Annotated in this window: 65 protein-coding genes and 1 tRNA gene (1 of these 66 only partly in view); 59 read left to right on the top strand and 7 right to left on the bottom strand. The window is 69.9% G+C overall.

The genetic code is table 11. The features are described 5' to 3' along the window. The 13 genes from ACGF2V_RS14990 to ACGF2V_RS14930 all read left to right on the top strand — a co-directional run. Positions 1-799: the 3' portion of a hypothetical protein gene (locus ACGF2V_RS14990; RefSeq protein WP_362706079.1), read on the top strand. The gene continues 71 nt to the left of window position 1, outside the view; the window shows 799 of its 870 coding nt (coding positions 72-870); its start codon lies off the left edge, out of view; it ends in the stop codon at positions 797-799. A gap of 10 nt (positions 800-809) precedes the next feature. Further along, complete coding sequence (locus ACGF2V_RS14985) at positions 810-1544, top strand: ATP-binding protein (protein ID WP_362706082.1); 735 nt, start codon at positions 810-812, stop codon at positions 1542-1544. Continuing rightward, a complete protein-coding gene (locus ACGF2V_RS14980; RefSeq protein ID WP_362706085.1) occupies positions 1541-2191 on the top strand; it encodes a hypothetical protein in 651 nt (216 codons plus the stop codon). The genes ACGF2V_RS14985 and ACGF2V_RS14980 overlap by 4 nt, the downstream gene beginning before the upstream one ends. After that, the gene (locus ACGF2V_RS14975; RefSeq protein WP_362706087.1) at positions 2188-2388 is read left to right on the top strand and encodes a DUF6011 domain-containing protein; all 201 of its coding nucleotides are present in this window, start codon (positions 2188-2190) and stop codon (positions 2386-2388) included. The genes ACGF2V_RS14980 and ACGF2V_RS14975 overlap by 4 nt, the downstream gene beginning before the upstream one ends. Beyond that, positions 2388-4139: a DNA cytosine methyltransferase gene (locus ACGF2V_RS14970; RefSeq protein WP_362706089.1), complete on the top strand. Its 1752-nt coding sequence runs from the start codon at positions 2388-2390 to the stop codon at positions 4137-4139. The genes ACGF2V_RS14975 and ACGF2V_RS14970 overlap by 1 nt, the downstream gene beginning before the upstream one ends. 69 nt (positions 4140-4208) lie before the next feature. Then, positions 4209-4940: a hypothetical protein gene (locus ACGF2V_RS14965; RefSeq protein ID WP_362706091.1), complete on the top strand. Its 732-nt coding sequence runs from the start codon at positions 4209-4211 to the stop codon at positions 4938-4940. After that, positions 4937-5068, top strand: a complete 132-nt coding sequence (locus tag ACGF2V_RS14960; RefSeq protein WP_362706094.1) for a hypothetical protein — start codon at positions 4937-4939, stop codon at positions 5066-5068. The genes ACGF2V_RS14965 and ACGF2V_RS14960 overlap by 4 nt, the downstream gene beginning before the upstream one ends. Continuing rightward, the gene (locus ACGF2V_RS14955) at positions 5065-5670 is read left to right on the top strand and encodes an HNH endonuclease signature motif containing protein (RefSeq protein WP_362706096.1); all 606 of its coding nucleotides are present in this window, start codon (positions 5065-5067) and stop codon (positions 5668-5670) included. The genes ACGF2V_RS14960 and ACGF2V_RS14955 overlap by 4 nt, the downstream gene beginning before the upstream one ends. After that, positions 5667-6617, top strand: coding sequence for a hypothetical protein (locus ACGF2V_RS14950; protein ID WP_362706098.1), 951 nt, complete (start codon positions 5667-5669; stop codon positions 6615-6617). The genes ACGF2V_RS14955 and ACGF2V_RS14950 overlap by 4 nt, the downstream gene beginning before the upstream one ends. A 63-nt stretch (positions 6618-6680) precedes the next feature. Beyond that, complete coding sequence (locus tag ACGF2V_RS14945) at positions 6681-6887, top strand: hypothetical protein (RefSeq protein WP_362706101.1); 207 nt, start codon at positions 6681-6683, stop codon at positions 6885-6887. Next, positions 6884-7414 carry a hypothetical protein gene (locus ACGF2V_RS14940; RefSeq protein WP_362706103.1) on the top strand — a complete coding sequence of 177 codons (531 nt, stop codon included), beginning with the start codon at positions 6884-6886 and terminating at the stop codon, positions 7412-7414. The genes ACGF2V_RS14945 and ACGF2V_RS14940 overlap by 4 nt, the downstream gene beginning before the upstream one ends. 19 nt (positions 7415-7433) lie before the next feature. Then, on the top strand, positions 7434-7970 hold the full coding sequence (locus tag ACGF2V_RS14935; protein WP_362706106.1) for a 3'-5' exoribonuclease domain-containing protein: 537 nt from the start codon (positions 7434-7436) through the stop codon (positions 7968-7970). Positions 7971-8059: 89 nt separating this feature from the next. Further along, positions 8060-8587, top strand: a complete 528-nt coding sequence (locus ACGF2V_RS14930) for a WhiB family transcriptional regulator (RefSeq protein WP_362706108.1) — start codon at positions 8060-8062, stop codon at positions 8585-8587. Positions 8588-8590: 3 nt separating this feature from the next. Here the strand turns inward: ACGF2V_RS14930 and ACGF2V_RS14925 are convergent, their stop codons facing one another. Together ACGF2V_RS14925 and ACGF2V_RS14920 are read right to left on the bottom strand one after the other, a co-directional pair. Next, positions 8591-8809: a hypothetical protein gene (locus tag ACGF2V_RS14925; RefSeq protein ID WP_362706111.1), complete on the bottom strand. Its 219-nt coding sequence runs from the start codon at positions 8807-8809 to the stop codon at positions 8591-8593. A 61-nt stretch (positions 8810-8870) separates the two neighbouring features. Beyond that, on the bottom strand, positions 8871-9020 hold the full coding sequence (locus ACGF2V_RS14920) for a hypothetical protein (RefSeq protein ID WP_362706114.1): 150 nt from the start codon (positions 9018-9020) through the stop codon (positions 8871-8873). 180 nt (positions 9021-9200) lie between these two features. Here ACGF2V_RS14920 and ACGF2V_RS14915 point away from each other — a divergent pair, with 180 nt between their 5' ends. After that, positions 9201-9530, top strand: coding sequence for a hypothetical protein (locus tag ACGF2V_RS14915; protein WP_362706116.1), 330 nt, complete (start codon positions 9201-9203; stop codon positions 9528-9530). Between the two features lie 82 nt (positions 9531-9612). On the opposite strand, the gene ACGF2V_RS14910 is transcribed toward ACGF2V_RS14915, so the two are convergent. Further along, positions 9613-9906 carry a helix-turn-helix domain-containing protein gene (locus ACGF2V_RS14910; protein WP_362706118.1) on the bottom strand — a complete coding sequence of 98 codons (294 nt, stop codon included), beginning with the start codon at positions 9904-9906 and terminating at the stop codon, positions 9613-9615. 162 nt (positions 9907-10068) lie between these two features. Between ACGF2V_RS14910 and ACGF2V_RS14905 the strand changes: the two genes are divergently transcribed. From ACGF2V_RS14905 to ACGF2V_RS14710, 40 genes are all read left to right on the top strand, one after another. Continuing rightward, positions 10069-10419: a hypothetical protein gene (locus ACGF2V_RS14905; protein WP_362706121.1), complete on the top strand. Its 351-nt coding sequence runs from the start codon at positions 10069-10071 to the stop codon at positions 10417-10419. Next, positions 10416-11090 carry a hypothetical protein gene (locus ACGF2V_RS14900; protein WP_362706124.1) on the top strand — a complete coding sequence of 225 codons (675 nt, stop codon included), beginning with the start codon at positions 10416-10418 and terminating at the stop codon, positions 11088-11090. Before ACGF2V_RS14905 ends, ACGF2V_RS14900 begins: the two co-directional genes overlap by 4 nt. Continuing rightward, entirely contained in the window at positions 11090-11239 is a 150-nt protein-coding gene (locus tag ACGF2V_RS14895; RefSeq protein ID WP_362706128.1) for a hypothetical protein, read from the top strand. Before ACGF2V_RS14900 ends, ACGF2V_RS14895 begins: the two co-directional genes overlap by 1 nt. A gap of 71 nt (positions 11240-11310) precedes the next feature. Further along, positions 11311-11496 carry a hypothetical protein gene (locus ACGF2V_RS14890; RefSeq protein ID WP_362706131.1) on the top strand — a complete coding sequence of 62 codons (186 nt, stop codon included), beginning with the start codon at positions 11311-11313 and terminating at the stop codon, positions 11494-11496. 35 nt (positions 11497-11531) lie between these two features. Continuing rightward, complete coding sequence (locus ACGF2V_RS14885) at positions 11532-11741, top strand: hypothetical protein (protein ID WP_362706134.1); 210 nt, start codon at positions 11532-11534, stop codon at positions 11739-11741. A 90-nt stretch (positions 11742-11831) separates the two neighbouring features. Beyond that, positions 11832-12155 carry a hypothetical protein gene (locus ACGF2V_RS14880; protein ID WP_362706136.1) on the top strand — a complete coding sequence of 108 codons (324 nt, stop codon included), beginning with the start codon at positions 11832-11834 and terminating at the stop codon, positions 12153-12155. Between the two features lie 177 nt (positions 12156-12332). Beyond that, positions 12333-13475, top strand: a complete 1143-nt coding sequence (locus tag ACGF2V_RS14875; protein WP_362706139.1) for a hypothetical protein — start codon at positions 12333-12335, stop codon at positions 13473-13475. A gap of 41 nt (positions 13476-13516) precedes the next feature. Continuing rightward, positions 13517-13768 (top strand): hypothetical protein, encoded by a 252-nt coding sequence (locus tag ACGF2V_RS14870; RefSeq protein ID WP_362706141.1) that lies wholly within the window; start codon positions 13517-13519, stop codon positions 13766-13768. Continuing rightward, on the top strand, positions 13765-14844 hold the full coding sequence (locus ACGF2V_RS14865; RefSeq protein WP_362706143.1) for a hypothetical protein: 1080 nt from the start codon (positions 13765-13767) through the stop codon (positions 14842-14844). Before ACGF2V_RS14870 ends, ACGF2V_RS14865 begins: the two co-directional genes overlap by 4 nt. A 14-nt stretch (positions 14845-14858) precedes the next feature. Continuing rightward, positions 14859-15272, top strand: coding sequence for a hypothetical protein (locus ACGF2V_RS14860; protein ID WP_362706145.1), 414 nt, complete (start codon positions 14859-14861; stop codon positions 15270-15272). A 2-nt stretch (positions 15273-15274) separates the two neighbouring features. After that, positions 15275-16420, top strand: a complete 1146-nt coding sequence (locus ACGF2V_RS14855) for a hypothetical protein (RefSeq protein WP_362706147.1) — start codon at positions 15275-15277, stop codon at positions 16418-16420. A 248-nt stretch (positions 16421-16668) separates the two neighbouring features. After that, positions 16669-16881 (top strand): hypothetical protein, encoded by a 213-nt coding sequence (locus tag ACGF2V_RS14850; RefSeq protein ID WP_362706150.1) that lies wholly within the window; start codon positions 16669-16671, stop codon positions 16879-16881. Between the two features lie 176 nt (positions 16882-17057). Then, positions 17058-17576 (top strand): hypothetical protein, encoded by a 519-nt coding sequence (locus ACGF2V_RS14845; protein WP_362706153.1) that lies wholly within the window; start codon positions 17058-17060, stop codon positions 17574-17576. Continuing rightward, entirely contained in the window at positions 17557-19140 is a 1584-nt protein-coding gene (locus tag ACGF2V_RS14840) for a terminase large subunit domain-containing protein (RefSeq protein ID WP_362706155.1), read from the top strand. The genes ACGF2V_RS14845 and ACGF2V_RS14840 overlap by 20 nt, the downstream gene beginning before the upstream one ends. A gap of 31 nt (positions 19141-19171) precedes the next feature. Continuing rightward, positions 19172-19543 carry a DUF1360 domain-containing protein gene (locus ACGF2V_RS14835; protein WP_362706157.1) on the top strand — a complete coding sequence of 124 codons (372 nt, stop codon included), beginning with the start codon at positions 19172-19174 and terminating at the stop codon, positions 19541-19543. A 9-nt stretch (positions 19544-19552) separates the two neighbouring features. Further along, positions 19553-21421 carry a hypothetical protein gene (locus ACGF2V_RS14830; RefSeq protein ID WP_362706159.1) on the top strand — a complete coding sequence of 623 codons (1869 nt, stop codon included), beginning with the start codon at positions 19553-19555 and terminating at the stop codon, positions 21419-21421. Beyond that, positions 21418-22194 (top strand): phage minor head protein, encoded by a 777-nt coding sequence (locus ACGF2V_RS14825; RefSeq protein WP_362706162.1) that lies wholly within the window; start codon positions 21418-21420, stop codon positions 22192-22194. The genes ACGF2V_RS14830 and ACGF2V_RS14825 overlap by 4 nt, the downstream gene beginning before the upstream one ends. Positions 22195-22203: 9 nt before the next feature. Next, complete coding sequence (locus ACGF2V_RS14820; protein WP_362706165.1) at positions 22204-23943, top strand: hypothetical protein; 1740 nt, start codon at positions 22204-22206, stop codon at positions 23941-23943. Between the two features lie 55 nt (positions 23944-23998). After that, positions 23999-24214 (top strand): hypothetical protein, encoded by a 216-nt coding sequence (locus tag ACGF2V_RS14815; protein WP_362706167.1) that lies wholly within the window; start codon positions 23999-24001, stop codon positions 24212-24214. Between the two features lie 86 nt (positions 24215-24300). Beyond that, positions 24301-26085: a major capsid protein gene (locus ACGF2V_RS14810; RefSeq protein WP_362706170.1), complete on the top strand. Its 1785-nt coding sequence runs from the start codon at positions 24301-24303 to the stop codon at positions 26083-26085. 85 nt (positions 26086-26170) lie between these two features. Continuing rightward, the gene (locus ACGF2V_RS14805; RefSeq protein WP_362706173.1) at positions 26171-26998 is read left to right on the top strand and encodes a hypothetical protein; all 828 of its coding nucleotides are present in this window, start codon (positions 26171-26173) and stop codon (positions 26996-26998) included. After that, the gene (locus ACGF2V_RS14800; RefSeq protein WP_362706175.1) at positions 26998-27255 is read left to right on the top strand and encodes a hypothetical protein; all 258 of its coding nucleotides are present in this window, start codon (positions 26998-27000) and stop codon (positions 27253-27255) included. The genes ACGF2V_RS14805 and ACGF2V_RS14800 overlap by 1 nt, the downstream gene beginning before the upstream one ends. Then, complete coding sequence (locus ACGF2V_RS14795; protein WP_362706178.1) at positions 27255-29300, top strand: hypothetical protein; 2046 nt, start codon at positions 27255-27257, stop codon at positions 29298-29300. Before ACGF2V_RS14800 ends, ACGF2V_RS14795 begins: the two co-directional genes overlap by 1 nt. Before the next feature lie 53 nt (positions 29301-29353). Next, the gene (locus tag ACGF2V_RS14790; protein ID WP_362706180.1) at positions 29354-30190 is read left to right on the top strand and encodes a hypothetical protein; all 837 of its coding nucleotides are present in this window, start codon (positions 29354-29356) and stop codon (positions 30188-30190) included. 227 nt (positions 30191-30417) lie between these two features. Beyond that, on the top strand, positions 30418-30708 hold the full coding sequence (locus ACGF2V_RS14785) for a hypothetical protein (RefSeq protein ID WP_362706183.1): 291 nt from the start codon (positions 30418-30420) through the stop codon (positions 30706-30708). 2 nt (positions 30709-30710) lie between these two features. Next, complete coding sequence (locus tag ACGF2V_RS14780; RefSeq protein WP_329821191.1) at positions 30711-30839, top strand: hypothetical protein; 129 nt, start codon at positions 30711-30713, stop codon at positions 30837-30839. Then, positions 30836-31249 carry an HK97 gp10 family phage protein gene (locus tag ACGF2V_RS14775; protein WP_362706185.1) on the top strand — a complete coding sequence of 138 codons (414 nt, stop codon included), beginning with the start codon at positions 30836-30838 and terminating at the stop codon, positions 31247-31249. The genes ACGF2V_RS14780 and ACGF2V_RS14775 overlap by 4 nt, the downstream gene beginning before the upstream one ends. Positions 31250-31292: 43 nt before the next feature. Further along, entirely contained in the window at positions 31293-31757 is a 465-nt protein-coding gene (locus ACGF2V_RS14770; protein WP_362706187.1) for a hypothetical protein, read from the top strand. Next, positions 31754-32320: a hypothetical protein gene (locus ACGF2V_RS14765; protein ID WP_362706189.1), complete on the top strand. Its 567-nt coding sequence runs from the start codon at positions 31754-31756 to the stop codon at positions 32318-32320. The genes ACGF2V_RS14770 and ACGF2V_RS14765 overlap by 4 nt, the downstream gene beginning before the upstream one ends. A gap of 107 nt (positions 32321-32427) precedes the next feature. Beyond that, positions 32428-35964 carry a hypothetical protein gene (locus ACGF2V_RS14760; protein WP_362706192.1) on the top strand — a complete coding sequence of 1179 codons (3537 nt, stop codon included), beginning with the start codon at positions 32428-32430 and terminating at the stop codon, positions 35962-35964. A 2-nt stretch (positions 35965-35966) separates the two neighbouring features. Next, positions 35967-37208 (top strand): hypothetical protein, encoded by a 1242-nt coding sequence (locus ACGF2V_RS14755; RefSeq protein ID WP_362706194.1) that lies wholly within the window; start codon positions 35967-35969, stop codon positions 37206-37208. Between the two features lie 4 nt (positions 37209-37212). Further along, positions 37213-39597 (top strand): hypothetical protein, encoded by a 2385-nt coding sequence (locus tag ACGF2V_RS14750; protein WP_362706196.1) that lies wholly within the window; start codon positions 37213-37215, stop codon positions 39595-39597. Next, positions 39594-39812 carry a hypothetical protein gene (locus ACGF2V_RS14745; RefSeq protein ID WP_362706199.1) on the top strand — a complete coding sequence of 73 codons (219 nt, stop codon included), beginning with the start codon at positions 39594-39596 and terminating at the stop codon, positions 39810-39812. The genes ACGF2V_RS14750 and ACGF2V_RS14745 overlap by 4 nt, the downstream gene beginning before the upstream one ends. A gap of 31 nt (positions 39813-39843) precedes the next feature. After that, complete coding sequence (locus ACGF2V_RS14740; RefSeq protein WP_362706201.1) at positions 39844-41664, top strand: hypothetical protein; 1821 nt, start codon at positions 39844-39846, stop codon at positions 41662-41664. A 9-nt stretch (positions 41665-41673) separates the two neighbouring features. Beyond that, positions 41674-42528 (top strand): N-acetylmuramoyl-L-alanine amidase, encoded by an 855-nt coding sequence (locus ACGF2V_RS14735; protein ID WP_362706204.1) that lies wholly within the window; start codon positions 41674-41676, stop codon positions 42526-42528. Then, positions 42528-42767, top strand: a complete 240-nt coding sequence (locus ACGF2V_RS14730) for a holin (RefSeq protein WP_362706206.1) — start codon at positions 42528-42530, stop codon at positions 42765-42767. Before ACGF2V_RS14735 ends, ACGF2V_RS14730 begins: the two co-directional genes overlap by 1 nt. Continuing rightward, a complete protein-coding gene (locus ACGF2V_RS14725) occupies positions 42764-43015 on the top strand; it encodes a hypothetical protein (RefSeq protein ID WP_362706209.1) in 252 nt (83 codons plus the stop codon). Before ACGF2V_RS14730 ends, ACGF2V_RS14725 begins: the two co-directional genes overlap by 4 nt. Positions 43016-43152: 137 nt before the next feature. After that, positions 43153-43662 (top strand): hypothetical protein, encoded by a 510-nt coding sequence (locus tag ACGF2V_RS14720; protein WP_362706212.1) that lies wholly within the window; start codon positions 43153-43155, stop codon positions 43660-43662. Positions 43663-43699: 37 nt separating this feature from the next. Next, positions 43700-44263, top strand: a complete 564-nt coding sequence (locus ACGF2V_RS14715) for a hypothetical protein (RefSeq protein WP_362706215.1) — start codon at positions 43700-43702, stop codon at positions 44261-44263. Between the two features lie 26 nt (positions 44264-44289). Beyond that, on the top strand, positions 44290-45135 hold the full coding sequence (locus ACGF2V_RS14710) for a hypothetical protein (protein ID WP_362706218.1): 846 nt from the start codon (positions 44290-44292) through the stop codon (positions 45133-45135). Positions 45136-45495: 360 nt separating this feature from the next. Here ACGF2V_RS14710 and ACGF2V_RS14705 read toward each other — a convergent pair whose 3' ends face one another. Then, positions 45496-45699 carry a hypothetical protein gene (locus tag ACGF2V_RS14705; RefSeq protein ID WP_362706221.1) on the bottom strand — a complete coding sequence of 68 codons (204 nt, stop codon included), beginning with the start codon at positions 45697-45699 and terminating at the stop codon, positions 45496-45498. Between the two features lie 86 nt (positions 45700-45785). On the opposite strand from ACGF2V_RS14705, the gene ACGF2V_RS14700 reads away from it, so the two are divergent. The 3 genes from ACGF2V_RS14700 to ACGF2V_RS14690 all read left to right on the top strand — a co-directional run bounded on the left by ACGF2V_RS14700 (position 45786) and on the right by ACGF2V_RS14690 (position 48130). After that, a complete protein-coding gene (locus tag ACGF2V_RS14700; protein WP_362706223.1) occupies positions 45786-46424 on the top strand; it encodes an HAD family hydrolase in 639 nt (212 codons plus the stop codon). 45 nt (positions 46425-46469) lie between these two features. After that, positions 46470-47654 (top strand): helix-turn-helix transcriptional regulator, encoded by a 1185-nt coding sequence (locus tag ACGF2V_RS14695; protein WP_362706226.1) that lies wholly within the window; start codon positions 46470-46472, stop codon positions 47652-47654. A 293-nt stretch (positions 47655-47947) separates the two neighbouring features. Then, positions 47948-48130 (top strand): hypothetical protein, encoded by a 183-nt coding sequence (locus ACGF2V_RS14690; RefSeq protein ID WP_392912152.1) that lies wholly within the window; start codon positions 47948-47950, stop codon positions 48128-48130. A gap of 431 nt (positions 48131-48561) precedes the next feature. On the opposite strand, the gene ACGF2V_RS14685 is transcribed toward ACGF2V_RS14690, so the two are convergent. Together ACGF2V_RS14685 and ACGF2V_RS14680 are read right to left on the bottom strand one after the other, a co-directional pair. After that, positions 48562-48786 carry a helix-turn-helix transcriptional regulator gene (locus tag ACGF2V_RS14685; protein WP_362706231.1) on the bottom strand — a complete coding sequence of 75 codons (225 nt, stop codon included), beginning with the start codon at positions 48784-48786 and terminating at the stop codon, positions 48562-48564. Between the two features lie 518 nt (positions 48787-49304). Beyond that, positions 49305-49377: transfer RNA gene (locus ACGF2V_RS14680), tRNA-Arg, on the bottom strand. Positions 49378-50475: 1098 nt separating this feature from the next. Here ACGF2V_RS14680 and ACGF2V_RS14675 point away from each other — a divergent pair. Together ACGF2V_RS14675 and ACGF2V_RS14670 are read left to right on the top strand one after the other, a co-directional pair. After that, a complete protein-coding gene (locus ACGF2V_RS14675) occupies positions 50476-52791 on the top strand; it encodes a heavy metal translocating P-type ATPase (protein WP_362626298.1) in 2316 nt (771 codons plus the stop codon). Positions 52792-52915: 124 nt separating this feature from the next. Beyond that, a complete protein-coding gene (locus ACGF2V_RS14670) occupies positions 52916-53791 on the top strand; it encodes a universal stress protein (RefSeq protein WP_362626295.1) in 876 nt (291 codons plus the stop codon). A 124-nt stretch (positions 53792-53915) separates the two neighbouring features. Here ACGF2V_RS14670 and ACGF2V_RS14665 read toward each other — a convergent pair whose 3' ends face one another. Then, complete coding sequence (locus ACGF2V_RS14665) at positions 53916-54866, bottom strand: ferritin family protein (protein ID WP_362706233.1); 951 nt, start codon at positions 54864-54866, stop codon at positions 53916-53918. Positions 54867-54972 lie beyond the last annotated feature (106 nt).

The following is a 54972-nucleotide window of genomic DNA, read 5'->3' as shown; positions in this document are numbered from 1 at the left end:
CCTCGTCGTCCTGGCCGAGGACGCCAACGAAGACACCCGGATCACGTGGAACAGCGTTGAGCGCCCCGAGGTGCTGCGCGGGGCGAAGCTCAGCCGCTCCCAGCTGTACGCCGTCCTCAAGACGCTCGCCGCGAAGGGCGCCCTGGAGAAGCTGACGGCCGGCCAGAAGAACGGGACCGCGAAGTACAAGATCCCGATGTTCGCGGAACCTCAGTGTCCCGAAAACCCGGACACTGACACCCCTTCTCAGTGTCCCGATTCTCCTGACACTGACACCCCTCAGCGTCCCGGAATTGCTGACACTGAGCAGTCTGGTCAGTGTCCCGAAAACGCGGACACTGAACCGGCTCAGTGTCCCGGAATCCGGGACGTCAGTGTCCCGGAATCCGGGACCCCTACCCCTCTTTACCCCTCCTCTACTACCCCCTCAGCAAGCAAGCAGGAGGAGCCAGCCGACGACCGGCTCAGCTACGGCATCCCCGAAGCAGCCCTGCCCCTCGTCGAAGGCATCACCGCAGCAGGCGTCAACGTCCGCTGGCCCTTCAAGGGCGACCAGTGGTTCCCCGTCCTCGCCCTCATCACGAAGAGCGGCGTCCCCGCCCTCATCGACTACGCAGTCCGAGCAGCAGCCCGCACCAACATCGACTCCGCGAAGTACTTCATGCGCGGCTGGAGCGAACTGCCGCCGCTGCCCCGCCCCGGCACCGAGCGCCCGCCGCTCCGCGCCGTGTCTGGCGGCTGGCAGCCGTACCGCGAACCCACCCCCGAAGAACGCGCCGCAGACCTCGGCCACTTCTAAGGAGCACCCCGTGCCCGAACCCCAGACCCTCGCCGAGCAGAAGCCGTCCATGCTCGCCCGCCTCATGGCCGGCATTGCCCAGCACGCCCCCGACGTCACCGCAGGCCCCGTCGACAACACCCCCACCCCCGACGATCCTGGCCATCCCGAGTACCACCGCCGCCAGCGCGCCGAGTTCGCCCTCAGCCGCTGGTCCACCGCCGCCCCCTACCGATACCGGCAGGCAACAGCCACCGACCCGGTGGTGCAGGCGTGGGCCGACCACGCCTCGATCGATATCCGCAGCGCCGGGATTCTCGTCCTTCACGGCAACATCGGTACCGGGAAGACCCACCAGGCATACGGGGCGCTGCGAAGGGTCGCAGAAGCCGGGCCCTGCAACTTCCACATGATCGCGACCACCGCGCCCGACCTGTACGGCCTTCTGCGCCCCGGTGGGTCCGACAAGGGCAGCGAGACCGAGCTGAAGCGCCTCATGCGGATCCCCTTCCTCCTTCTCGATGACCTCGGCACCGAGAAGCTGTCCGAGTTCACCGAGGAGGCCACGTACCGGATCGTGAACCACCGGTACAACGAGTCTCTGCCGCTGTTGATCACCACCAACCTGCCGATCAAGACCGGGTCGCCTACGCCTGACCTGGTGACTCGCCTGGGTGACCGGCTCGCTTCCCGTCTCGCGCAGACCGCGACTGTCGTCGGCTTCGACGGCCCCGACCTTCGTCGCGGACTGCGGAGTGTCTCGTGACCGACCCGCTCACCAACCTGGACGCTGTTTCCACCACCTACGGGGACACCACCTTCCGCTCCCGCCTCGAAGCCGACTGGGCCCGCACCCTCGACGCCAACCACATCCGGTGGGAGTACGAGCCCGAGACCCTCACGCTCCCCTCCGGCGCCGTCTACATCCCCGACTTCTGGCTACCCGAACTCGGCACCTGGATCGAGGCCAAGGGACCCGGCATCCCCCGGGTCGAGAAGACCGTGGAGCTCGCGCAGACCCGAGCCTGCTGCTGTGCCGGAGATTGCGCCTGCCGTTGGCCCGGCGGGGAGCTCGTCCTCATCGGACGACAGCAGCTCCCGTCCGACCCGACGCGGCCCGGCCGGCGGCTGTTGTGCGGCTACGCGAACTGGGAGACGCCGCACGGCCCGTCCTTGTACTACGCGGCATGCACCTGGTGCTTCCGCAGCCAGTGGATCACGCTCCGCAGGCCGTGGCGGTGCCGCGTCTGCCGGAGGTCGATGGAGAAGGTGCGTGCGTACCGAGCGGTTGACCGTGAGCTGCGGTTCGTGGAGGGGACGGGTGGTTTCGGGAGCGTCTTCGCAATGCCTGATCTAGGCGGGCCGTTCACCGCGGACGAGTGGCCTAACGACGAGTTCGACGAGGAGCCATGACCACCCCGTCGTGCCGCGTGTGCGGCCGTCTCCTGAAGTCCGAGACGTCCAAGGCCCGAGGAGTCGGCCCCACCTGCCACAGACGCACAGGAGGTCACACAGGACCCCACATCCCCACACCACCACCCGACCACCACGTACCCGGACAGACCGAACTCCCGCTCGTCCACCTGCAGCCCCGCCTCTGGAGCCTCTGATGTTCATCCCTGCGCCCACATCCAAGAAGACTGTCCGGACCGCCACCCACCGGCCGGCCACCAGACGCCGCCGGTTCCGCCACGACGACCTCACCGCCGTAGATCTCTTCTCCGGCTTCGGGGGCCTCACCGAAGGCATCAAGCGCGCCGGATTCGCAACGATCATGGCCGCCAACCACAACGCCTACAAGGTCGAGGTCCACGAGGCGAACCACCCCGAGGCGGAGCACTGGATCGCCGACCTGGTCAACCCCGACGCAGCCGACTACCACTCCGCCCGAGACCTCCCCGCCGCTGACCTCCTGGCCGCAGGAGTGAGCTGCGTCAACCACTCACTCGCCAACACGATCAAGGCGTACGAGCAGGGACTGACGCTGTTCGAGCTGGAAGACCCCGACTACGAAGCGCGTGTCACCAGGTCCGAGCGGGACCGGGCCACCGCGAACTGCGTCCTGCAGTACGCCGCCAAGCACCACCCACGGCTCATCCTCGTCGAGTGCACCACCCAGCTCACCTCATGGGGACCCGCGCTGCCGGGCCGCCCCAAGGTCGGGGACGGATCCACCTACCGGTGGTGGCTCAACCAGTTCGACCTGCTCGGCTACCGGCACAAGGTCCTGTACCTCAACAGCCAGTTCTTCGGGGTCCCGCAGTCCCGGGACCGCGGCTACTGGGTGTTCGTCGACAAGTCCCTCCCGATGCCCGACCTGGAGCACCGGCCCGTGTCGCACTGCGGACGCTGCGACAAGGACGTCGAGGCGGTCTGGGCATGGAAGACCGGCATCCCGGCGACCGGCACAGTGATGTACGGCAAGCAGTACGAATACCGGTGCCCGTCCTGCCGCCGCCCCGTCATCCCGCCGATGACGCCGTCGCTGGCCGCGCTCGACCTCACCGACCTCGGTACCCGCATCGGCGACAAGCCGATCAAGACGTTCAAGGACGGCTTCGTCGGGCCGCTCGCGCGGTCGTCGATGGCGCGAGCGGAACGCTGCCGCCAGCGCTTCGCCGACTTCCCGGCGATCCTCATGCCGGCCAAGGGCGTGCATGGCTCGGAACGGCTCCTGCTGCAGCCGATGGCGACACAGACCAGCCAGCAGGAGACCGCGATCCTGTCGACCGGACCGGTCGTCCAGCCGCTGTGGGCCCAGGACGCCGCTGACGGACTGGCCGCACCGGCAATGGCGCTCGCGGTGGACAACTTCCAGGGCGCCGCGCGCGGCGCCGGGGAGCCGCTGCCCACCCAGGTCGGGTCGGAGACCCTCGCCGTGCTGTCCTCTGGTGTCATCCCGTACCGGAAGAACACGCTGCCCACGCTGCACGGCGAGGCGATGCCCACCTTCACCTCGGAGCAGATCCCGGCGGTGCTGACGGCCGCCGGCTGGTACAAGCAGAACGGAACCAGCCCCGACCACGGGACCGCACCGCACCCGGTCACGGACCCGCTCGGCACCCTCACCGCCACCGACACGACCGCGCTGCTCATGGCCCAGTGGCGGGCGTCGCTCGCCGAACTCCCGCTTGAGGACTGCTTCTACCGGATGATGGCGGCGCACGAGATCGGCCGTGGCTGCGGCTTCGACGTCGACTTCAACGACTACCGCGGCACGTTCACTGTCTGGGGCTCCGCCCGTAACCAGGTCGACGGGTACGGGAACGCGGTCTCTCCCCAGGTCGGGGAATGGATCGGCGCCCGGCTGCGGGCCGTCATCCACACCCCGCAGGACCAAGACTTCACGGCCGCCGCCTGATGCACGACGCACCCGCCGGCGGCTATCCGGCGGGTGCCCACTCACCGTACTCACTATCTGGAGGACCTCATGGCTCACCTCGACCCGTCCGCCGCCGAGACCGTGCACTACGCCACCGACCCCCGCATCCGGCACCTCGCCGAAGCCGCATGGCGCATGCGCACCGACGGCACCCGGAGGGACTGGCTGATGCTCGGCAAGAACAACTCCGAAGCCCTGATCACCGAAGCACGCGAATGGGTGCGCGCCGCTGTGGCCACCGGGCTGCTCCCGGCCCCCAGCAGCCATCCCGCGTGGAAGTCGGCCGCTCACCGCGCCGCAGAAGCCGAGCAGGGACCGAAGGGACTCAAGCCCGCCGACCGGGCTGCGATCCTGCGCGAGGCCGCCGACGAGATCGCGGGCATCGACTTCCACCCGAACGCCGTCGCCCGCTCCCTCGACATCGCCACGGTCCTCGCAACCCGCCTCCGCCGCCTGGCCGACGAGGCGCAGCAGGTCGACGCGCCGACCGTGGCCGACCGGTCCACCGACCCGCTGGCCGGCAACGCGACCGAGTACCGGGTCCCCTGCCCCGAGAACGGCGGGACGGAACTGCGCGTACGGCGGCAGGAGCCGGTATCCGGTAGCGGCTGGGCGGTAATGGTTCCCGGATACGGCGGCGGCCGAGCCTGGACCCGGGAGGGCTGGCAGGAAGCGATCAGCGCCCTCTGCGTCGATCGACTCTTCTGCTGGCCCAACGCGGCCACCGCCGTCGACGAAGCCCGCCGCGCGCTCGGCGCCACCGAGGAGCCGACCCGATGAGCGACTGGTACGGCACCCACAGCGTGTCCACCGACGCCCTGACCGACGAGGAATACCGCGACTGGATCGCCGAGAATATCGGCCCCGAAGCGGCCGAGGACTTCTGGTACGGAGAGCCGAGCCGATGAGCGACCGCATCCCCTGCGCCGCTGACAACTGCGAGGCAAAAGTTCATGCCCGCGGTCTCTGCGGGCCGCACTACAACCGGTGGAAGCGAAGTAGAGATCCTCATGCCGAGCCGCTGCTGAACCTCTCCGGCAATATCGACGAGCGCTTCATGTCCCGCGTGGACAAGACGAAAAGCGGCTGTCGGCTATGGACAAGCACCCACAGCGCCAACGGGTACGGTCAATTCCACTTCAACGGCGCTCGGTACCCAGCTCACGTATGGGCCTATGAACGACTCGTCGGCCCCGTTCCGGACGGGCTTCAGCTCGACCATCTGTGTCACACCAGTGATTCGTCATGCACCGGAGGCGTCATCTGCCTGCACCGGCGATGCGTAAACCCGTCGCACTTGGAGCCTGTCACCGCACGAGAGAACACGCTGCGCGGAAACAGTCTCCAGGCTGCAAATGCGGCCAAGACTCACTGCTCCAAAGGGCACCCGTTCGACGCCGAAAACACCCACTACACAGCACGTGGCAGGCGTGTTTGTCGCGCTTGCCAGCGTGCGTTCACTGCCAGCTACCGGGCCCGCAAGAAGATCGGAATGGGAGACCTGTCATGACTCAGCGGCTTTCGGTCGACGACCTCACTGACGAACAACTCGACGCCCTGCACGACCAGCTCGACGCCACGTACCGCGAGCGCGCCCACCTCGTTGCCCACCTCGCAGCCCTCCACCCCTCCCACATCGGTCACACCGACCCGGCCGCCCCTGACTGGGCCGTCGTCACCATCGAGACCCCCGCCGGACAGATGACCTGGCACATCGCCGAGCGGGACATGGACCTCTTCACCCACGTCCAGCCCACGAACCGGATCTGCCGCGGCTGGGACGGCCACACCACCGACGAGAAGTACGCCCGGATGCGAGACCTCACCGAGTCCGCCCCGAGCCTGCTCTCGCTGGAGGTCGTGGCCGACCAGCAGGCCGAGCACATCAAGCAACTCACCGCCCAGCTCACCAAGTCCGAGCAGGGCCGTCGGAACCTTCGCGGCCTCCTCGAGCACCACCGCGATCAAGGCTCGCTCGGCATCCTCCACGCCACCCGGACCCGTCTCTCCCGCGCGCTCAAGGCGTGCGCCCGGTACCGCGCCGAGATCACCGCACAGGCCGCCCGGATCACCACGCTGGAGCACGTCGCCGCGGGCAACCGGAAGCACGTCGCCGCCATCGTGCCCGAGCTGGAAAGCGCCCAGGCCGCCCTCGCCGGCGCACGGGCCCTGCACCAACCCACGGAGGGCCTCGGGTTCGGCTGCGACGAGGACGAAACTCCCGGCTCCTACGGCGATATCGCCCAGGTGTGCACCTCGTGCGGCACAGCCAGCGAATACGGCGTCCGCTGGCCCTGCCCGACCATCCGCGCCCTCAACGAGCAGCCCACCACAGCCCAGCCGAGCGGCTGCCCACACTGCGGAGCCACCACCACGCACCTGCCCCGCCGCTACATGAAGAACGGCCGCATCGGCTACTGCCACGGCGAACTCACCACCGACGAACAGCCCACCTGACCCGCCCGGCCGCCCCGCACCCCGGGGCGGCCCCCGAACCCCAACCGCCGCGAACGGAGACCCATGACCACACAGCACCTGATCAACGACGCAACACGCCTGATCAACAGCATTTCCAGCGACATCAGTCGTGCGGCAGAGCTTCCCGACGGGCGCCGCCGCAACATGGACGGTCCCACCGCTGCGGGCTTTCTCACCGCCCAGTCGAACCTCGCGGTCGCCACAGCTCTTCTTGCACTCGTTGCAGCGGTGCGGGGTGAGCAGCAGTGACCAGCACCACCATCTGCGCCGAGTACTCCACCCACACCGACCGGCCGCCCGTCGGACCGTGCATCCTCCGGCCCGGACACCTCGGCCACATCCACCAGGACATGCGCGGCATCCAGTGGGCCAGCCGACCAGACACCAGCGGGTGCTGCATCTGCGGGGGCGGCCCCATCGTCTACCACAACTACCTCGGGAAACCGATCTGCGCGCACTGCTCCAACTGCGAATGCGGAGAACGGCCGTGCGCCGTAGGTGGAAAAGACCAGCCTGCGGGTGAGGGGCTTCAGGTCCAGTTGTCCGCGGCGCTTCGGGTAATGCTTCGGTCCGAGGAGGAGATCGCCGACCTGCGCGCCGAGATCCGGGCCCGCGACAAGGTGATCGCCCAGCAGCGCGCCGTCGCCCAGCGCGCCCTCCGCGACGTAGCCGCCGTCGCCCGAGTTCGGGACCTTGCGGACCGCTGGTACGGGCAGGGAGCCCCCGCCAGCAGCTACGCCCGTGAACTGCTCAGCATGCTCGACAACGCCGCCTGAACACGAAGGAGCAATGACCATGCGGATCTTCTACGACACCGAGTTCCTCGAGAACGGCCACACCATCGACCTGATCTCCATCGGCATGGTGGCCGAGGACGGCCGCGATCTCTACGCCGTCTCCTCTGAGTTCGACCAGGACGCCATCCGCCGCCACGGCTGGCTCATGGCCAACGTCTGGCCGTCCCTCCCCATCACCAAGAACCCCGCCGGCCAGCGCGGCATGGACCGCCTAGACGTCACCCACCCCGACGTACGCCCCCGAGCCCAGATCGCCCGCATGGTGCACCAGTTCATCACCGAGACCCCGGACCCTGACCTGTGGGCGTACTACGCGGCCTACGACCACGTCGCCCTGGCCCAGCTCTTCGGCCCGATGAGCGAGCTGCCGCCCGGCATCCCCATGCAGACCGACGACCTGGTCACCGAGGCCAAGCGGCTCGGGCTCACTCCGGCGGATCTCCCGCCTCAGCCGGACGGGCTGCACAACGCCCTCGCTGATGCTCGCCACAACCTCGTCCGAGCCCAGTTCCTAGACGAGGCTGCCCGGTCCTGAACGCGACGGCGGGGCGCGCCTGCTGTCTGGCCGGACCGGCGCGCCCCACTCGGCGAGATCACCGTACCCGCACCCAAGGACCACCCGCGATGATCGACGCCGTACTCCCCGACTTCCTCCGCACCCTGCCCGCCGGCGCCCGTACTCCCTGCCACGGGCGCGGCGACCTGTTCGTCCACCCGTTCCTCAGCACCCCGACCAAGGCCGCCGTCGCCGAAGCCAAGGCCCTCTGCGCCCAGTGCCCCATCCGGCAGGCGTGCGCCGACCACGCCATCCGCTGCGGCGAAACCGACGGTATCTGGGGCGGCCTCACCCCCGCCGAACGCGCCAAACGCGCCCGCCCCCGCCCACCCTGCGGCACCGACGCCGGGTGGCGCAGCCATTTCCTGCGCGGCGAGTCCTGCCTGACCTGCCGCGAAGCCCATGCCGAGCGGGCTCGCGATCAGCGACTGAAGCGACTGGCGCACGAACACGCCGATCACGGCGGGTCCCTGACCGGATACCGGCTCGAGCGGCTGCTCGGGCTGCCGACCTGCGTCCGGTGCCGGGCCGCCCGGCAGGCGTACTACGCCGACCGCCCCAGCCCGGGGAAGTGGTACCGGCGAACGGCGGCGTGACCCTCACCACGGCGCGGGCCACGTCTCAGGACCGCCGCCCCGCCACTCGATCATCCCGGACGTGGCTACGTCGTCCTCGGTGATGTCGTCCAGGCCAGCACGGCGCAGGAACTCCGTCACGTCCCGGACCGAGTGCGCCAGGCCGAGGATCTCTCCGTCGACACGCACCCGCCGGCCGCCGGACTCGTCCGGCGGGTACACGACCACAGGCACACGACGCATGGCCCCAGCGTCCGACGGCCAGCGCCTGGCCGCACCCCAGCACCGGCCAAACGACGGACGGTCAGTCGATGAACGAACCGTCCGACCGCCGTACGTGCCGGCCGAGCAGGTGCTTGCACTGCGGGCAGTGCTTCATCCCGCCTCGCTTCACCGCCCATGAGATCCCCGCCGTGCACAGGTGCATGAAGCCCACAGCCCAGTTCTGGATCATCCGGGCCAGCCCCGGCTTCGTACACGTCCCACAGTCCCGACACCCGCTACTCATTGCGTCCCCTCGTCGAATGGTCCGAAAGGTCGGAACCTACTGGACTCGGCGACGCCACGGGGCCCTTCTGGACAACCTGGCGCATTTCCCGACGCGGACCACGCGCCGGCCGATACCGTCCGGACCGTGCGATACACCTACCGCTGCCACACCTGCCGCCTCACCTGGGACACCCGCGACGACCTCTACGACGCCCAGGCCGACCAGAAAGCCCACAAGTACCAGGCCCACGGCGGCGCCCGCCCGGACGGCCAGATCATCGAAACGCCGGGCCCGCTCGACGAGGTGGGCAGCGTAGTACGGGCGGGCGCGGCCGGGTTGGCCCGAGGCATCTACCGCGGACTCACGTCCAAGTCGGTCCAGAAGGTCAGCGAGACCGAATACTTCCGGCAGGCCGCGATGCTCCTCGGCGGCGGGATCCTGCTCCTGATGGTCATCCGCTGGCTCACCCACTGACCCCACCCGGCGGTAGCCTGGACGCGGACAGCAAAGGGCCCCCACGCCGATTCGGACAGCGTGGGGGCTCTGCTGCGCCTGGCTACTTCTCAGCATCACCCTTCCTCGGCCTGTGCGAGCCAGATCCCGAGTAGCCGCGCAGGATGTCCTGAACCGTTGCGAGCGACGTTCCCACTCGTTCGGCGATCTTCCGATACGACAGGCCCTCCGCCTTCAGGTCGAAAACCAGGTCTCGACGCTCCTTCTGCCACGTCTTGTTGCGCTTCACCTGCTCCGCCATGACCTGACTCTTGGCTCGCACGCGCGCTTCCAGGTCGGCGATCTGCTCGACAGCATCCAGGGCTTGAGACACCTGCCGCACCTCCTTGTCGCTCACACCCGCACCTCTCCAATCGGGCGGGGTACTTGCCAAGAGTGTATGGGACCCATACAGTCTATGGAAGTAGCCCACGCTGCTACGCAAAAGCCCCCGGCCCGGCGCTGGCACGCCATATGGGCCGGGGGCAGCCAGAAACCTGACATCACCAGGAGACTGACCGTGACCAAGGCTATCCGCCGCGAACGCCGCGCAACACGCCGCACCGCCCGCGCCGTCCTCCGGGACCGCGCCCGCGCCAACCGTCCGCACTCCCTCGCGTCCCACGTGATCGCCCGGGGAGAGTCCGCCGAGACCGCGAAGGGCATCGCCAACGGGCTCCGCACCGCCGCGAAGCGCCTCGGCCTCGTCGGAAAGGCCGGCCGAACCCGCCGGACCGTCGACGGCCGCGGCCGACTGCGCCGCGTCGTCCGCTACACCGCCGACCAGTTCCGCACCGCGCTCGCCGTCTACCGGCCGCGCAAGGCCGCGTACATCGCCGCCCGCGCCCGCCTCCTGGAGGTGGCCGCATGATCGCCGCCGACGACATCCGCGCCGACATTGCCGAGTGCGAGAAGAAGATCGCCCGCCTGGAGCGGACGTGGCACCTGCACAACAGCCACTACGACCGCGAGAACGCCGGGGCCGAGCTGTCCGGCCTCGTGCAGTACGTCGCCCGGCAGCGCGAGGAACTCGCCGAGGCCGAGGCCGCCGAGCGCGCCACCCAGAACACCGTCGACCAGCTCACCACCGCCGCCACCCGCAGCGGCGACCCCGCCGCCGTCGCCGTCGCGCACGTCGTCTCGGGAGTGGCCGCCGACTCCAACCCGGTCGCGAACGAGCCCCTCCACGCGGTCCCCGTCGACCAGCCGCTCTACGGCCCCACCGCCCGCGCCATGCGCGACGCCCTCAAGGCCCTGCCCGCCACAGCCCACAACGGCGACTCGGACCCGGACGTGGAGGAAGCCCTCCGCCGCATCAAGCCGCGCAAGTCCGCGGCCCTGGAAAAGATCGCCTCGCACTTCACCACGCACCGGCCGGCCGACCCGATGACCGAGGCCGCCCGTATGACGGTCGCCCTCCGCACCGCTGGCAGCGCCGCCGCCGCGCGACCCGTACTCCGCGTCTTGCCGTTCCCGACGGGCCAGATCAGTCGCGGCGAGTACGGGCGCCGGGTCCTCGCCCAGGTCGGAGGTGCCCTCTGATGCCCACTGAAGAAGAGGCCGCCGCCGAGCGCGTGGCCGAGCTTCAGCGCCAGGCCGCCGCCGAATACGCCGCCACACAAGCCCGGGAGGCCGAGGCCCGAAACGCACTCGCGTTCGCCCGCATGCACGGAAACGAAGCCGCCAGCTGACCAACCCAGTCCGGCCGGGCCGCGCCACATTCCCCGCGCGGCCCGGCCACCCAATCCGAGAGGACACCCGCATGAGCAAGGTCGCAGCGACGCAGGCCGCGATCAACGCCGTCGCCGTCGCCACCACGGCGATCAACGAGTACGGCCGAACGAGCCCCGAGGCGGAGAGCGCGCTACAGGCCGCACGCACCGCCGTGGCCGCCGCCCACGCCGCCGGGGCCACCGACGACGACCTCCGCGCCGCCCGCCCGCAGTAGCCAGCCACCACCCCAACAACCAGAGGAGTCCGATCGTGAGCCGCTACCTCGAAGAGGCCGCCGCACTGCTCCGCAAGGCCGCAGCGACAAACGAGGAGGACAACCGCAACTACCCGGCGCTCCTGACCGAGGGCAGGGAGCGGATCGCCAAGGAGTTCGCCACCCTCGCAGCCATCGACAACGGCCTCCTTCCCGCCGACATGCTCCGCGACGTTCTCGACGCCATCACCCGCCAGGACGCCTGACCGCCACAGCCCCGGCCACGCCACGAGGGCGCCGGATCAGGTCCGGCCCGGGGCACTCCCGTGCACCAGCCGACAACCGGAAGGAATCTCATGACCGCGCAGACCACCGCCGCTTGGCCGACGAACGTCTTCGCCCGATACCTCACCGTGGCCGGGTCGTCCCTCGGCCGCGATGACCTCGCCGTCGACCTGACCCACCGGCTCACCATCCACAACCCGCCCGAGCCGTTCGCCACGCTCGCCACCTGCACCGGCTGCCAGGCGACCGAGGAGGCCAGCCACTGGCGCTCCCACTACCCCTTCGCTGGTGCCCTGGAAGAGAAGCACGAGCCGGAGGCGGCCGACAAGCGGGCCCGTGAGTGGGCGCAGGCGCACGCGGAGAAGTGCCGCGCCATGCCGAAGCCGACCGCCTGACCCGGACCTCCCTGTCGTCACCAGCCACCCCGGCCGGTGGCGGCGGAGAGGCCCGGACCAGCCGGAGCCCCGTCCCGCGAGGACCCCCATGCGCGCCCTCTACCTCCTGGCCATGGCCTGGCCACTCGTCCTCATCACCTACCTCATCGCCCGCTGACACCGGACTGGAGCCACCCCGTGTCCACCACACCCGCCAAGAAGGACATCCCCCACAGCGTCTCTGTCCGTTCCCTCACCAGGGGGCAGATCGCGGTCCTCGTCATCGCCACCGTCCCGATGGTCGCCGCGGGAGGGTTCGGAGCCTGGGGCACCTACAGCAACGTCAAGACGGTGTTCCCCGACAACGGGACCGCGGCCGGTGTCGTCGCGGCCGGGGAGGGCGCGACGTTCGTCCTCGCGCTCGTGTACGTGCTGCTGACCCTGCTTGGCCAGGCAGCGCCAGCCCCCGTCCGCTTGGGCCTGTGGCTCCTGCCCGCGGTCGCCTCGGCGACCAGTGCCAAGCTCGCGGCGACCTCGACGGAGGCTGTCGTGTTCGCCGTCACGCCGATGGCGATGTGCGTCTCGGCCGAGGGCATTGGCCTTGTCGCCCGCCGAGTCGTCGTCTACTGCACCGGTGTCGACATGGAGGCGCAACGCCGCAACGCCGACCTCATGCGCCGGATCGCGTACCACACGGCTCGGTCTGAGCGGCATCCGTGGGAGTGGGTGAAGAGCCGGTCGGCTCTCATGGCGTGGCGGCTCATGAGCCGGACTGGGAGCGGTGACGCGCAGCTCGGCTCGGAGCTCATCGCCGTGCAGCGGACACGGCTCACCCAGGGAGCGGACACGGCTCTCCTGTCCATGCTCCAAGGCGGCACTGAGCCGACACCAGTTCCCGTGAGCCTGCCTGCTGAGCCGGTCCGGCCCGCTCTTGAGCCGGGTGAGCCAGACGGTGAGCCCACCGATGAGCCGGGCGCTGAGACCGTCACGGAAGACGAGCCGAGCACTCCCGTGCTCACCCCAGCCGAGCCCGCTGCCGCTTCTCCCACCCCCAGTGACCAGGGCATTGAGCCTGAGCCGGTCTTGAGCCTGGATGACCCCACCCCGGCGCACCAGCACAGCGAGCCGGACGCGAAGCCACACCCCGCCGACGACGAGCCCGCCTCCTCGCTGAGCCGGGAAGAGCAGCAGGTCTCCGCCCTGGCTCACCGTCTCAGGATCGGCGAGCAGCTCACCAAGACCACCGCGGCTCAGCTCCTCGGCGTGAGCCCCGCCACCGCTGGCCGACGGCTCAAGATCGCCCGCGACCGCGTCGGCGACGGCACCGGCCTCTACATGTAACCAGCCCTGAGCCCACCACCCGCACCCGCGAGGAAGCACCGATGACGACCACGACGTACTACGCCCCGAGGCCCCGCCCGGCCGACCCGAGGCAGGCCCGCACCACCAACCGCCCGGCCCACGACAGCGACATCCGGCACACGCTCGGCGTTGCGCTGCCCGACGGCTACGCCTGGGCCCGCCGCCCCACCCTCACCGTCATCAACGGCGGCGACCCGACCGCTCCCGGCCTCGACGAACGCCGCGCCCGCGCCGCCGTGATCCGCGCGATCGACCGGTGGGGTACGGCATGAGCATCGACCAGTCCGAGTCCACAAGTACTGAGGCGCCGGTAGAGAGGCCCGCGGCGCGCAGCGTCGACGACTTCCTCGCAGACCTGGACGCCGTCCTGGCAGACTCCGCCGCCCCTGTTCCAACCACGGAAACGGTCCCGGAGGACACCGCCGCAGCAACCACGCCCGAGGCCGACCAGAGCCTGAAGATCGCGAGTGACGCCGCAGCAATCGAACCGGCCCCAGCGGAGACCTACACGCCAGCCGCCATCGCCCCCTCACCCGATATCAAGCCAGTCGTAGAGACCCCGGCAACGCCCCCCAAGCCTGTCGCGCCCCCTGTGTTCCCCGCGCCACGTCGCCCGAGGCCCGTACCGAAGAACTGGTGGGACAACGTCTATAAGGACGACAAGGCTGACCAGGACACCTTCACCGGCAACCTCCCCGAAGACGCCCCCGCACCGACGTCCCCGACCCCCGCGGAGCCAGTCGAACCCGTAAAGCCCAAGGTCGTCCAGGTCGTCAAGAAGGAAGCCCCGGCCGACAGCGGCGAAGACGACGGTGACGACGACGCGGAAGGCACCCCGCCGGCCGACGCCCCGTCGAAGGCCCGGCGCGCCTGGGGGCGGCTGAAGCAGGACCACGAAGCCCGGAGGGAAGCGCCGAAGGACACGTCCGGCGGCTTCCTGAATAACCCCCGGGGCCGTCAGGTCATCTTCGCCGCCACGGCGTACGGAATGGGCTGGTCAATGGGCCTGGATGACTGGGTGTCGGGCCTGCTGAACATGTCCGACCAGTACGCCATCCCCGGAGCCGGATGCACGGCCTGTATCGGCATCGTCGGCCTGTCGATGCGCAACCGGTTCGGCGGCCTCGTCTTCGCCTCCTCGCTGGCCCTGATCGCCGTACTGGCCATGGCCGGGCCTGCCGTCTTCATCGGCGGCAGTCTCGCGCTCGGAAGCCAGCTTGCCTACCGCGTAGTACGCGGCTTTACCGGCGAATACGGCCAGCAATGGCCTTGGAAAGCGGTCGTCTGGGCCGCCCACATTCCCGCCGCCACCACCACCGTCGAATTCATCCTCCACGGCACGAACTGAAAGGCCGAACACTCGTGAACCAGATCTTCGGAGCCATCGGCTTCACCGGCGCAGCAGTCCTCATGACCGCGCTCCTGATTCTCGGCGCCCGTGGCGAGTGGAAGATCAAGCTCAGCAACGAGGGGGTCGTCGGAGTCGCATTCATCACCGGCCAGTTGTACGCGCAGGCCGGTGAGACCTTCGCCTTCGTCAAGGACATGGGCGGTGGCATGTCCGAGGCAATTCAGAACAGCTTCGGATCTGCGGGGAACTTCGGCTCGGGCGCCGTGGCCCTCCTGATGTGCGTCCTCATCTACGGCATGAAGCCGCACAAGTTCCGTACTGGCGTGCTCGCCCTGATGCTTCCCTCGCTCTTCACCGCAGCTGGCGGAATCTTCGCCACCTTCACGAACCTCATCAGCAACATGACCGGCATGGTGGTGTCCTGACCATGGCCGTCAACCTGGTCAAGCCGGACCCCGACGACGAGGACCTGGACCTGGCCGACGTCGTAGAACTCGCCTCCGCCCAGGGGATCTCCACCGCACTCCGCCTGCGGGAATGGTGTACCACCGCCTGGGCCCGCTTCCTGCAGGAAGGGGACCGGACCTCGAACGGTGAGCGGGCCATGTCGGCCCCGTCACTCCGCCCCTACCTCGTCAACCGCGGCGACCTGCACGCCGCACGAATCGGCGCCCTGATCATCTTCCGCAGCTCCTGGGCACTCGCCCGGCGCGCCGTGACTATGGCCGTGGCACTCGTCCGTAAGAGCCGCGGAACAGGCACAACAGAGGGAAAGGAAGGAGAAGAGAAGGCGGCAGAGAGCGGCAAGAAGACGGCCAAGGGAAAGAAGAGCGAGAAGAAGAACAGCACTGTCAGCATCGACACAGTCATCGGCGCGCTGATCATCACCGGCATGGTCGGGACGTTCGTCGTGAAGACCTTGATCCCGTTCGCGGGCGGCGCCGTCACTGGCCTGCTTGCCTGGGCCGCTGACCACCCCGTGTCTGCTCTGAGAGCAGCCGGGTTCGTGCTGGTGATCTTCGTGCCAGTCGCCTGGATCGTCGGCCGGATTGCGCCCGACGGAGAAGGTGGGAGGACGGCCGCTGCGCACGCCCCGTTGGAGAGCGGCACGGAGGCTGCGGACCGCGGCGAGAGGCTGCTGTGGCACGTGCTGCGGTGCCTGGCTGACGCCGAATCAGCAGGCCGGCGCGCCGTGCACCTGGACGTCGTCCGCGACTCCGCAGCGGCTGCCCACCTGATCCCCGAGGGCACCAAGGTCACCGTCCTGCGGGCATGGGTGGAGTCGACCGGCCTCCCCGTAGACGACAAGGTCGGCATGCGGATCAAGGGCAAGTCCGTCACCCGCGTCGGACTACGCGTGGACACGGTCGGGGAGGCCCTGGGGATGACCCCTACAGAGTGGGTCCGTGCCCGCGCTGCCACCCCCGCCGAGGGGGGCCCTGGCACCCCCGCTCAGCCGGTCGGTGAGGCCCCCGAACCGCCCCCTGCCGAGGCCCTCTCTCCAGCCCCCGCAGAGGGCCCCGCACCGGCCGCTCTACGCATCATCCCCGGGGGCGCGGACACCCCCTTCTGAGCCCCTTCCCCGCCCCTCTCCCAGCAGAGGGGCCAAGGCCCCCGATAGACCGCCCTATCACCGCTCTGACCTGCGGTTCTATCGGCCCCCTATCGCACACCTGACACCCCTCCTATCGGTCTCCCTGACGCTCAAACGCCGGGTGCCGAGAGGGGCCACCACCGGCCTCCCAGCGGACGCCCCGGCCCACCCGGAGCGCGCGCCGGCCGACCGGCGGCCGATCACCGAATAACGAGAAAGGCAGACCCATGGCCAGCAGTCGACACTTCCGCGTGACCCAGACCCCCGCCGAAACCCGCCAGGAGATCGAGGCAGACATCGCCACCGCCCGGCGCAGCCAACGCGAGTTGCAGGCCGCCGGACAGCACCGCCTCGCCAAGGACATGGGCGCCGCAGTCGACGAGTACCGCGCCGAGCTCGCCGACCTTGACGCGGGCCGCTGGACACCGCGGCACAGGTGACCCGCTGACCGCACCCCGTTGTCGGCCCCGGAGCGTACGGTTGGACGCATCCCATCCGCGCTTCTGGCTGCTGCGCGCTGGACCACGGCCCCGCCTGGTCACACCAGGCGGGGCCTGCTCGTACCCGCCCCTACCCTCCCTATCAACAGGAGGGGCCAGGAGGGCCAGGAGGGGACATGGACGACCTCAAGGGACAGCACCGGCCGCGCGCGTCCTACGCACGCTGGGTACGGCGGCCCGAGACCGCCGAACGCTACGCCGCAGCAGCACGGCTACGGGCTCAAGGACGCACCTTCCAGCAGATCGCTGACGAGCTCGGCTTCGCGTCCAAGGGGGCCGCACACGACGCCGTCAACCGCGCCCTGCACGCCATCGTCGCCCCCGACGCCGAAGCCCTCCGCGCCCGCGAAGCAGAGCGGCTCGACGGCCTTTACGAAGAAGCCCTTGCCGTCCTGGACCGCACCCACTACGCGCACTCAGGCGGTCGGCTCATCGTCGGCCCGGACGAGCAGCCGGTCATCGACGACGGCCCCCGCCTCGCCGCGATCCGCGAACTCCGCAGCCTCCGCGAGTCGTACCGCAAGCTCCACGGTCTCGACGCCCCCGCCCGTGTGAGCGTGGACGCCGAGCAGCTCGGCGCCGAGATCAGCGGCCTCCTCGACACCATCACGGCAGATGGCGACAGCGACGACTGACCACGTCCGCCGGCAGATCGACCAACTCGTTCGCGCCGGGGACGTCCAGGCGCTCCGCCGTGTCCGGGACCAGCTCAAGACCGCGGCAGACCGGCGAGCAGTTGAGCAGCGCGCAGCCCGGTACTCGACCGACCCGGTCGGATGGGTGGAGACCCGGCTCGGGCAGGTGGTGTGGTCGCGGCAGGGCCAGGTGCTGGAGTCCGTGCGGGATCACCGGCGGATTGCGGTACGGTCCGGGCACGGCGTCGGGAAGTCGTGGACGGCGGCGCTCGCAGCGTGCTGGTGGCTGGACACGCACCCACCCGGCACCGCGTTCGTGGTGAGCACCGCGCCGACCTTTGCACAGGTGCGGGCGATCCTGTGGCGGTACATCCGCAAGCACCACAAGGCCGCCGACCTACCCGGCCGCGTCAACCAGACCGAGTGGCTCATCGAGGACGAGCTCGTCGGCTACGGGCGGAAGCCGGCCGACCAGGACGAGTCCGGGTTCCAGGGCATTCACGCCCGGTACGTCCTCGTCATCATCGACGAGGCGTGCGGCGTGCCCGAGCAACTGTGGACCGCCGCAGATGCGCTGACGACCGGCCCGGACTGCCGGATCCTCGCGATCGGCAACCCAGACAACCCGGCGAGCCACTTCCGGAAGGTGTGCGCGCCGGGCTCGTCCTGGCACGTCATGGGCATCAGCGCGTTCGACTCCCCCAACCTCACCGGCGAACAGGTCCCAGAGGAGATGGCCACGGCCCTCGTGGGCCAGGCGTGGGTGGAGGAGAAGCGGCGCGAGTGGGGCGAGGATAACCCGCTCTACAAGTCCAAGGTCCTCGGTGAGTTCAGCGACGACAGCCCGAACCAGATCGTGCGCGCCTCCGACATCGCAGCCTGCCGCATCGCCCCCGACGCCCCGCCCGCGGCCGGTCTGCTGCTGCCCGTCGAGCTCGGCGTCGACGTCGGCGGCGGCTCCGACGAGACCGTCATCCGCGAACGCCGCGGCCGGCAAGCCGGGCGGGAATGGCGAGCACGTACGGACAGGCCCGAGCAGATCGCCCCCATGGTGATCGCCGCGATCCGGGAGACCGGCGCGACCGCGGTGAAGGTCGACTCGATCGGGGTCGGGTTCGGCGTGATCGGCGAACTTCGGAACGCTGCGCACCGCGGCGAGCACTCGGCGACGATCCGTGCGGTGAACGTGGCATCGGCCGCCTCCCGCCCGGACCGGTACATCAACCTGCGCGCCGAACTCTGGTGGGAGATCGGCAGGAACATGGCCGCCGAGCACGCATGGGACCTGTCCGGGATGGACAACGCCGACACCACCGTCGCCCAGCTCCTCGAACCCCGCTGGGACCTGGACCCGCGGGGACGGATCAGGGTGGAGAAGAAAGAGGAGGTCATCAAGCGGCTCGGGCGCAGTCCAGACAACGCTGACGCGCTGCTGCTCGCATTCGCTCACCCGGTCACAGCGGACGTCATCAGCAGCCCGGCAGCGGTGTCGCTGTCGCAGGCCGGGCAGGCGCGGGGTGGTCTCGGGTCGATCAGCATCGGCCGCGGCGGCTACGGCCGCTGAACCAGGCTGTACCCACCCCTACCGTCAGGGGGTGGCCCTCACCGTGATCCTTGCTCTCCTCACGCTTGGCGCGATCGCCCGCGTCACGCGGTTCATCGTCGACGACTCCCTGTTCCAGCCCGTGCGCGCAGCGGTCGACAAACGCGCCGGGCACCGCCTCTTCGCGTCGCTTGCCGACCTGATCAACTGCTCGTGGTGCACGAGCATCTGGGTATCCGCCGGCGCGGCCGTGGCGCACTGGGCGTGGCACGACACCGTCCCGTACGTGTACGTCGTCGCGGCGCTCACCGCCTCGCACGCCGTGTCCCTGGCCGCGTCGTGGCTGGACTCCCCGCCCCTGCCGAAGCACATCGTCCTCGACCCCGTGGCCGTCGCGATGTCCGTCCGCGACCAGCGCCGATAGGAGGACTCTGTGGCCTGGTGGAAGCTCCACAAGCGTGACAAGCCCGGCGGTCCGCCTGGCGCGGGCGGCGCCGTGCTGGCGTCGGCGGCGATCATCACCCGCGACCAGGTCCGCAGTGTCATCGGGAAGACGCAGGAATGGCAGGCCCAGGGCTGGGACTTCTACCGGAGCGTGCCTGAGCTGAAGTCCGGGGTCCGATGGGCCGCGAACGGTCTATCGAGGGCGCGCCTGTACGTGGGACGGATCGATCCGGACGGATCCTCCGCGCCGGTGCCCGTCGACGCGCAGGACGACGACATGAGCCCCGAGCTGGCGGCGAAACTCCTTGCCCCGCTGGAGGAGCTGGCGGGTGGCCAGCTCGGCCAGTCGGAGATGCTGCGCCGCCTGTCCGTCCACCTCGACATCCCCGGCGAGTCCTACCTCGTGGGCTTCGACGACCCCACGAGCGGCGAGCGGCGGTGGCTGGTGTGTTCCCCGTCCGAGGTCACCAGCACGGGTGGCGGCGGAACGATCCGCGTCCAGCTCCCCGATTCGCAGAGTGCCCGGATTGAGCTGTCCATCGACGACTGCACCCTGATTCGTCTATGGCGCCCGGACGACGAGTTCGGATACCTCCCGGACTCGCCCATCCAAGGCCTTCAGGACCCGTTGCGGGAACTACAGGGCCTCACCGCACACGTCCTTGCGACGGTCGACTCACGGCTGAAGGGTGCCGGGATCGGACTCATCTCCGACGAGGTCACCCCCGCATCACCACAGCAGTCTGACGGCCCCAACCCCATCCACTCAGATCCGGTCACCGCAGCGCTGATTGAGGCCTTCGGAGCCTCCCTGAGAAACCGCGATTCCGCCGCCGCCCTGGTCCCGATCCTGCTACGCGTTCCCGGAAGCGTGGAGGACAAGTTCAAGTGGTTTGACTTCGCCGCCCAACTTGACGAACAGCTTCTGCCGCTGCGCGAATCCGCCACGAAGCGGGTGGCGATCGGCCTGGACACCCCACCCGAGGCGTTGACCGGCATGGCCGACGTCAACCATTGGACCGGTTGGCTCGTCTCCGACACCGGCATCACCATGCACCTTGAGCCGAAGCTTGGCCTGGTCTGCGATGCCTTCACCACGCAGTACTTCCGTCCCGCGTGGGAGGCCCTTGGCGTGCCAGACCCGGAGAACTGGGCATGCTGGTACGACACCTCCGACCTGAAGCAGCGCCCGAACCGCGCCCCCGAGGCGGCCGAAGCACACGCCCGCGGCGCCATCTCCGATGCCGCTTACCTGCGCGAACTCGGATTCTCTGCGGAGGACATGCCCGACGAGGACGAGCAGCGCCGACGCCTCCTCGTCCAGCTCGCCACGACGAACGCACAGCTGGCCCCTGCAGCGCTGGAGGCGCTCGGTGTGCGACTGCCAGGCATCGAGCAGGCCGCCGCGACGGATGCGGCGCGGGCGCCCGTGGAAATCAGCCGGGTCGCGCCAGCGGTTGAGGCACCGGTCCGCGACGAGCCTCCCGCGCTCCCCCTCGCGGCATCCGCCGTGCTGGACGACGGATGGCGGATGGCGTGCCTCGACCTCGCCGCGCGCCGAGCTCTCGCGCGGGCCGGGAACTGGCTGTTGTCCCGCTCGGGAAGGTCCCGGCGCGGACAGCTCTCCCACGTGCCAGTCCACGAGGTGCACATGCACCTGTCTCCCGACCAGGCTGACCTGAACCAGATGCTCGACGGCGCGTACCGCGACTTCCACGCGGCCACCCCGGGCGAGACCGGCCTGCACGCCGCGGTCGATCTGTACGTGCGGCGGCTGCTCCTGACCGGGATCGCGCACGAGCGCAGGCTGCTCGCCGGCCATCTGGCGGCGGCTGGCCATGACCGGGCGGCGGCATGACGGTGACGGATCCGTGGCTCGCGGCACGCATGCACAACCGGGCGCAGGTCGCGGCCGGGGAACAGGTGCTGGGCCCGGCTGTTCGGGCCGCGCTGACCGAGTACCTGTCCGCGGTACGGTCCGGGCTCGGACTCGACGACGCGGTGACAGCTGCCGCGTCGCCGGATGACCGTGAGCCAGACTGGGCCGGGTTCCCGGACGACAGCCTGTGGCGGCGGATCGTGGGACGCCGGATCGCCCCGGCGTGGCGGAGGGTCTTCAGCCGCTCATACCGGAGCACCGCACCGAATGCCCCGGACGGGGCCGGGGACGCACGTGCCGACGACGAGGGCGAGCAGCTGGCCGAGCGGCTGCGGCAGTTCCCGCGCCGGGTGTGGGCCCGGATGCGGGAGACATGGCGGGACGGCATTGCCCGCGGCGAGTCACCGGCCGAGCTGCGCGGACGAGTCGCCGAGCTGGCGACACTGGAGGGCTGGGATGGCGCAGCCACGACGATGACGCGCACTGAGGTGCAGTCGGCACTGAACTCCGGTTCGCTTGGCGCTGCCCTCGATGAGCAGTCCCGCACCCGCATGACGTGGATGAAGACCTGGCTCGCCACAGCTGACGACCGGACCCGTCCCGCGCATCGGGTCGCAGACGGGCAGACGCAGCCGCTGAACCAGCCATTCGACGTGGGCGGCGACCACGTCCAGTTCCCTGCCGACCCCCGTGGCAAGCCCGGAACGTCGATCAACTGCCGCTGCGCCATGACCCTGAGCCCCGCCGAGTAGGAGACCGCCGTGCTCATCCCCTGGACGTCATCTCTCATCGCCGCCGCCGACCCGGCGACCGTGGCCGTCGCGGACGACGGCACCTGGACCGGCCCTATCACCCTGGTCAACGAGTGGTCGGCCGACCAGCGGATGCTCGCCCTCGATGACGGCGCCGAGATCGACGTGCGCCCCCTTCCGCTCCCGGTTACCGTTCAGTACATCACCGGCCCCGGCCACGACGGGGCGACCGTCGGCCTGATGACCCTGGACAAGGTGTGGCAGGACGGCCACCGAGTCATGGGTCAGGGCCGCGTCGACCTCGACGACCCGCAAGGCGCCGCCCTCGCCCGGAAGATCCGCGGCGGCTTCTTCCGATTCGTCAGCGCTGACGTTGACCGCGTCGACGGCCGCATCGTGTGCGTCGACGAGGACGGGCAGCCCGTCGACGGCTGCGACCCGGCCGACAGCGGCATGGACGCCGGGGAGCTGTACACCCGGTGGCGCATCATGGGCGCCGCGCTACTCGCCCACCCGGCGTTCCCCGAGGCACAGATCGGCATGGCCGCTGCCGCGCTCGCAGCCGACGATGAGGAGACGCCGGAGGTCCCGGACGACGAGGACGAGCCGTCGGCCTGTGTCCGCCTGGACGACGAAACCGGCACGTGGGTGCCGGCCGACTGCGACGAGGACGGCGCCGTACCCGCCAACGAGGCCGGTGACGGACCGGCGGATCCCCCCGAGGAGGCGGTCGTCGCTGCCGCGTTCCGGCATGACAACTGGCTGCCGCCCACCGAGTGGTTCCGCGACCCGAAACTGACCGAGCCGACGAAGGTCCACATCAGCGAGGACGGGCGGATCGTCGGGCACCTTGCTCTGTGGGGCGTGCCTCACGTGAGCTACCAGGGCCGGAAGATCTTCGCGCCCAAGTCGCCGACCAAGTACGAGCGGTTCCACTCCCGGCCGATCCACACCACCGAGGGCCTGGTCGAGGTCGGCCCCCTCGCGATGGACACCGACCACGCACGTCTCGGTGCGCCCGCCAAGCAGGCCGTCAAGCACTACGAGACCACCGGCTCCATCGCCGGTGCCGTCCGCTGCGGCGAGGACGCCTACGGCATCTGGGTAACTGGTGCTCTCCTGCCCGACATCACCGACGACCAGCGGCTGCGCCTGTCCCTGGCCGACTACTCCGGGGACTGGCGCGACGAGGGTCTCGGCGTGGACCTGAAGGCCGCGCTCGCAGTACCGGCCGGGCATGAGGGCTTCTACACGCCGAAGAACCGTCCGCTCAGCAGGGAGGATTACGCGCTCGTCGCGTCTGGTGCTGTGACGGACGAGCACATCGCGATGGCGCGGAGCGCGGCCGGCGCCGCGCCGCCCGTGCTTGCGCAGGTGGATGTGGCGGCGCTGGCCGATGCCGTGCTCGCCGAGCAGGACCGGCGCACCCGGGCGGGCGCGGCTGCCGCCCGGGTGCGCTCCCTGCGAGTCCAGGCGGCCAGGAGTCGACTCCACGGGCCACGCGCAGAGTTCGCGAAGAACTGGGTGGAACAGACCGGCACCGGCCATCTCCCGCCGTACATCCGGGAGATCGCCGACGCGCTGATCCGCGATCACGGATACGCGGAGAGCAGAGCCATCGCCACGGCCGTCAACCGGACCAAGCAGTGGTGCCGTGGTGGCGGCAACGTGAAGGCCGATACCCAGGCGAAGGCATGTGCAGCCCTCGGCGAGTGGGAAGCGAAGCGCGCTGAATCCCGCGCCACGTGACCATCCCGTACCCGCACCTACCGTCGGAACACCACCACCTGAAAGGGAGAGACCCATGGCATCGAGTTGCGGCAGCTGCGGAGGACGGTCTGGCGGCCGGGCCACCGGCAGGGCGGCAGGCATCGTGTGGCGGCACACGGACCCGCACGGCGGCCGGGTGGACTACCCCAGCCAGGAGCGCGCGGAGATCGCCCTCGCCGCCCGTGGTGGCGTGATCCAGCAGGTCGACGCCCGGACCGGGGCCCCGATCCAGCCCGCGACCACGGCCTAGTTGTACACGCACCTACCCTGAACGAAACCCGCGTTGCTGGTTAGTGGACCGGACGCTCACTGAACCGACCCAGAAGGGACGGAGCCTTGAGCTTCCTCGATGACCTCCTCGCCGAGCTTGGCGAGGCCCCCGCAGACCAGCACGCGGACATTGTCCGCCAGGCGATCAACGACGCCGGTGCCGACTTCGACCCGGCCAGCGTGCAGGCGGATGTCCTGGCCCGCTTCGACGCCGCCACCGCCGGTGACCCCCCGACTGACGACGCGGCCGTGGCCGTGCTGGAGACGCTCGCCACGATCGGCGAGGGAGTCTCCGCGCACCAGGCCGCAGTCGAGCAGCGCACCGCCCGCGCGGCCGAGCTCGGCGGCCGCCTCAACGCTCTCCGTCCGCCGGCCGAACCCGCCGAGCCGGAGCCGGTGGCCGAGCCCGTCTCCGAGCCGGTCGTGGCTCCCGCCGTGGTGGATGCCCCGGCACCTGCCGAGGTGGCCCCGGTGGCGGAGCCGATCGCGGCTTCGGCCCGGCCGCGTGTGCCGCTCGGCCTGAACAACACCCAGGCCCCGGCTGTCGGAACGGACCGGGAGACGTTCACCCTCGTCGCCGCCGCCGATGTCCCTGGCTTCTCCCAGGGGCAGAAGCTTGCCGGGCTCGACGACTTCGGACGGGCGTGGGAGCAGCGGATGATGCCACTGATCACGACTGGTGGGCGGGGCGGGGGCCGTCAGCGTGTCGGTGTCGCCCGTATCAAGCGGAACACCCCGGCCGAGCTCACGATCAACCATGCCGACGAGGCCGACGCAGTCATCAAGCGGGCCACCGACGAATCTCGGCTGCCCGGCGGCAGTCTGGTCGCGGCCGGTGGCTGGTGTGCCCCTTCCGAGACGCTGTACGACCTGTGTGACATGCGGATCAGCCAGGAGGGCATGGTCCGGCTTCCGCCTGTGACTGCTCGTCGCGGGGGCGTCCGGTACCCGGCGGACTTCGACTGGGCGGCCATTTTCGGTGCGTGGCAGAACGTCGGGTTCCACCAGACCGAAGCCGATGCCATCGAAGGCAAGCCGAAGGACTGCAATGAGGTCCCCTGCGACGACGAAATGATCGAGTGCCGTCTCGACGTCGACGGCGTGTGCCTGCGGACCCCGATCCTCACCGAGCGCGGATGGCCGGAGCGCGTTGCGCAGTTCAGTGAGGGTGTCCTCGCGGTCCACTCGCACAAGATGAACGCGTGGAGGCTCGCCAAGATGGAGGCGCTCTCCACCCCGGTCACGATGCCCGCGCCGGCCGCTCCGAATCCCCAGGCCGCGATCAGCGACCCGCACGGTCCGGGTCTGTTCGAGTCCACGCTGTCGATGCTGGAACTCATGGCTGAGTACCAGCGGTACCGCGAGCGGCTTTCGCCGAATGCGACGCTGGAGATGCTCGCCCCGCTCTGGCTGCGCGGCATTCTCAAGAGCGACTTGAGGAAGAAGCAGGCGATCGAGCGCCGGTGGAACGTCGCGGATGGTGACGTCGACGGCTACCTCCGCAGCATCAAGGTGAACCCGCAGTGGGTGTACGACTGGCAGGACGCGTACGCCGACCAGGATCCGGCAGGCTTCGGCGGCGAGACGGTTCCGACCGTGTGGCCGGGCGAGGTCAAGATCATGCTCTACCGGGCGGGCAGCTTCTTCGAGCTCCGGTCCGACGTCATCAGTCTCGACGGCGTCTACGACCACCCCAGCCTCACCCAGAACATGTACACCTCCCTGTTCACCGAGGAGGGCATCCAGGTGTGCATGCGGTGCGGCGTCTCCTACGTCGTGACGATCCCGCTCTGCCCCAACGGCCTGTCGGGTGGTCTCCAGACCACGACCTGCGCAGCCCCGACCCCCTGATCCGGTAGCCCGGAGCGTCCGCTGATCCGTCCCCCCGCGTGGCGTTGACGCTCCGGGCTGCCTCCCCCAGCTTGCGGAGGCGCAGTTGAGTACCCCAATCCCGGGGCGCGTGGAAGTCGATGCGCCCCCGATCGAGCCCTACACGTATGGCCTGCTTTCGGTTGCCCAGGTCGTCACCTCAGACGGCCGGTGGCAGATGGGCGGCGTCGAGTACGAGACCGACGCGTGCGCCCAGGGCGGCCGCGTCGAGGGATCGTGCCCGGTTCCCGTCGCCGGTGGCGGCACGTCCCACGACAAGCCCTTGGCGGAGGGCCTGACCTTGGTGGAGGGCGGAGGCCCGTTCACCGTCTACACCCGAGCCGAATGCTCGCCGGTCGGGTTCACGGCGGCGCAGGAACGAGCGCTTCGTCGCCTGCGGCTGATCGAGGCCCGCGAGGTGGAGCGGGCTTTCTCGCTCCAGCTGGCCGGTGAGACGCCGCGGCTGCCGCTTGGCAGCACGGCGGTTCCGCTGCTGACGGCGCTCGGCGCGCTGGAGGCCGACGCCGTTCTGTACTACGCCGGGCAGCCCACGTTGCACGCCCCGCGGTGGACACAGCCGTACTTCACCGAGCGCCAGCTCGTGTCCCAGCAGGGGCCCGTGCTGCGCACCGAGCTGGAGTCCAGGGTCGCGTTCGGCGGCGGTTACTACGACGACCCGGCCGCGCCCGCCGATCCGGCTCCGACGGCCGGCCAGTTCTGGCTGTACGCGACCGGCACGGTCACGGCCCGTCGGTCGCAACCGTTCGCGCACGAGGCGTTCGAGCCACCGACCAACAGTCTGGTAGCGATCGCGGAGCGTACGTACGCGCTCGATCACGACTGCTACGTCGCGGCTGTCCTCGTCACCGTCGCTCCCCCGACCGGTGGTGCGTGATGGCCGAAGTGGTTTTCCCAGAGCCGGGCGAGACGCTGCGTGAGCTCGTGCGCCGCGTCTTGTCTGACCTGTCACCCGAGGTGCGGGCCGGGGTGCAGGTGGTGACGGGTGGTGAGCGTGCCGGGCTGGTGGTCCCTCAGCACGCCGCCCCCGTCCCCGAACCCCCGCCCGCTCCCGCCGAGTCCGACGACGGATCGGCCAAGTCCTCTCGCCGCCATGCCGCGCGGCGCCGAACCACGTCGAAGGAGACTGACTGATGGCGTGCCCTCCCCTGCTGCGCGGCGTCGTGATGCGCGCAACCCGCCTGGACGCCTGCGGGCGCCCCGTGTACGGCGACTGCAACCAGGTCGTCACCGATGGCTTCATCACCGTCTCGATGTCTGCCGAGACCGAGGAAGGCGAGGCGATCTCGGTCACGAAGGCCAACGGGCAGACCTGCATCAACGAACCCGGCTGCGAGCAACTCTCCGGCTACACCCTGGAGATGGAGTTCTGCGCAGTCGATCCCGACCTCGTGCAGATCATGAACCCCAGCTTCGAGATCTACCGGGACTACGACGGCAACCCCATCGGCTGGGACGAATCGGTGGAGCTGAAGTGCGACACCGGCTACGCGCTAGAGCTGTGGACCAACGTCTACGCATCCGGTGACGCCTGCTCCGGGGCCGGTTCCCAAGGCGAGTGGGGCTACCTCCTGCTGCCGTGGGTAGTCGGCGGCGCGCCGGGCGATCTGGAAATCGGCAACGACGCGGTGTCCTTCACCTTCAATGGGCGGACCAAGGTTGGCGCGGGCTGGCGCCGCGGCCCGTACAACGTGCAGGCAGGAGCGGGCGGCATTCCGGTACCGCTGCTGAAGCCGGTCGGCCCCAAGACGCCGCGCCGGTTCTTCAAGACGACGATCCGCCCGCCCGAGCCCGAGTGCGGCTGCCAGCCCGTCGACCGCCCGACCCCGGATCCGGCGGATCTGTACATCACCGGCATCGGCAACGAGTCTCCGAGGAAGACGATCCGCTTCCGGGCGGACAACCACGGCTTCGGCCCGCTCATGGTCGACTTCGGCGACGGCACCCCGCCGCAGGAGGTCGCGGACGGGGCGTGGGTCACCCACGTCTACGACACCGACGGCACCTACACGATCAAGGCGTGCGACAAGCAGACCCCCGTCGTCTGCTCGTCGCGCGACGTTACGGTCCCGCTGCCGGCCGACGAGCCGACCCTGGTGCTGTCCGCCGAGAACGCGGACGACCCGTACGAGGTGACCGCGACGGTGGGTCTGCCGTCGCAGTCGGACGGCACTGCGATCATCGACTGGGGCGACGGCACTGCTCCGAGAGAGATCGCAGTCGGCTCGAACGGCACGGTCGCCGACATCCACAAGTACTCGGTTCCCTCTGTGTACACGGTCACGGTGCGACGGGGCGACATCGACACCTACCGCACCCGGGCCGCGATCGTCGTCCCGGCGGTTCCGGAGCAGACCCCGGAGGTCACTGCGGCCCCGGACTCGGCGGACACGACCGGCCGGACCGCCGCGATCACCCTCGTGGGGTTCCCGGCCGATGGCACGGTGAACGTGAACTGGGGCGATGGCAGCGCCGCGCAGACGCTGCCTGCCAGGACCACGACCGCGACGCACGCCTACGCGGCCGGTGTCGAGGGCGCGCAGACCATCACCGCTACCTCAGCCACGGACGCCACGAAGACCGCGTCGGCGACGTTCACCCCGGCCCCGCCCGTCACGGTCCCAGCGGCAACCGCGACGCCGGACGCCGCAGACCCGATGACCGCCGCCCTGGCGTGGACCGGCTTCCCGGCCGCCACCACCAGCGTCTCGGTCACCTGGGGTGACGGCAGCGCCGCACAGACGGGCCTCGCCGCCACGGGCGGCGCGGGCACCGCCACCCACACCTACGCGGCAGGGACCGAAGGGACCGAGCAGACGATTACGGTCACGTCGGAGCAGGACACCACGCAGACCACGACCGCGACGTTCACCCCGACCGCCCCGGCGCCCGCGCCGGCAGTCACTGCGGTCGCGGACGCGGGCGACGCGACCGGGCACACCGCCACCCTCACCCTGACCGGCTTCCCGGCCGGCAGTGCCGTGTCGGTCAATTGGGGCGACGGGTCGGCGGCCGAGGAGATCGCGGCGGGCACCACGACCGGCAGCCACGTCTACGCCGCCGGGGTGACCACGGAGCAGACCATCACGGCCACGTCCGTGGGCGACGCGTCGAAGACCGCCAGCACCACGTTCACGCCGGGCGGCGCCGGGCGGCGCGCGGCGGCCCGGAAGAAGTAGCCGAAGCGGGGCCGCCCACGCGGCGGCCCCGCCTTGCTCGGAGGAGGCCGGCCGTGCCGGATGAGGTACTCGACGGGCCGTGCGGTCCGTGGCCGCTGGATACGTCGTGCTGCCCTGGCTGGCCGGAGGACCCGGCCGACTGGTCTCCGGCTCAGCAGGCTGCGGCGGAAATCGCCACGGACGTGCTGTGGCGGCTGACGGCGGGCCGGTACGGGGTGTGCGAGGAGATACTGCGGCCGTGCCGGAAGGGCTGCGACGAGCCGTCGCCGTCGCTCGCCTTCGGGGGCGGTCTGCTGCGCCCCGTGTTGGACGGTGGCCGTTGGTACAACCGGCCGTGCGGCTGCGGCCCGTCGGGCTGCTCGTGCGTCCCGCTGTGCGTCATCGATCTGCCGGGGCCTGTGTACGACGTGGTCGAAGTGCTGCAGGACGGGCAGGTCGTCGACCCGTCCGGGTACGTGCTGCACCGGACGGCGACCGGTGGGCGGCTCGTCCGTACTGGGGATGAGTGCTGGCCGGAGTGTCAGGATCTGCGGCTGCCGGACACCGAGCCGGGCACCCTGTCTGTCCGCTACCTGCGCGGCCTAGAGGTACCGGCGGCCGGGCGGCGGGCGGTCGGGCAACTCGCCTGCGAGATCGCCAAGCTGTGCTCGGGCGCGGCGGGCGGGTGCTCACTGCCGACCGGCACGAAGTCGGTGACCCGCGAGGGCGTGGCGTACGAGATCGTTCCTCCCGGGTCGTGGCCGGAGACGCTGCAGGCGCACATGCCACAGGTGTGGGCGTGGGTACAGCTCGTCAACCCCAAGCAGGTGAGGCAGTTCGGGGCCGTGTTCAGCTTGGACCTGCCGCCCGCCCCGGTGGCGGCCCGGTACCGACCGGGGGTGCCCCGGTGACGACTCCTGCGGACGTTCTCCTCCCGCCGGATGCTGACCCGCGGCTCGGGCCGGTGCTGTCTGGCCTTACCGCGTGTCTGTGCGCGACGCTCGCGGCCGGCAGACGCCCGGCGTGCGCGTGCTGCCTGGTCTGGGGCAATCAGCCGCCCGCGCAGGACTTCTGTAGCTGCGACTGTGATGGTGGCCACGGGCAGGCGTGGGTGCGGGTCGTACGGCAGGACCCGGTGGTGACGGATCAGCGGCGGCGCCGCTGCCAGACGTGGCGCATGCAGACGGTCATCGAGCTGGGTGTCGCCCGGTGCGTCGCCACGACCGCGCCGGACGGGCAGTCGGCACCGACGTGCGACCAGCGGGAGACGGACGCGTGGGGGCTAGTGCTCGACACCCGGCTGCTGCGGGAGGCTGTGGCGTGCTGCGACGCACTGACGGATGTGCAGGTGTGGCCGGGCCCGGTGACTCCGATGGGGCCGCAGGGCGGCTGTGCGGGTGTAACGGTACAGATCACGGTGGAGGTGTAGAAGTGGCTGGGACAACAGCGTTCGTGTGGGTGCTCCTCGGCGGGTGCGTGGTCGCGGTGACGGCGGTGCTCGCGCGGGCGAAGGTGGAGATCTCCCGGATCGAGGCAGCGGCGGAGAGGCGGCGGAAGTGAGCGTTCGCGTGACGACGGACATCGACGAGGCGGCCATCGTCGAGCTGGTCCGCGAGGTCGTCGGCGAGGTCACGACTGCCACGGCGAATCAGGCGCGCCGCCTTGCCCCCGTCGACAACGGGCCGTTGCGCGCGTCGATCCGCGAGTCGGTGGCCGTGCGCGGCAGCACGGTGGTGGGTGAGGTGTACTCGGATCTGGAGTACGCCGCCTACGTGCACGAGGGCACCGGTATCTACGGGCCGACCGGGCAGCCGATTCGTCCGGTGCGGGCCCGGGTGCTGTCGTGGCAGCCGCGCGGCGGGCCGCGCGCGTTCGCCCGCTCGGTGAAGGGACAGCGCCCGAATCCGTTCCTACTCAGGGCGCTGCGGGACGTGGCGCCGGGGCCGGTCGATGGGTCCGTGCGGTACTGACCCCTACGGTCGTGACGATCAACCGCCACCACAAGGGGACACCATGACCACCGAGTTCGTCATCAAGTCCGAGCCGTCCGGATTCGACCCGAGCGCGCTGAAGCCCGTCTCGGTCGAGCTGTCTGACGGCAGCCGGTACACCGCGCACGGCTTCGACCCGTCGTCCGTTCAGCTCCAGCTCTCGTACATGCAGGAGGTCGCTGAACGTGAGGACGCTGCGGGGGTGCTCGCGGAGCTTCGCAACGCTCTGCTGCATACCTTCGATGAGGCATCGACCGACGACATCCTGATCAAGGCCCGGTCTGCACAGAACCCGGTGACGGTCACAGAACTGTTCAGCAACCTGCTGCCGAAGTTGGCTGAGCACTACGAACCGGAGCTTGCCGCGTACCAGGAGGAGATGGGGATGGCGACCGGCAACCGTGAGCAGCGGCGTGCCGTGAAGAAGACGGCGGCCAAGAGGACCGCGGCGAAGAAGACCACAACGGCCCGGACCGCCCGGTCGTGAGGTTCGGCCCCGCCTCGCCGGGGCCACTGCCCATCACCATCGACGACAACGACCTGACGGTCCACGTGCCCGATGGGCGGGTCCTCGCCGGGATCGCCGCGGCCGGGCAGTGGCCGCAGATCCTCCCCGGCCTGCTCGTCGGCCCGGACCACGACCACGTGATCGACCGGCTCCGCGACCCGTACGACCCGATGACCTGGCACTCGGTCTTCCGCATCATGCTCGGCCTGTGCCCGGAGCTGTACGGCGTGGAGTGGTGGGCTGCACAGCGGCTGTGCGGCCTGGCACAGGAACGGTGGCGGGACTGGTCCGCGTGGTGTGCCCGCCGCGGCCTCGACCCCGACACCGCTTCGGGGCACCGGATCGTGTCCTCGGTGTGGGCGTGGCTCTGCGACGGCGTGCAGGAAGAGAAGGACCTGTTCAAGGCCGAGCGCGCCATCTTCGATCCGCCGCCGGAACTGCGGCGCACTCAGGCCGCCGTCCCCCGCGGGTTCAGTGAGGCAGAGATGGAGGCGCAGGCCCGGCAGATCGCGGCCATGGCCAGCGACGGCATCGACGAGTAGCCAGGGTGTACCCGCCCCTACGCTCGTCCTTGTCGTCGCTGGCTACTGGGCCGGACACCACCCGCTGACCGTGCGGGTGCTCGTCCCGTGCCCGGAGGTGCCAGCCCATGCCGCAGGTCGGCCGTACCTCCGTCCAGATCACGTCGGACACCGCCGCCTATGCCGCTCAGCTCCGGGCAGATCTCGCCCGCGCCGGCCGCGATGCCGGGCAGGCGCTCGACGACCAGATCCAGAACGCGATCCGCGGAACGGGCGATCGGGCTGGCAGGCGGATCGCGCGCGGGATCCAGCGGGCCCTTCGCGGGATCAGCGCCAGTGTCCGGGTGGACCCCGACACCACCGGCTTTCGTGCTGATCTTCAGCGCGCGCTTCGGGGTCTGGCGGCGGTCTCGGTCCGCGTCACCCCTGACACCTCGACTTTCCAGGCCAGCCTCGTGCGGGAGACACGCGGCCTGACAGCGTCGGTTCGTATCGAGCCGAACATGGCCAGCTTCCGGGCGCAGATCGACCGGGCTGTGCGGCGGCTGCGGGTGGCTGTGGACGTGGTCCCGGACACCAGTCGCTTCCAGGCGGCCCTTCAGCGGGCGGTGCGGTCCGTTTCCGTGAGCGTCCGTGTCAGCCCGGATGTGAGCCGGTTCGCGCGCACGCTTCAGCGCGACCTTCGGGCGCTGGGCGATATTGCGATCCGGGTGGTCCCGGACACCAGCAGGTTCCAGCGTGACCTTCAGCGGCAGCTCCGCCGTATCGACCCGGTACGAGTGCGGGTCGAGCCGGACCTGGACGACTTCGACGCCCGGCTGCGCGCGCACAACCTACCGACTCTGCGGGTCAACGTGGAGCCGGACGCCAACCGCTTCACCCGCGCGCTGGGCGGGATCGGTCGGATCGCCGGGCGGCTCGGCTCGTCCCTGGCCGGGCTGCTGCGGATCGGCGCTCTGGGCGGGGCTTTCCTGTCGGCCGCGGCTGGGATCTCTTCGTTCGTCGCGTCGCTCGCACCGGCGATCGGGATCACGGCCGCGCTCCCTGCGGTGATCGGCGGTGTGGTTGTCGCGACATCGGCCCTGAAGATCGCGTTGTCTGGGGTCGGCGACGCGTTCGGCGCAGCCCTGAGCGGCGACGCCGAAAAGTTCGAGCAGGCACTGGTGAGCCTCTCACCCGCCGCCCAGTCCGCGGCCCGCGAACTCCAAGCACTCAAGCCACAGTTCGACGCGCTGAAGTCCACCGTCCAGGACGCGTTCTTCGCGCCGCTGGCTGGCCAGATCACTGGTGTAGCGCAGGCTCTGGGCGGCCCTCTCAAGTCTGGGCTGTCTGCAATTGCCGGGCAGTTCGGGTCGGCCGCCGCGCAGGTCGGGGCCTTCTTGCGGTCTGCGACCGGCGTCAGGTCGGTCTCACAGATCCTGACTGGCACGACCAGTGCGACCCGCGGCCTGGCCGCGTCGATTGCCCCGGTCGTTGCAGGGTTCACTCAGCTCGCTGGTGCGATCTCGGCGGCGGTCGGGTCGCAGCTCGGCGCGGCGCTCGGCGACCTCGGCGCACGGTTCGGGGCGTTCCTCTCGTCGGCCGCACAGGGCGGACAGGCCGTGGCCTGGGTACAGGGAGCCCTGGCCACCTTCCGCCAACTCGGGGCGTTGGTCGGGCAGGTGGGCGGCATCCTCGGGGACGTTTTCGGCGCGCTGGCCGCTGGCGGCGGAGGTGGCCTGGGTGCGCTGACTCAGATTCTCGGTACGGTCCGGTCCCTGATTCAGCCGCTGCTGCCGCTGATCACCCAGCTCGCGCAGCTGTTCTCGACGGTCCTGGGTGGGGCGTTGTCGACGCTGGCTGCTGCCCTCGGCCCGGTCGTGTCCGCGATCGCCAGCACGCTGATGCCCCTGATCCCCGGGTTGACCTCTGCGTTCCAGGGGTTGTTCGCTGCGCTCGGTCCTGTGGCCGCTCAGTTGGGTCAGGCGCTCGGGGGTGCGGTCTCTGCTCTGCTGCCCGCTCTGACACAGCTGGTCCCGATCCTGACCGGGACGCTCCTGCCGGTATTCAGTCAGCTGGTGGCCGCGGTGGCGCCGCTGGTGACGATGCTCGCGACGACCCTCGCCCCGATCATCGTGCAGATCGGGACCCTGTTCGCGACCGTGCTCGGCGCGGCGCTGCAGGTGGTGACGCCGCTCCTTGGCCCGATCGTCACGCTGGTCTCGAATCTGCTGACCGCGTTGTCGCCGCTGGTTCCGATGCTGTCGCAGGTCGCGGCGGCCCTCGGTGAGGCGCTCGGGTCGGCGGCGCAGGCCCTGGCGCCGCTTCTGACGAGCATCGGTGAGGCGGTGACGACGGTGGTGGCGGCGCTGGTGCCGCTGGTCACGCAGATCGTGTCCGGGCTACTGCCTGTACTTCCCCCGCTGGTGGAGGCGTTCAACGCGATCGTGGCGGCGCTGGTGCCGTTGCTGCCGCCGATCGCCGAGTTGGTCGCCGCGCTGGCGCCGATCGTGTCGCTGCTGGTCGCGATCGCCGCACCGATTCTGCAGATCGCGGCGGCATTCGCGAGCTGGCTGATCATCAAGACCGTCGTCCCGATCCTCACGCTCGTCGTGACGGCGCTGACTGGCCTGACCCAAGGGCTGACCTCGGCGATCAATTTCATTGTCGGGCTGCCGTCGCAGATCGTCGGCGCCTTGTCGAGCCTCGGTAGCACACTCTCGGGGTTCTTCTCCGGGTTGTGGTCGAGCATCACCAGCGGGGTCTCGTCAGGGATCGACTCCGTGGTGGGCTTCTTTACCGCTCTGCCGGGCAGGATCATGAGCTTCTTGTCCGCGTTGCCGGGCATGCTGGTGGACCTCTTCACGTCGGCCATCGCACAGGTCGGCATCGCGATCCTGACCGGGATCGCTGCGATCATCTGGACCTTCACGGAGCTGCCGGGGAAGATCGGCTCTGCCCTGGCGTCGCTGGGCTCGACGATCATGTCCGCTCTCAGCAACGCCTTCACCTCGGCCACCTCGGCCGTGAGCAGCTTCATCAGCTCATCGGTGAGCTTCTTCACCGCCCTGCCCGGCCGGATCGGATCCGCGCTGGCGGCATTGCCCGGCAGGGTGGTCAGCATCTTCAACTCGGTGAAGTCCAGCGCGATCTCGATCGTCACTGGGCTCATCAGCTCGGTCACCGGCTTCTTCACCGGGCTGCCAGGGAAGATCGCATCGGCCCTGTCGGGGCTGGGATCGAGGATCGCGGGGATCTTCAACAGCGTGAAGTCTCGGGTCACCAGCGCCGTTTCGTCCTTGATCTCCGGCATCGCCAACCTCTTCACCAGCCTCCCGAACCGAATCGCATCGGCGCTCGGCAACGTGGGCTCGACCATCGTCAACAAGATCAAGAGCGGTCTACCGTCGGCCGTCCGGGACCTGCTCCCCTTCGCCAACGGAGGGATCGTCTACGGGCCGACCCCGGCCCTGATCGGCGAGGCCGGCCGCGAGGTCGTCATTCCCCTGACCCGTCCCCGCCGCGCCGCCGAACTCGTCGAGCAGTCCGGCCTCCTGGACGTGCTGGCCCGCAGCGGCACGGGGGCGCAGATCACGAACAACTGGCACATCAACAGCCGCATGTCCGACCCCATGGTGCTCGCGCAGCACCTCCAGGGGCAGATCGCCCGAGCAGCGGGGGTGTAAGGGTGCTCGTCGACTACCTGGAACTTGCCGGAAACGAGATCATCAACTCCGCGCGCGCGGCGACGTACGCACGGGCCCGTGGGGTGCCGGTGCAGTGCGACCCGTGCCCGGACATCCCGGCCGCGGTCGGGGACTTGCCGTACGTCGACCCGGTCACGGACGAGGCGCCGTGGTACGACCCGGCGGTCCCGGAGTCGTCGAACGTCCTCGGCGTCATCGGGCTCGGCGTGGCCGGGTTCAACTCGTCGCCGATCACCCGCGAACCGGTACCGCTCGTCGGGGACGGGGCCGCGCTCGGCCCGGTGCGCCGCCAGCACCGGGAGATCGCGTACACGGTCCTGCTGATCGCCACCGACGAGTGCGCGCTGTCGTACGGGCTGGAGTGGCTGTCGATCGCCCTCCAGGGATCCGCGTGCGGGAGCTGCGCCGGGGACGAGATGTGCGTGTTCGCGTGCTGCCCGGTCGACGGCGACCGCGAGCTGCGGCACCTGTACGACGTGGGCATCCTGGACGGCCCGCAGGTCACCGAGACCCAGTACCTCGGGTCCGGGGCCGTGCTCGCAACGGTCACTTTCACGCTCGTGGCCGGGAAGCCGTGGATCTACCGCGAGCCGCTGGAGACGCTGACGGACTGGGTTCCGCTTGGCACCGGTGACGTGATCGGGCCGGTAGACCCGGATCAGGTGTATGAGCAGTGCATCACCGCGGCGCCGTGCGCCACGGATCCGCTGTGTCCGGAGCCGCCGCTACCGCCTCGCCCGCCGGCGCCGACCTCGCCGTGCTACCCGAGCGGCCTGGGCACATTCCGCCGGTCGCTGGTATCGGTGTCGCCACTGACGCAGTCGGCGTGGCTGGAGACGGTGCCCGTCCTCGAAGTCCGGGCTGGCGCACAGGACATGCGGCGCCTGATCGTACGGTTCTGGACGAACCCGCAGGGCAACCCCTGCGAGGACGTCGCGGATCCGTGCAACGTGTGCACGGACATCAACCTGTCCTACCTGCCGGCCGGGTCGCACCTGAGGATCGACGGCCGGGTGCAGCGCAGCGTCGTCGAGTGCGAGCAGATCCCGTTCGGCACGGCGACGTCGATGCCGATCGTGTACGGGCCGCGGGGCCAGCACTTCACCTGGCCGGTCTTCTCCTGCCCGACCGGGCTGTGCATCGAGATCTGGTCGGACGCCAGCTACACCGCAGGTGACGCGACGGCGCGGGTGCTGCTCGTGCCCCGATCGGATGTGGGGTGACGTCGTGGGAGACCGCTTCGATCTGACCGCGCCGGCTGCGCCGGTCATGCTCGGCGTGCGGCTGGACCAGACTCGGGTGCATCAGCAGGCCGCGTACGACCCGGTTGGGCAGCGTGTCTACGTCACCCAGGTCGTCGCCAACGGGGTGACCTTGCCGGGCGAGTCTGGTCCGCCGCCGACGGGTACGCGGGACAGCCGCGGGGACCTGGCGATCAACCAGCTCAACGTGGACGGCAACCTGCTGGGCGTCATGTACGTGCGGGCCTTCGACCACGGGTCGGGTCTCGGCGTCGAGAACGAGGCCGGCACTCCGTACCTGTGGCTGGCGTACGACGCCCAGATGCAGCCGATCGGCACGGACGCGCACGGGCGCCGGATCGCTCGTCTGCCGTTCCAGCCGGGCAGGGTGATCGATGTCGGCGACCCGTCGGTCGACGTCTTCGACCCGGTCCCGGGCGCCACGAGCATCACCCCGTCGCTGGACGCGGCGAACAACCAGTTCGGTATCGCCTACAGCACCGGGTCCGGCACCCGATATCGGGTATTCGCCCTGTCCGACTGGCGGGCGAAGACCTTCGACCAGCCGCTGTACGAGTTCGCACGCCCCTCCTACCCGGACTTCCAGGGCTGGTGTTTGTTCGGGGACTTCGTCTACCAGTTCCACGGCACCGGCTACAGCGACACCAACCCGCCGGGCGGCGGCGGGAACGCGTGGTTCACGACCATCGACATCCGCACCGGGTCCGTGGTGGCCCGTGTGCACGACGGGCACTTTCTCGACCTGCCCTACCGCGAGCCGGAGTCCATCGGGGTGTGGGCTGGGGACGGGGTGACGCCGCGCCTGGTGTTCGGGTACGCGACCAGCGACACCGCGCCCCGGCTGATGAACCTCTACGCCATCACCGCGGTGATCCCGGAGGCCCTGGAGATCACCGCTCAAATCGTCGCCGAGCCGCAGCCCGGGGTGCAGGTCACCACTGCGGTCGCGGACACGGCGAGCGTGCAGGCGTGGACGGTCTATCGCACCGTCGGCGGCATGGACCAGGTGCTGGCAGCCGGGCAGGGGGCCACGCTCCCGGCGACAGGGGCGTGGTTCGATCCGGCACCGCCGGCCTGTGTGCCGATCGTGTACCGGCTGGTCATCAGCAGGACGACCGGGGCTACGGACGAGGAGGCGGCGGCGCCGGTCACGTTCGTGCCTGAGGGTGGGTGCGGCACGTCGGGCCCGGTGGGGCAGCAGGACACCGAGCTGGGGTGTGCGGCGTCGTACACGGCGGTGGTGCACTGGCGGGGCGGCGCCCAGCCGTTCGTGTCGCTCGACACGCTGACGGCGGTGTCCTGGTCGCGGACGATCAACGACATCAGCGAGGCGTCGGTGACTATCGCGACGGCCGACGTGTCCGCAGACTGCTGCGGGCTGCTCGGCGACGTGGCGCCGTGGGTCCACGAGCTGACGGTCTACCGCGATGGCGAGTTGGTGTGGCAGGGGCCGATCCAGCGCATCGTGATGCGCCGCGCCTCGATCGTGATCGAGGCCGCCGACGTCTTCAGCTGGTTCGACCACCTTGTGAACACCTACCGGGTTACCTACACCTCGGCTGCTGCGGACAATGAGGGGCGGCGCCGGGGCCCGATCACGTACATCGCGGCGAATCACATCCGTCTCAATCTGAGAGCATTCCAGCTCGCGGATCTGGACTACCCGGGCATCCTGCCGTACATCGTCCGCAACGACGCCGGGCTGCCGTCGATCAAGGTCGAAAAGGACGGCTCCAGCAACACGACGGTGTGGACCGAGTACCTCGGCGACATCCTCCGCGAGTGGACAAAGCGCGGCCTGACCTGGACGACCGTCGGCCGGTCACTGGTCCTGCGCGGGCGGCGAAGCCTGACAGGGGCGCGCGCCGCCGCCAGGCTGACGCTCGACCATTTCGCCGGGGACATCGAGGTCATCAAGGACGGCACGCAGGGCGCCACGTACGGGTGGGCTACCAGCCAGCAGGGACAGGACATCACCTCCGGCCGGACCGTGGGCACCGGGAAGACCAAGACCCCATACGGGCGCCTCGACATCCTCGTCCGAATCCAGGAAGAGGACGCGACCGCGGGCGACCTGCTGGAGGCCGCCCGCGACGCGATCGCCGGACGGTACCCGGTCCCGACCGTGATCAACGTGCCGGATAACGCGCAGCTGACCCCGGACGCCCCGGTGACGATCAGGCAGCTCGTACCTGGGGTGAGGATCGATCTGCTGGCCGACGAGCTGTGCACCCCGCTCGCGCAGGGATTCCTCCTGTCCGACGTCGAAGTGTCCTGGGGCCAGGGCGGCGAGGCGGTCGGGATCGCCCTGATCCCGCTCGCGGACGTTGACGAGGAGCTGAGCGGATGACGGCACTGGCGGGGCAGCGTGCGGCTCAGAGGCCCCTGCGGGCTGCGGTGGCTGCCCAGCGGGCGATCGGCCGGTCGGTGACATCGTCCGGCGGGACGTCGGGACGGCTGGCGATGCGGGTGTCGGGCGGCCGGTGGATGGAGCAGGTCATCGACGACGAGGGCCAGGAACACCTGGTGCCGTTCGAGTTCGAGGAGGGTGGCAATGGCTGGTAGGTGCGGGTGCGGCGGCGGAACGTGCAGCTGCGTGCTGGAGGTTGACGCACCGCTCACCAAGGATGGCAACGGCTCGGTGGCGGCGCCGTGGCGGCTCGGCGTCGACAAGGACTCGCTGTTCGGAGACATTGCCGGGGCCGGGCTGACCTACGACAAGGGCACCGACAAACTCCAGGTCTGCTTGTCCCGCGACACGGGCAACTCGCTGCGGTTTGGGGCTGATGGGTGCCTGTACGCGCCCGGCGGGGAGACACCGGTGCCGGACGTGTGCGCGCGCCCGATCGAGTCCCTGCCTGCCGCGCCCAACATCGTCGGCGCCCACGACCTTGCCGGGGCGATGGGCCCGTACAGCTCCCCGTACCAGGTGGATTACTGCCTCGCCGCAGGCGTCGACATCATCCACTTCCACGCCGGCACCTCCTCCGACGGCGTCGGCGTGGTGACCGAGTACGCAGACCACCGGCTGAGCGCCGGCCGGTCGTCGCTGTACCTCACGCAGGACGCGCGGGAGATGTCGTCGGCGACGATCCGCTCGACGTACAACTACGCCGGGGATGTCGACGATCCGCAGGCGTGGAACTGGGGCGACGACGACGTCGACTTGGAAAAGCGGAAGGACAGGCGGGGCGGCTGGTACGGGTGGCTGGCCCAGCGGTATTACCAGCCGCTGACCACCGACTTCATGCGGATGATCGACGGGAAGGCCGTGGCGCTGCTCGACGCGTCGACGGACCCGGCAGCAACCACGGTGCCGGAGGCGGAGGCGATCCTGGGCCCGATGCAGGCGGTGCTGGATCACTGCGCGCAGTCCTGGTCCATGATCGGTGTGCGGGAGCTTCCGAACGCGACGACCGTGGAGAACCGCGGGATCACGGCGATCATGATGCCGCTGCGACCGGCCACGTGGGGCGAGGCGGCACTGCCGTATCCGGTGGCGGATCTGACCGCCGCGGGCGTGGAGTGGATCGCCCTGTACAGCCGGTACGCGGACTCGGTGTTCACCGCGTACAAGAACGCCGGGATCCAGGTGTTGATGCGCGGCACAAGCCGGCAGTCCGACTACACCCGCGTCTCCGCCCTGGGGATCCGCGGGGCTCTGCAGTACGACCCCGTCTACTACCGGGGCCCCGGAACGGTCGCCGGGCTGGGTGGCCGGGATTACCGGTCGGAGTTGGACCCGTGGGAGCACCGCCGCATGGGGACCGGGCAGCTGACCTATCTGACTGATCAGCAGACGATTTCCAACCCGTCCGCGCGCGGCCGCACGGAGGATGCCGAGCAGGGCCTGGTGCTGCCAGCAGGGTGGGGAGGTGGCCGTGACCGGGTATCGGTGCTGTGCGGGTGGGAGTGCCCGATGGCAAATCCGGCAGCTTACCGCATCGGCGTGGATATGCAGTGGGTTTCGCTGGCGTCAGCGAGCGCGGCGAATGCGCGAATGGGGTTGCTGTTCGCGGCGCCGACGGACACGGATTTGTATTCGTGGCCGCAGGGGGACCCGGTTTTGAACCCGTCCGGGATGAGGGCGGCGAAACCGAATGGCTACCGGGCGTTTCAGCGGCAGAACGGTGAGATCGGGATCGGCGTCTTCGCTGCTGATGGCACGTACACAGTGCTGGCGACGCGGGCGACACCTGCTGTCGCGGCTGGTGCGTGGAACAGCTACGAGTTGGTCGTCACTGCGGATCAGATCACGTTCACGCGGACGCTGGGAACAGGGGCCAGGCACACTGTGACGGCTGCGGATTCGACGTGGCGTGGCCCGTATTTCTGGGCGGAGAAGGTCGAGTCGGTGAACGGCTCGGCGAACGGATTCGTCGGCAAGTTCCGCAACGTCTCTTATTCCGCAGGGTAAGGAAGATCAATGGCAACACCTTTGAGTGCGGCGCAGGTCATATCCGCGCTGCGTGCTGAGGGCGTCCGTGTCGTCGAGGTCGGCAACTGGCGTACGCACAACCGAAATTCGAAGGGTGCGTGGGGCCCCGTCAACGGGTCGATCGTGCATCACACGGTGACGAAGGGCACCGCGTCCACTGTGGCCATGGTCCGTGACGGGTACTCGTCGCTGCCCGGTCCGCTCTGCCACGGGATGATCGCGAAGGACGGCCGGGTGCACATGGTCGGTTGGGGCCGGACGAACCACGCGGGGGGCGGTGACTCGCGGGTCCTGGAGCAGGTGATTGCCGAGTCGTACGGTGCGGCGCCGTCGAAGCCCTCGAAGGGCAACGCGAACGGGACCGACGGCAACGCGCGGTTCTACGGCTGGGAGTGCGAGAACCTTGGCGACGGCAAGGACCCCTGGCCCGGGGCGCAGTACGACGCGATCGTCCGCGTCCAGGCCGCGTTGTGCCGGGCGCACGGCTGGTCGGCGAAGTCTGTGATCGGCCACCTGGAGTGGTCGTCGGACAAGGTCGACCCCCGCGGCTTCACCATGCAGCAGCTGCGCACCGACGTGGCCGAGCGCCTCAAGCACCCGGCGAGCTGGAACCCGAACGAGGAGGACCCCATGGCCCTGACCGACGCTGACGTGAAGCGGATCGCGGACGCGGTCGTCGAACGGATCCTGGCCGCCGACCGGTTCGACGCGCCGGCCGATGCCGCGGACTACAGCGACGACCCCAAGTCGCCGCAGCACTACTGGTCGGGCCGGTCGGTCTTCAATGACCTGGTGACCCGGGTGCGGCGGATCGACAAGGTGCTGGCCACGAGGGAGGGGTGATGGCGTCCGTGTTCAGCGGGGCGTTCTGGGTAGCCACCGCTGAGCGCGCCGTACGGACGGCCGCGCAGACTCTCCTCGCTGCCGTGGGGCTCACTGCGGCGGATGTCCTGGACGCGGACTGGGGCCAGGCGTTCGCGCTCGCCGGGGGCGCGGCGCTGCTGGCGGTGCTGACCGCGATCAGTGCGTCCGGGACTGGCGACGGTCCAGGGCTCACCGAGACCGTGAGGGATCGTCGATGACGCCTCAGAGCGGCGACCGGGTAGCGGTCGAACTTGCGGAGATGCGCGGCGAGATCCGGACAGGGTTTGCTGCGCTGAACGGCCGGTTGGACCTGGCGCTCCAGCGGACGGAGCAGATGGAGTCGGACGTCGCCGCGTTGGAGGAGCGGGTGGCGTCTCTGGAGCGCGCCCGGTGGCCGTTGCCGTCCCTTGCCGCGCTGGTCAGCGTGGTCGGTCTCGCCGTGGCTCTGTGGCAGGCTGCCCAGTAGATCAGCCCCCAGAACATTCCGCCCCCTGCCTGGCTTCGGCCGGAGCAGGGGGCGGTTTCGTGTTTTCTGTGACCCCCTTGCCATAATGCCGTACGTACGGCATTATGGAGTCGTCGCCAAGGGAGAAGGGGAACCCGATGAACACCGCCACCGCCGCCGCTACCGCCAAGGTCACCGTCGCCACCATCCGCGGCTGGGCCCGCAACGGCGTCGTTGCCGCGACCAAGGTCGCCGGCCGGTGGGTCATCGACACCGCCTCCCTTGCCCGCCGCATCGCCATCGGTGCCATGAAGAAGCCTGCCAAGAAGCTGATCGCGTTCACCATCGACACGATGACCGCCATCGGCGGCCAGCGCTGGCAGAAGAACGGCATGGACCGCGTCTACCTCAACGGCTTCCAGGCCGTCCCCGGCCTGGAGCTGGACCACTACAAGTCCGGCAGCATCAGCTACGCCAGCCTCGACGGAGACAAGGTCTCCAACGCCGAGGGGGGTCGCCTCGCCACCGCCGTCGACAAGGTCTACTTCGACGCCGCCGACGGACGCGTCCACATCAAGTGGGGCTGGGGTAACCCGCGCTCCCTCACCCGCGACGCCATCGCCGACCGCATCTTCACCGCGGTCCGCACCGCAATCGCCGCCCTCTGACAAACCCTCATCACCTCCCGAAGGAGAAACCGTCCTCATGACCACGACGACCAGCTACGGCACCTGGAGCAACCGCATCAACACCTTCAGCACCGGCCCCGATGCTGATGTCCTCGACTACATCGGCGGCGGCGACGCCGACTGGCGGGAACTCCTGGAGGTATCCGGCGCCTTGGCCGAGATCACGAAGGCGTACCGGGACGCGATCGAGGGAGCGCTGCCCGCGGGCGTGTCCCTGTGCGGTGAGGAGTTCATCGGGCCCGCGTACCCGGACGGCGGCGAGTTCGACGGTTACCCGGTCGATGAGGACGGCCGCCTTGACATCGCCGCGTGTGTCGAGGACATCGACCTCGCCCAGATTGTCGAGTGGCACGACCCGCTGACGCTGGAGGACATCGCCCGTGACGAGCTGAAGTCCACGGCGAAGGAGCCGACCAAGGCCGCCTCCCGCACCATGTCCCGCCTCGGTGTGAAAGCCTTTTACTACGGACCGAACCCGGAGTCGGGACGCCTGCAGTCCTACTTCCGCGCCGGCGAGGTTCGGGAGGCCCTGGCCAAGCGCCCCGGGAAGGGCAACCGCACCGAGAGGACCACGGCGTGACGGTCCGGCCCACGCAGCTTCCTCGGTTGCGACGTCAGACGCTGCGCCACCTCCACGACCCGGAATCGCCTCTGCGGGCCAAAACGAACTCCGGAACGGCGCCGGGGCTGGACGCTCTGGCATCCCACCTGGAGGTCGCTGACCTTTTCTGGGTCGGGCAGGACATGACGGCCCTGGCCATGCACTCCGGTGAACAGCTGGCAGCCGCGCGGTGGGCGACGGCGGACCGGCCGTCGCCGTGCGGGCTGCTGTACTGGGACGAGGGCGTCGGACACGTCGACGCCAACGGGGTACGGATCCCGGTCGAGGCATGTGCGTGGGGACCGTTCGAGGGCGGGTTGCTGCTCTGGTTGTTGATGTCCCGGAACCGGCTTGCTGCCGAGGTCGCCCGGATCGGCCGGTACGAGGTTGCGGAGGATGAGGTCCCGCCGCTGATTCCGGTCTGCGCGGCAACCCTTCCCGTCACGAGCGAGCCGGTGTCCCTGGCCGAAGTCGACCCGCAGCTCCCGCAACCGGTCGTCGCGGCCCTGGCGGCAGCGTGGCTGTTGATGCAGCAACCCCAGCTGATCGACCGGACGCGGGAGCGGGCGGACAAGCCCACCGTCAGGGCCTACGCCCGTGATGGCCTTCCCATGCCTGAGGTGACGACCGTGGACCTGCGCCGCCAGTACACCCCGCAAGACCGTGATCCGGATGCGGGCACGGACCAGCGCACGTACCGGAACCGGTGGATCGTCTCCGGGCACTGGCGGAACCAGGCGCACGGGCCGGGGCGGTCGCTGCGCCGGCAGACGTGGGTGCCCGCGCACATGAAAGGCCCGGACGGCGCTCCGCTGCTGTCGACGGAGAAGGTGAATGTTTGGCGGCGATGACCCTGTCGATACAGATGCGCCCGCGACCAGCTCTCCATACACCTACGACCAACTGCCTACGTAGCCCGGGCCCTCCAGCTTGACGGTGAGCTAAGCTGGCACAGCTCCCGGCACGGGGGTGGGTCGCAGAGACTTCTACGGCGCATCGTTCGTTCCCGGGGTTTGGCCCCTTGCTCCGGGGCCAGACGCAAGCCGTCGGTATCGGTGCCGCTAACACCGACGCCAGTTTCGTGACGGTTTGTGGTGTGATCGAGCGCTGAGGGGCGCCCTCCAGCGATCAGCTGGGGGGCGCTTTGTGTTTTCTAGCCTCGACGGCGCCGCCCCCACGCAGCGGGAGGGGGCGGTTCCGTGCGTCCGGGCTCAGCCGCCGTCCTCATCCGGGTGCCGTACGAGCCGCTTCAGCGCGGCCTCGACCTCGTACCGGGACTGCCCCGTCGCCTCGGCGTGGGCGGTGATCGCCGTTTGCACCGCCTGCGCGGTCTCGACCGTCAGGCGGTGCTCCTGCTGCTCGGCCCACGCCGCTTCTTCGAGTGCGATCAGTTCGTCAGGAAGCTCGATTGCCACGCTCGGATCGTACGACCACGCCTCGCCTCCCAGGCTGAGCGGTCGCCAGTGTCGGCCCTCTACCTGTACCTCGTAGGCTCATCCTGATGAAAACGATCGTGTTCGACATCGGCGAGACCCTCACCTGCGACGACCGCTACTGGGCTTCCTGGGCCGACTGGCTGGATGTCCCGAGACATACCGTGTCAGCGCTCGTCGGTGCCGTCACCGCCCAGGGTCTCGACAACGCCGAAGCCCTCCACCTCCTGAGGCCGGGCATCGACATCGCGGCCGAGTACGCCGCGCGGGAGGCTGCTGGCCGCGGCGAGCACCTCGACGACACCGACCTGTACGACGACGTGCGTCCCGCGCTCGCCGCGCTGCAGCGCCTTGGCGTACGGGTCGTCATCGCGGGCAACCAAACCGTGAAGGCCGGAGCCCTGCTCCGCGGCCTGGACCTGCCGGCTGACTTCATCGCCACCTCCGGAGAATGGGGGTGCGCCAAGCCGTCGCCCGAGTTCTTCGCCCGGGTCCTCGACGCTTCCGGGGCCCTGGCGTGGGAAACCCTCTACGTCGGTGACCACCCCATGAACGACACCTTCCCCGCCCGCGCGGCCGGGCTACGCACGGCGCATCTTCGCCGCGGGCCGTGGGGGCACCTCTGGGCAGATGACCCGCAGGTGCAGGAGGCCGCGGACTGGGTGATCGACTCGCTCACGGACTTGACCACGATCGTCAACGAGTAGACCGATCCCGCACTCGTAGAGTGACGGTCCGGGTACGGTCGGGTCATGTCCACCGACTCCCCGCGCGAGGTCGGTGAGCGCATCGCCGCCCGCCGCCGCGCGCGCCGCCTCACCCAGACCGGCCTCGCCTCAGCAGCACACGTCTCCTACGCCACCGTTCGCGCTGTCGAGCGCGGGGCGCGGCGCCCCAGCGATGAGGTACTCGAAGCGATCGCTGCCGCGCTTGAGGTGGACGCCACGCAGCTGCGCACGGGATACGTCGGCACCGAGCGGCGCGTACACCAGGCGCTGCCCGCACTGTCTGCGGTGATCGCCGGGTACGACATCCCGCAGGGGCCCCCTGCCCGAGACCCGGCCGAACTGGCCGCCGCGGTCGACGAGGTGGTTGCCTGGCGGCTCGGGGCGCAGTACGGCCGGATCGCTGCGGAGATCCCCGCCCTGCTGCGCGACATCATCAGGCACGTCCACACCGCACGGGCCGCCGAGCAGCAGACAGCGGCCCGGATGCTGGTCGCGGCCGCGCGCGCCGCTGACGCGATCGCCTTCAAGTACAGGGCGCACGACCTCTCCGCCCGGCTGATCGACCTGATGCGGTGGGCAGCCGATCGAACCGCCGACCCCCTCGTCCAGGCCGCCACGGCATACGTCCGGACCGAAGTTTTCTTCGCCGCCCGCGCCCATGCCGCCGGGCTCGCCGCGCTGGAGCAGGCCCTCGATGCGGCCCCGGCGCCGTCGTCCCGCTCGGCCGCAGCTGCGCGCGGCGCCCTCCACATGCGGGCGGCCGTGATCGCTGGCCGGGGTGGCGACGTGGACGGTGCCGACACCCATCTGACGCACGCCCGGCGGCTTGGCGACCAGGTCGCGCGTGAGGGCGTCTACCTGGGCACCACCTTCGGCCCGGACTCGGTCCGCATTCATGAGGTGTCCGTCGCCGTCAGTCTCGGGCCGGACCATGTCGACCGTGCGCTGCGCGTGGCCACGGAGTGGAAGCCGCCCGCCGGTCTCCCGGCCGAGCGCCGCTCCGGCTTCTACATCGAGCTGGCCCGCGCCCAGGACTGGTCCGGGCTCCAGGCCGACGCGTTCGAAAGTCTCAAGGTCGCTCGCGCAGCGGCCCCACAGCACACCCGCGAGCACCCGTGGGCGCGCGAAGTCGCCAGCAGTCTCCGGCGGTTCCACCGCGCCGACGCCGAGTCCCTGTCGCACTTTGCGCACTGGATCGGCGCCGTCTGACCGACTGCTACAAGCAGTAGCAGTTGCGCCCCTTCCCAGAAGCCACCCTCTACCTGTCCGCACCACACAGGTAGAGGAGGGGACATGACCACACCTGTGCTCGCAGCAGGGCAAGTGAGTATTGCTCGGCTCCACGGCGCCGCCTGCTGGCACTGCGGCGCCGTTACTCGGCGGCTCGCACCGGCCGGAGTTGTCGTCTTGCCCGGGCAGACACGGCGCTGGCCGATCGTCTCGTGCGGGTGCTCGCCCCGGCGGCCGACATGCCAATGACGCGACGTACTTGGCAAGGGCCAGTGATCGAGCTGCCCCACCGCGACCTGCCCGCGGAGCCCGACCCGGTCGAGGGGTGCGATGTCTGCTCCGCCCTGGCCAACCAGCGGGCGGCGGCCCAGGGGGCAGGCGACGCATCGCGGGTGGCGGACTGCAACGTGGAGATGCGCAGACACCCGCACCCGAATAGGCGGAGGAAGCGGTGAGAGATAGGGCAGCGACTGAGACGGCCGACTGGTGCGACTGGCACCGCGGACCGTCCGGCACCGCGGTGCTGGTCGACATCGTTGAGCAGGGCTCGGGCCCAGGCCATGCCCGGTATGCGTGCGCTCCGTGCCGGGAGCAGCGCGGCCTCCGCCCGTATGGCGACAAGCCGTGACCGCGCCCGCGGCAGCCGCCCTGGAAAGCCTCGCACCGGCGTGCCGGATCGGCGAGCACACGGAGTGCCCTGGGCCGGGTGTCACCCGCCGGCCGGGGGCCCCGAAGTGGGAGGTGCCGATCGAGACTCGATGGTGCACCTGTCTCTGCCACCGCACCGGCCCGCCCTGAGAGTAGGCCGCACCTCTGCGGTTCTTCGCGCCGGTATGGCGCCCCTGATCCGCCCCGGCTGGCCGCCCCCCGTCGGCCGGCCGGGGCCCTACTCCCGGACCAGGTCGGCCAGCGGGACCCCGATCGCGTCGGCGATGCGGATCAGCGTGTCGATGAGCGCGGCTCGGTGGCCCTGCTCGATCTCGCTGTAGGTCGCGATCCGGATTTCGGCTCGTAGGGCGACTGCTTCTTGGGTGAGGTTCGCGTGCAGTCGGGCGGTGCGCAGGTGATCGCCAATGGCCCGGCGTCTGGCGAGGACGCGCTCGGGAGGCATCGGCTGGTGGTGCACTCGCCCACGTTCGCCGGACCAAGATCGTTTGTCTTTACGGTCAACCGCAAAATGGTTGATCTTGCTTGCCCGGGGGTATCACCCTCGCTCCTACTCGCGCACCGACGTTCGCGTGTCCGTCGGATTGCGCCGAATGACGCCACGACTTGGTCAGGCGTCCCGCCCCGCACCCGTATTCGGGTGCGGGGCGGCTACCGTTTGGAACGCGGAAGACCCCCACCGATCTGTGCGGTGGGGGTCTTCTTGCTCTGCGGCCCCGGCCTCCCCGCCGGGGACTCGCAGGTTGTGGAAGGCGCGTGTCAGGCGCGTGTGGGGAGACACTCCTGCCCCTCCTGCCCCCGTACTTTACGCGGTCAAGGGGCCCCACCCACCCCCTCTTTCGGGTGAGCGAGAAACATGATCGCGTGGGGATGTGGACTCCATGTGGATTCTGAGCAGCCGAGAGGCCCCCCGTTCGAACGAACGGAGGGCCTCTCATGTGCTCTGACCTGCTGCGCGGTCTGTGCCCCCGGCAGGATTCGAACCTGCGACACCCGCTTTAGGAGAGCGGTGCTCTATCCCCTGAGCTACGAAGGCGGGGGCTTGTAGGAAACCTTGGGGAAAACCCAGCGAGTGGATCTTCAACGAGGCGTACAAGCCCGCTGGTCAGGCGTGGCGTGGCACTCGCTGCGACCATACCCAGGCCGACAGTGCGGTCTACCAACGGCTGACCAGGGATAGCGTAGCGGATGCGCGTCGCTCAGGGGCTTCTACGTCCGGGGTACTGCGCAAGAACGAATGCAGCAGGGCCCTGGCCTGCCGCTTTTCTGTGTGCTCGGGCCGGTAGGGCGGAGGGGGCGCGTGATTAAGGCAGGTGGTTTGTCCGTTACAGCTCGCATGTCGCTTATGGGTGATTCGCGCGCTAGATCTTGAAGTGCCGAGCGCACTCCGCGTGCCCGTGGGGGATGGGGTACGCGGGCCAGGACGGCTTGTCGCTCACGTGCGAGTCCCGAGGACCCCGAGGACCTGGCCCAGACCGATGCCAGTCGCAGCCGCTTACGCAGCAGCCGGCTGAGAGACGACGGCTTCCCTGTTGGCCTGCCGGGCGGCCCTGCCGGACCTCGGTCGTGTGACCCCGGCCGTGCGGGGCGGGCAGAGGGCCGACTCTGCACGTGCGGAGAAGCCGCGTTCCAAGGTGGTTCGGGAAGTACGGTCATCCCGTGAGCGTCCGCGGCCACCGACAGCCGGGCCTTCGTGAGCGAGGTCGGCAGCGGGCAGAAGACCGAATGAGCCCAGCGCGAGGCCGAAACGGAACGCGTCGAGCACATAGTCGCCGCGCTCGTCACTGCCCGATCGCGGAGGGGATCATAGGGCAGCTCAGGAGCGCCCAACGTCAGCGCAACGAGGACGTGCCCCGGGCGGCCACGCACCGCTGCCGTGGAAGAGCTCCGGCCGTGGAAGCCGGTGTCGTCCCGGCCTCGCCGGGCTGCCGAGCCGCCACACCCACGTCAGGGAGAGCTCTTCCGGTTTGGGTGAAGCCGGTGCTCAAGCCTCTCATCGGCGCTCTGGCGCTTCCGGGCCCGGTGACAGCCCCCGGACGTGGCCATGTCTCACGCACCGCATCGGACCGGATGGCCCCGGCATCGAGGTGTGATGAACCGGGTTCGGGCCGAGGATGGACGGCATGGGGTGCTCATGAAGCATTTCTCCGCAGCGGGGTCGGCAGCCGTCGTTTCCGCGCGACTGGGGTCGGCTCTTCTCGGCGTCACGGCAGCTGCGCTGGCGGCTGGCGGCGTGGCCTGGATCACCGGTGCGGGCAGCCTCGCGGACCTGTTCTGGGGTCTGGGGACCGTGTTCGCCGTCGTCCCGGCGGTGGGGTGGGTCGTGGCCGCGTTGCGGCGGGGGCATGCGGGCGTGGACCTGATCGCCGTTCTGGCCCTCGGCGGCACCCTGGCCGTGCGCGAGTACCTGGCCGGTTCGTTGATCGCCCTGATGCTGGCCACCGGCCGCACTCTCGAAGCCGCCGCTCAACGGCGCGCCTCCCATGATGTACGGGCCCTTCTGGAACGTGCGCCGCGCACAGCCCGGCGCCTCACGGACGCCGGGGTGCGCACGGTGCCGCTTGCCGAGGTGGGAGCCGGTGACCTGCTCGTGGTGGGCCCGGGAGAAGTAGTACCCGTCGACGGCCGTGTGGAGAGTGCCGTCGCCGTGTTGGACGAGTCGGTGCTCACGGGGGAGCCGCTGCAGGCCGAGCACGCGCAGGGGGAAGCGGTGCGCAGCGGTGTGGTCAACGCGGGCGGCGCCTTCGACCTGCGGGCCACTGCCACCGAGCAGGACAGTACCTATGCCGGGATCGTGAGGCTGGCGCGGCAAGCCGGCGCGGAATCCGCTCCCGTGGTCCGCCTGGCGGACCGGTACGCGGCGTGGTTCCTTCCCTTGTCGCTCGCGGTGGCGGGCCTGGCCTGGCTCCTGAGCGGTTCCCCGGTACGGGCGGTCGCGGTCCTGGTGGTCGCCACGCCGTGCCCGCTGCTGCTGGCCGCGCCGGTGGCGATTGTCTCCGGGCTGTCCCGCGCGTCCCATCTCGGTGTGGTGATTCGTGACGGCGGCGCGCTGGAGAACCTCGGCCGAGCCCGTACGCTGCTGCTGGACAAGACCGGCACGCTTACGGGCGGCCGTCCTTGCGTCCTCGACGTCGCCGCCGCACCAGGGTGGAAACCGGCGCAGGTGCTGCGCGTGGCGGCGTCGGTCGACCAGTACTCGCCGCACGTGCTGGCCCGCGCCATCGTCGACGGGGCTCGGGAACGGGGGCTGGATCTGTCGGTGCCGTCGAACGTCACCGAGGAGCCTGGCCGGGGAGCCGCAGGCATCGTGGACGGGCACCGGGTGTCCGTCGGCCGGATCGGCGCCTCGGACGCCATGTCGTCCTGGGCCCGGGCGGCGGACAACCGTGCGCTGCTCGACGGCGCGGCCGTCGCCTGGCTGACCGTCGATGGGCATCTGGCGGGCGCGGTCCTTCTGCGTGACCCGATCCGCACGGACGCCCCCAGAACCCTACGCCACCTGCGCACGGCGGGGATCGAGCGGATCATGATGCTCACGGGTGACCGCGCCGAACCCGCCCATGAGGTGGCTGCGGTCCTCGGCCTCGACGGTGTTCGGGCCGAACTCGCCCCCGCGGACAAGGTCGCTGCGGTTCGCGTCGAGCGTGACCGCGCCGTCACCGTCATGGTCGGTGACGGCGTCAACGACGCCCCCGCCCTCGCCGCGGCGGATGTAGGGGTGGCCATGGGGGCCCATGGTTCCACCGCCTCCTCAGAAGCCGCCGACATCGTCCTGACCACAGACCGCGTGGACCGCCTCGCCGATGCGGTGGTCATCGCCAAACGCGCCCGGCACATCGCGGTGCAGAGCGCGCTGGGCGGCATGCTGATGTCGCTGGCGGCCATGGCCGCCGCTGCTGTTGGTCTCCTCCCGCCCGCCGCCGGCGCCCTGCTCCAGGAGGGCATCGACGTCGCAGTCATCCTCAACGCCCTGCGGGCGCTGCGCGTCGACCGCGAGATACGTCCGGCGCTCACTCCCACCGCCGAAGCGCTCATCCGCCGCTTCGCCGCCGAGCACGACGATCTGCAGGACGTCCTCGAAGCGGTACGCGCCGCCGCAGACCGGCTCTCCGACACCCCGGGCCCCGAGGCCATGGAAGCCGTCGAGGAAACCCACCGGCTGCTGACCCAACGGCTCCTGCCCCACGAGCACGCCGAGGAGCACCAGCTCTACCCCGCGCTCGCCCCCACGCTCGGCGGCCCCGAGGCCACCGCCACCATGAGCCGCGCCCATACCGAGATCGAACGCCTCTCCCGCCGCATCGCCACCCATCTGCACCTGGCCCGATCCCGCGGCAGCCTGGACACCGATCAACTCGACGACCTGCGTTCTTGTCTCTACGGACTGCATACCGTTCTGCGACTGCACTTCTCTCAGGAGGAGGAGAACTACTTCTCCCTGGCCCCATGAGGCCCGTTGATCACCCCTGATGCCACCTGTTCACACCCTGCGACCTGGCGCAGGGTGTGACAGCCTTGCGGAAAGGGCAGCTCGCGCACCGTCGTTCGGCTTCTCGCGGAACGGAGGCAGTCTCATGGAGCCAGTCGTCACCGTCGGCCTCGACGGATCGCCCGAGAGCCTGGCCGCCGCCCGCTGGGCCGCCGACGAAGCCGGACGGCGCAGGCTCACGCTGCGCCTGCTCCATGCCTGGCCTCTTCTGGTGCCGGAACCTACCCGTATTCCCGCTGAGATGGACCAGAACTACTGGGCGAGGCGGATCTTGCGCAACGCGCGGGCGGAGATCCAGGCACATCACCCGGGCCTCTCCGTCGTCGGCAGCCTGGTCGCCGACGACGCGGAGAGCGCGCTCGTGAGAGCGGCAGCAGAGTCCGAGATGACCGTGCTCGGTTCGCGAGGGCTGCTGTCCGTCGAGAGTTACTTCCTCGGGGACATCAGCCTGTCCGTCGTGGCGCGGGCCGAGCGTCCCGTGGTCCTGGTACGGGCTGAAACGAGCGAAGAAGGTCGGCGGCCCGCGCGCACCATGCGACGCGACGTGGTGGTGGGGCTGAAGCTGCACGGCCCCTGCGACGACTTGCTCGAGTTCGCTTTCAAGGCCGCCGCAGCGCGTGGTGTGACTCTCCGAGTCGTCCACGGCCGGAGTCTGCCCGTGGACGCATACGCGCCCTGGGGTGTGGATCACGAGGTGACGGAGGGAATCGCCAGGGACGCACAGAAACTCCTCAGCCGGACTCTCCGACCCTGGCGTGACAGATTCCCACTGGTGGAGGTGACCGACAGCGCCGTACTCGTCAGCCCGGCCAAGGCTGTGGTACGAGCAGCCGACGGTGCTGACCTGCTGGTCGTCGGCCGACGTCGGCGCCGCGCCGCCCTGGCGCCACGTCTCGGCGCCGTGGTCCAGGCCGCCGTTCATCATGCGCGCTGCCCTGTCGCAGTCGTTCCCCATGAATGACACGAGGAGCGTACGGCACCAACGCCCTTGATTGACACACCAGGCTGGCCATGGGGTCCCTCGGGCTTGTTCGTGGGAGCACGCCGATCGCCGCCGATCGGGACGGGACCCTGACCGGAACCGCTCACGGGGCAAACCAGGATGCACTGCTTACCGATGCCGTCCTCTCCGGTGACCGGCTGATGTGGAAACAGGCCGTCACCCGCCCCCATGCCCCGTTGACCGGCCGGATGTTCTTGCCGTGCTTCCGGCCGGTCCCGCGGCTCATCGAGGAGTCAGTGCAGCTGGTTGAGTGCCTGCTGGAAGACCGTTGCGTGCCTGGCCTCATCGGCGGCGGTGTCGCGGAAGTAGCGGGCGGCACCGGTGTCGCCGACGGATGCGGCCCGCTTGGCGAACCCCGGTACAGACTGGTCGCTTCGTTGCGCTCCCCGGTGATGGCCTTGCGCAGGTTCGTCTTCGTGGTGCGGACCAGTCCGGCCAGGGCCGCCTCGCCGGCGAAGTGCTCGTGCAGCTCGACCCCGGCGGTGCCCTCGAACAGGCGGGCCAGCGCCGGGTTTCCGGTCTGCCGCGCGCGGGTCGCGAAGAGCATGTACTTGGCGTGGGCGAGTGCCTCACCGTGCATCGCGGTGTCGAGGTTGGCCATGGTGCGGGCGGTCTTCACCTTCGGCAGCCCAGCCGGTACCGGCACTGTGTCGGCTTTCGGCGGCGCAGGGATGGAGCCGCGGCCGGTGGTCACGACCGTGAGCGCGGCGCGGTAGGCATTACGGTGGCGGCCTTCGTCCGAGGCGATCTCGGTGAACAGTTTGGCGGCCTCCGGGTCGCCGTCCTTGCGGGCCTGGTCGGCGAAGCCGCGGTACATGACCTGGTGCTCGTAGGTCTCGCCGTTGATGGCCTGGCGCAAGTTTGCGGCGTCCGATCCGATGGTGCCGGTCAGGGTGGCAGCCTCGCGCAGGTGCTCGTTCAGCTCGGTGCGCGCTGTACTGCGGTAGAGCTTGCCGACAGCCGGGCGGGCCTGGCGGTCGGCTTCGGCGGCGAAGAGGCTGTAGGAGGCGTAGGCGAACGCCTCACCCTTCATGCCGGTGGTCAGGTCGGAGAGGGTCTGCGGACGCAGATCTTGAATCCTTGAGCATCCGGCCCGTCACTCGTTCGGCGCAACGTCGTTGGCTATGACGTCGGATTGT

The sequence above is a fragment of the Streptomyces sp. NPDC047982 genome (genome assembly GCF_043204165.1).
Lineage (GTDB): Bacteria > Actinomycetota > Actinomycetes > Streptomycetales > Streptomycetaceae > Streptomyces.
The sequence above is the reverse complement of the archived record's forward strand: the minus strand, read 5'-3'. Positions and strand labels throughout refer to the sequence as shown.

Bases quoted from the DNA above. Each gene is read 5' to 3' on its own strand.
- ACGF2V_RS14800 (WP_362706175.1), top strand. From the start codon at position 26,998: ATGGCCGAAGTGGTTTTCCCAGAGCCGGGCGAGACGCTGCGTGAGCTC.
- ACGF2V_RS14935 (WP_362706106.1), top strand. From the start codon at position 7,434: ATGCGGATCTTCTACGACACCGAGTTCCTCGAGAACGGCCACACCATC.
- ACGF2V_RS14770 (WP_362706187.1), top strand. From the start codon at position 31,293: ATGACCACCGAGTTCGTCATCAAGTCCGAGCCGTCCGGATTCGACCCG.
- ACGF2V_RS14745 (WP_362706199.1), top strand. From the start codon at position 39,594: ATGACGGCACTGGCGGGGCAGCGTGCGGCTCAGAGGCCCCTGCGGGCT.
- ACGF2V_RS14865 (WP_362706143.1), top strand. From the start codon at position 13,765: ATGAGCATCGACCAGTCCGAGTCCACAAGTACTGAGGCGCCGGTAGAG.
- ACGF2V_RS14855 (WP_362706147.1), top strand. From the start codon at position 15,275: ATGGCCGTCAACCTGGTCAAGCCGGACCCCGACGACGAGGACCTGGAC.
- ACGF2V_RS14925 (WP_362706111.1), bottom strand. From the start codon at position 8,809: ATGCGTCGTGTGCCTGTGGTCGTGTACCCGCCGGACGAGTCCGGCGGC.
- ACGF2V_RS14930 (WP_362706108.1), top strand. From the start codon at position 8,060: ATGATCGACGCCGTACTCCCCGACTTCCTCCGCACCCTGCCCGCCGGC.
- ACGF2V_RS14795 (WP_362706178.1), top strand. From the start codon at position 27,255: ATGGCGTGCCCTCCCCTGCTGCGCGGCGTCGTGATGCGCGCAACCCGC.
- ACGF2V_RS14920 (WP_362706114.1), bottom strand. From the start codon at position 9,020: ATGATCCAGAACTGGGCTGTGGGCTTCATGCACCTGTGCACGGCGGGG.
- ACGF2V_RS14965 (WP_362706091.1), top strand. From the start codon at position 4,209: ATGGCTCACCTCGACCCGTCCGCCGCCGAGACCGTGCACTACGCCACC.
- ACGF2V_RS14735 (WP_362706204.1), top strand. From the start codon at position 41,674: ATGGCAACACCTTTGAGTGCGGCGCAGGTCATATCCGCGCTGCGTGCT.
- ACGF2V_RS14675 (WP_362626298.1), top strand. From the start codon at position 50,476: ATGAAGCATTTCTCCGCAGCGGGGTCGGCAGCCGTCGTTTCCGCGCGA.
- ACGF2V_RS14955 (WP_362706096.1), top strand. From the start codon at position 5,065: ATGAGCGACCGCATCCCCTGCGCCGCTGACAACTGCGAGGCAAAAGTT.
- ACGF2V_RS14730 (WP_362706206.1), top strand. From the start codon at position 42,528: ATGGCGTCCGTGTTCAGCGGGGCGTTCTGGGTAGCCACCGCTGAGCGC.
- ACGF2V_RS14760 (WP_362706192.1), top strand. From the start codon at position 32,428: ATGCCGCAGGTCGGCCGTACCTCCGTCCAGATCACGTCGGACACCGCC.
- ACGF2V_RS14975 (WP_362706087.1), top strand. From the start codon at position 2,188: ATGACCACCCCGTCGTGCCGCGTGTGCGGCCGTCTCCTGAAGTCCGAG.
- ACGF2V_RS14670 (WP_362626295.1), top strand. From the start codon at position 52,916: ATGGAGCCAGTCGTCACCGTCGGCCTCGACGGATCGCCCGAGAGCCTG.
- ACGF2V_RS14870 (WP_362706141.1), top strand. From the start codon at position 13,517: ATGACGACCACGACGTACTACGCCCCGAGGCCCCGCCCGGCCGACCCG.
- ACGF2V_RS14880 (WP_362706136.1), top strand. From the start codon at position 11,832: ATGACCGCGCAGACCACCGCCGCTTGGCCGACGAACGTCTTCGCCCGA.
- ACGF2V_RS14815 (WP_362706167.1), top strand. From the start codon at position 23,999: ATGGCATCGAGTTGCGGCAGCTGCGGAGGACGGTCTGGCGGCCGGGCC.
- ACGF2V_RS14700 (WP_362706223.1), top strand. From the start codon at position 45,786: ATGAAAACGATCGTGTTCGACATCGGCGAGACCCTCACCTGCGACGAC.
- ACGF2V_RS14850 (WP_362706150.1), top strand. From the start codon at position 16,669: ATGGCCAGCAGTCGACACTTCCGCGTGACCCAGACCCCCGCCGAAACC.
- ACGF2V_RS14945 (WP_362706101.1), top strand. From the start codon at position 6,681: ATGACCACACAGCACCTGATCAACGACGCAACACGCCTGATCAACAGC.
- ACGF2V_RS14970 (WP_362706089.1), top strand. From the start codon at position 2,388: ATGTTCATCCCTGCGCCCACATCCAAGAAGACTGTCCGGACCGCCACC.
- ACGF2V_RS14715 (WP_362706215.1), top strand. From the start codon at position 43,700: ATGACCACGACGACCAGCTACGGCACCTGGAGCAACCGCATCAACACC.
- ACGF2V_RS14685 (WP_362706231.1), bottom strand. From the start codon at position 48,786: ATGCCTCCCGAGCGCGTCCTCGCCAGACGCCGGGCCATTGGCGATCAC.
- ACGF2V_RS14840 (WP_362706155.1), top strand. From the start codon at position 17,557: ATGGCGACAGCGACGACTGACCACGTCCGCCGGCAGATCGACCAACTC.
- ACGF2V_RS14960 (WP_362706094.1), top strand. From the start codon at position 4,937: ATGAGCGACTGGTACGGCACCCACAGCGTGTCCACCGACGCCCTGACC.
- ACGF2V_RS14720 (WP_362706212.1), top strand. From the start codon at position 43,153: ATGAACACCGCCACCGCCGCCGCTACCGCCAAGGTCACCGTCGCCACC.
- ACGF2V_RS14890 (WP_362706131.1), top strand. From the start codon at position 11,311: ATGAGCAAGGTCGCAGCGACGCAGGCCGCGATCAACGCCGTCGCCGTC.
- ACGF2V_RS14695 (WP_362706226.1), top strand. From the start codon at position 46,470: ATGTCCACCGACTCCCCGCGCGAGGTCGGTGAGCGCATCGCCGCCCGC.
- ACGF2V_RS14665 (WP_362706233.1), bottom strand. From the start codon at position 54,866: ATGAAGGGTGAGGCGTTCGCCTACGCCTCCTACAGCCTCTTCGCCGCC.
- ACGF2V_RS14725 (WP_362706209.1), top strand. From the start codon at position 42,764: ATGACGCCTCAGAGCGGCGACCGGGTAGCGGTCGAACTTGCGGAGATG.
- ACGF2V_RS14900 (WP_362706124.1), top strand. From the start codon at position 10,416: ATGATCGCCGCCGACGACATCCGCGCCGACATTGCCGAGTGCGAGAAG.
- ACGF2V_RS14825 (WP_362706162.1), top strand. From the start codon at position 21,418: ATGACGGTGACGGATCCGTGGCTCGCGGCACGCATGCACAACCGGGCG.
- ACGF2V_RS14895 (WP_362706128.1), top strand. From the start codon at position 11,090: ATGCCCACTGAAGAAGAGGCCGCCGCCGAGCGCGTGGCCGAGCTTCAG.
- ACGF2V_RS14950 (WP_362706098.1), top strand. From the start codon at position 5,667: ATGACTCAGCGGCTTTCGGTCGACGACCTCACTGACGAACAACTCGAC.
- ACGF2V_RS14845 (WP_362706153.1), top strand. From the start codon at position 17,058: ATGGACGACCTCAAGGGACAGCACCGGCCGCGCGCGTCCTACGCACGC.